The sequence below is a fragment of the Streptomyces sp. NPDC005303 genome (assembly GCF_040607335.1).
GTDB lineage: Bacteria > Actinomycetota > Actinomycetes > Streptomycetales > Streptomycetaceae > Streptomyces.
In genome coordinates this window covers 1-57,671 of sequence record NZ_JBEXGM010000002.1, presented here as the reverse complement: position 1 = coordinate 57,671, position 57,671 = coordinate 1, and the positions used below count along the sequence as shown (strand labels likewise).

Annotated in this window: 49 protein-coding genes and 2 tRNA genes (1 of these 51 running past the window's edge); 42 read left to right on the top strand and 9 right to left on the bottom strand. The window is 70.6% G+C overall.

Going from position 1 to position 57,671, the window contains the following annotated elements; translation table 11 throughout:
* From ABZT93_RS04170 to ABZT93_RS04160, 3 genes are all read right to left on the bottom strand, one after another.
* Nucleotides 1-171, bottom strand: the start of a protein-coding gene (locus tag ABZT93_RS04170; protein ID WP_356098621.1) for a class II glutamine amidotransferase. Its footprint begins 669 nt before the window's first position; 171 of the gene's 840 nt are visible here — the first part of the coding sequence; the start codon lies at nucleotides 169-171; its stop codon lies off the left edge, out of view.
* A gap of 112 nt (nucleotides 172-283) precedes the next feature.
* Nucleotides 284-982, bottom strand: a complete 699-nt coding sequence (locus ABZT93_RS04165; protein ID WP_356098618.1) for a DUF899 family protein — start codon at nucleotides 980-982, stop codon at nucleotides 284-286.
* A gap of 201 nt (nucleotides 983-1,183) precedes the next feature.
* A complete protein-coding gene (locus ABZT93_RS04160; RefSeq protein ID WP_356098615.1) occupies nucleotides 1,184-1,768 on the bottom strand; it encodes a TerD family protein in 585 nt (194 codons plus the stop codon).
* Nucleotides 1,769-2,109: 341 nt separating this feature from the next.
* Between ABZT93_RS04160 and ABZT93_RS04155 the strand changes: the two genes are divergently transcribed.
* The 17 genes from ABZT93_RS04155 to ABZT93_RS04075 all read left to right on the top strand — a co-directional run bounded on the left by ABZT93_RS04155 (nucleotide 2,110) and on the right by ABZT93_RS04075 (nucleotide 24,842).
* The gene (locus ABZT93_RS04155; RefSeq protein ID WP_356098612.1) at nucleotides 2,110-3,288 is read left to right on the top strand and encodes a hypothetical protein; all 1,179 of its coding nucleotides are present in this window, start codon (nucleotides 2,110-2,112) and stop codon (nucleotides 3,286-3,288) included.
* Nucleotides 3,289-3,336: 48 nt separating this feature from the next.
* Nucleotides 3,337-4,101 (top strand): TIGR03936 family radical SAM-associated protein, encoded by a 765-nt coding sequence (locus tag ABZT93_RS04150; RefSeq protein ID WP_356098609.1) that lies wholly within the window; start codon nucleotides 3,337-3,339, stop codon nucleotides 4,099-4,101.
* Nucleotides 4,102-4,364: 263 nt separating this feature from the next.
* Nucleotides 4,365-8,279, top strand: coding sequence for an Rne/Rng family ribonuclease (locus tag ABZT93_RS04145; RefSeq protein WP_356098606.1), 3,915 nt, complete (start codon nucleotides 4,365-4,367; stop codon nucleotides 8,277-8,279).
* A 211-nt stretch (nucleotides 8,280-8,490) separates the two neighbouring features.
* Entirely contained in the window at nucleotides 8,491-9,558 is a 1,068-nt protein-coding gene (locus tag ABZT93_RS04140) for a glucose-1-phosphate thymidylyltransferase (RefSeq protein ID WP_356098603.1), read from the top strand.
* Nucleotides 9,555-10,541 carry a dTDP-glucose 4,6-dehydratase gene (gene rfbB, locus ABZT93_RS04135; RefSeq protein ID WP_007381997.1) on the top strand — a complete coding sequence of 329 codons (987 nt, stop codon included), beginning with the start codon at nucleotides 9,555-9,557 and terminating at the stop codon, nucleotides 10,539-10,541. Before ABZT93_RS04140 ends, rfbB begins: the two co-directional genes overlap by 4 nt.
* Nucleotides 10,538-11,431 (top strand): dTDP-4-dehydrorhamnose reductase, encoded by an 894-nt coding sequence (rfbD, locus tag ABZT93_RS04130; RefSeq protein ID WP_356098600.1) that lies wholly within the window; start codon nucleotides 10,538-10,540, stop codon nucleotides 11,429-11,431. The genes rfbB and rfbD overlap by 4 nt, the downstream gene beginning before the upstream one ends.
* Nucleotides 11,428-13,020: a glycosyltransferase family A protein gene (locus ABZT93_RS04125; RefSeq protein WP_356098597.1), complete on the top strand. Its 1,593-nt coding sequence runs from the start codon at nucleotides 11,428-11,430 to the stop codon at nucleotides 13,018-13,020. The genes rfbD and ABZT93_RS04125 overlap by 4 nt, the downstream gene beginning before the upstream one ends.
* Nucleotides 13,021-13,040: 20 nt before the next feature.
* The gene (rfbC, locus tag ABZT93_RS04120; protein WP_356098594.1) at nucleotides 13,041-13,628 is read left to right on the top strand and encodes a dTDP-4-dehydrorhamnose 3,5-epimerase; all 588 of its coding nucleotides are present in this window, start codon (nucleotides 13,041-13,043) and stop codon (nucleotides 13,626-13,628) included.
* 108 nt (nucleotides 13,629-13,736) lie between these two features.
* Nucleotides 13,737-14,531, top strand: coding sequence for a class I SAM-dependent methyltransferase (locus ABZT93_RS04115; RefSeq protein ID WP_356098591.1), 795 nt, complete (start codon nucleotides 13,737-13,739; stop codon nucleotides 14,529-14,531).
* Between the two features lie 278 nt (nucleotides 14,532-14,809).
* The gene (rplU, locus tag ABZT93_RS04110) at nucleotides 14,810-15,130 is read left to right on the top strand and encodes a 50S ribosomal protein L21 (protein WP_007381993.1); all 321 of its coding nucleotides are present in this window, start codon (nucleotides 14,810-14,812) and stop codon (nucleotides 15,128-15,130) included.
* Nucleotides 15,131-15,144: 14 nt separating this feature from the next.
* Nucleotides 15,145-15,399, top strand: a complete 255-nt coding sequence (gene rpmA / locus ABZT93_RS04105) for a 50S ribosomal protein L27 (protein WP_030961848.1) — start codon at nucleotides 15,145-15,147, stop codon at nucleotides 15,397-15,399.
* Nucleotides 15,400-15,516: 117 nt separating this feature from the next.
* Nucleotides 15,517-16,953 (top strand): GTPase ObgE, encoded by a 1,437-nt coding sequence (gene obgE, locus ABZT93_RS04100; protein ID WP_356098588.1) that lies wholly within the window; start codon nucleotides 15,517-15,519, stop codon nucleotides 16,951-16,953.
* A 372-nt stretch (nucleotides 16,954-17,325) separates the two neighbouring features.
* Nucleotides 17,326-18,876 (top strand): alkaline phosphatase D family protein, encoded by a 1,551-nt coding sequence (locus tag ABZT93_RS04095; protein ID WP_356098585.1) that lies wholly within the window; start codon nucleotides 17,326-17,328, stop codon nucleotides 18,874-18,876.
* Between the two features lie 54 nt (nucleotides 18,877-18,930).
* Complete coding sequence (locus ABZT93_RS04090) at nucleotides 18,931-19,653, top strand: hypothetical protein (RefSeq protein WP_356098582.1); 723 nt, start codon at nucleotides 18,931-18,933, stop codon at nucleotides 19,651-19,653.
* A 106-nt stretch (nucleotides 19,654-19,759) separates the two neighbouring features.
* Nucleotides 19,760-21,259 (top strand): bifunctional cytidylyltransferase/SDR family oxidoreductase, encoded by a 1,500-nt coding sequence (locus tag ABZT93_RS04085; protein WP_356098579.1) that lies wholly within the window; start codon nucleotides 19,760-19,762, stop codon nucleotides 21,257-21,259.
* A 149-nt stretch (nucleotides 21,260-21,408) separates the two neighbouring features.
* A complete protein-coding gene (locus ABZT93_RS04080; protein WP_356098576.1) occupies nucleotides 21,409-23,484 on the top strand; it encodes a hypothetical protein in 2,076 nt (691 codons plus the stop codon).
* Between the two features lie 164 nt (nucleotides 23,485-23,648).
* Nucleotides 23,649-24,842, top strand: a complete 1,194-nt coding sequence (locus tag ABZT93_RS04075) for a glycosyltransferase family 2 protein (RefSeq protein ID WP_356098572.1) — start codon at nucleotides 23,649-23,651, stop codon at nucleotides 24,840-24,842.
* On the opposite strand, the gene ABZT93_RS04070 is transcribed toward ABZT93_RS04075, so the two are convergent.
* On the bottom strand, nucleotides 24,826-26,838 hold the full coding sequence (locus ABZT93_RS04070) for a hypothetical protein (RefSeq protein WP_356099768.1): 2,013 nt from the start codon (nucleotides 26,836-26,838) through the stop codon (nucleotides 24,826-24,828). The genes ABZT93_RS04075 and ABZT93_RS04070 overlap by 17 nt on opposite strands.
* Before the next feature lie 78 nt (nucleotides 26,839-26,916).
* Nucleotides 26,917-27,141, bottom strand: coding sequence for a hypothetical protein (locus ABZT93_RS04065; RefSeq protein ID WP_356098569.1), 225 nt, complete (start codon nucleotides 27,139-27,141; stop codon nucleotides 26,917-26,919).
* Nucleotides 27,142-27,397: 256 nt separating this feature from the next.
* Between ABZT93_RS04065 and proB the strand changes: the two genes are divergently transcribed.
* The 5 genes from proB (at nucleotide 27,398) to ABZT93_RS04040 (ending at nucleotide 32,496) form a co-directional block, all read left to right on the top strand.
* Entirely contained in the window at nucleotides 27,398-28,504 is a 1,107-nt protein-coding gene (gene proB, locus ABZT93_RS04060) for a glutamate 5-kinase (RefSeq protein ID WP_356099765.1), read from the top strand.
* Between the two features lie 175 nt (nucleotides 28,505-28,679).
* Entirely contained in the window at nucleotides 28,680-29,258 is a 579-nt protein-coding gene (locus ABZT93_RS04055) for a hypothetical protein (protein ID WP_356099762.1), read from the top strand.
* Between the two features lie 90 nt (nucleotides 29,259-29,348).
* The gene (locus tag ABZT93_RS04050) at nucleotides 29,349-30,635 is read left to right on the top strand and encodes a glutamate-5-semialdehyde dehydrogenase (protein ID WP_356098567.1); all 1,287 of its coding nucleotides are present in this window, start codon (nucleotides 29,349-29,351) and stop codon (nucleotides 30,633-30,635) included.
* Nucleotides 30,636-30,756: 121 nt separating this feature from the next.
* A complete protein-coding gene (locus ABZT93_RS04045) occupies nucleotides 30,757-31,350 on the top strand; it encodes a hypothetical protein (RefSeq protein ID WP_356098564.1) in 594 nt (197 codons plus the stop codon).
* A 78-nt stretch (nucleotides 31,351-31,428) separates the two neighbouring features.
* Nucleotides 31,429-32,496 (top strand): hypothetical protein, encoded by a 1,068-nt coding sequence (locus ABZT93_RS04040; protein WP_356098561.1) that lies wholly within the window; start codon nucleotides 31,429-31,431, stop codon nucleotides 32,494-32,496.
* A 46-nt stretch (nucleotides 32,497-32,542) separates the two neighbouring features.
* On the opposite strand, the gene ABZT93_RS04035 is transcribed toward ABZT93_RS04040, so the two are convergent.
* Entirely contained in the window at nucleotides 32,543-33,643 is a 1,101-nt protein-coding gene (locus ABZT93_RS04035) for a M48 family metallopeptidase (protein ID WP_356098558.1), read from the bottom strand.
* A gap of 155 nt (nucleotides 33,644-33,798) precedes the next feature.
* On the opposite strand from ABZT93_RS04035, the gene ABZT93_RS04030 reads away from it, so the two are divergent.
* From ABZT93_RS04030 to ABZT93_RS04000, 7 genes are all read left to right on the top strand, one after another.
* On the top strand, nucleotides 33,799-33,957 hold the full coding sequence (locus tag ABZT93_RS04030) for a hypothetical protein (RefSeq protein ID WP_355738686.1): 159 nt from the start codon (nucleotides 33,799-33,801) through the stop codon (nucleotides 33,955-33,957).
* Nucleotides 33,958-34,122: 165 nt separating this feature from the next.
* A complete protein-coding gene (locus tag ABZT93_RS04025; RefSeq protein ID WP_037716950.1) occupies nucleotides 34,123-34,287 on the top strand; it encodes a hypothetical protein in 165 nt (54 codons plus the stop codon).
* A 79-nt stretch (nucleotides 34,288-34,366) separates the two neighbouring features.
* On the top strand, nucleotides 34,367-35,005 hold the full coding sequence (gene nadD, locus ABZT93_RS04020; protein WP_356098556.1) for a nicotinate-nucleotide adenylyltransferase: 639 nt from the start codon (nucleotides 34,367-34,369) through the stop codon (nucleotides 35,003-35,005).
* 16 nt (nucleotides 35,006-35,021) lie between these two features.
* A complete protein-coding gene (locus tag ABZT93_RS04015; protein ID WP_356098553.1) occupies nucleotides 35,022-36,863 on the top strand; it encodes an LCP family protein in 1,842 nt (613 codons plus the stop codon).
* 113 nt (nucleotides 36,864-36,976) lie between these two features.
* Nucleotides 36,977-37,420 carry a ribosome silencing factor gene (gene rsfS / locus ABZT93_RS04010; RefSeq protein WP_356098551.1) on the top strand — a complete coding sequence of 148 codons (444 nt, stop codon included), beginning with the start codon at nucleotides 36,977-36,979 and terminating at the stop codon, nucleotides 37,418-37,420.
* Complete coding sequence (locus ABZT93_RS04005; protein ID WP_356098548.1) at nucleotides 37,417-38,076, top strand: histidine phosphatase family protein; 660 nt, start codon at nucleotides 37,417-37,419, stop codon at nucleotides 38,074-38,076. The genes rsfS and ABZT93_RS04005 overlap by 4 nt, the downstream gene beginning before the upstream one ends.
* Nucleotides 38,077-38,157: 81 nt before the next feature.
* Nucleotides 38,158-38,230: transfer RNA gene (locus ABZT93_RS04000), tRNA-Ala, on the top strand.
* Between the two features lie 55 nt (nucleotides 38,231-38,285).
* On the opposite strand, the gene ABZT93_RS03995 is transcribed toward ABZT93_RS04000, so the two are convergent.
* Nucleotides 38,286-39,164: a helix-turn-helix transcriptional regulator gene (locus tag ABZT93_RS03995; protein ID WP_356098545.1), complete on the bottom strand. Its 879-nt coding sequence runs from the start codon at nucleotides 39,162-39,164 to the stop codon at nucleotides 38,286-38,288.
* Between the two features lie 225 nt (nucleotides 39,165-39,389).
* Here ABZT93_RS03995 and ABZT93_RS03990 point away from each other — a divergent pair, with 225 nt between their 5' ends.
* From ABZT93_RS03990 to ABZT93_RS03975, 4 genes are all read left to right on the top strand, one after another.
* Nucleotides 39,390-40,757, top strand: a complete 1,368-nt coding sequence (locus tag ABZT93_RS03990) for an MFS transporter (RefSeq protein ID WP_356099759.1) — start codon at nucleotides 39,390-39,392, stop codon at nucleotides 40,755-40,757.
* A gap of 69 nt (nucleotides 40,758-40,826) precedes the next feature.
* Nucleotides 40,827-41,000 carry a hypothetical protein gene (locus ABZT93_RS03985; RefSeq protein ID WP_107064274.1) on the top strand — a complete coding sequence of 58 codons (174 nt, stop codon included), beginning with the start codon at nucleotides 40,827-40,829 and terminating at the stop codon, nucleotides 40,998-41,000.
* Between the two features lie 3 nt (nucleotides 41,001-41,003).
* Nucleotides 41,004-41,237, top strand: coding sequence for a hypothetical protein (locus ABZT93_RS03980; RefSeq protein WP_003976229.1), 234 nt, complete (start codon nucleotides 41,004-41,006; stop codon nucleotides 41,235-41,237).
* Between the two features lie 99 nt (nucleotides 41,238-41,336).
* Nucleotides 41,337-41,409, top strand: a tRNA-Ala gene (locus ABZT93_RS03975).
* A 116-nt stretch (nucleotides 41,410-41,525) separates the two neighbouring features.
* Here ABZT93_RS03975 and ABZT93_RS03970 read toward each other — a convergent pair.
* Both ABZT93_RS03970 and ABZT93_RS03965 read right to left on the bottom strand, forming a co-directional pair.
* The gene (locus ABZT93_RS03970) at nucleotides 41,526-43,139 is read right to left on the bottom strand and encodes an NADH-ubiquinone oxidoreductase-F iron-sulfur binding region domain-containing protein (RefSeq protein WP_356098540.1); all 1,614 of its coding nucleotides are present in this window, start codon (nucleotides 43,137-43,139) and stop codon (nucleotides 41,526-41,528) included.
* Nucleotides 43,136-44,464: a cytochrome b/b6 domain-containing protein gene (locus ABZT93_RS03965; protein ID WP_356098537.1), complete on the bottom strand. Its 1,329-nt coding sequence runs from the start codon at nucleotides 44,462-44,464 to the stop codon at nucleotides 43,136-43,138. The genes ABZT93_RS03970 and ABZT93_RS03965 overlap by 4 nt, the downstream gene beginning before the upstream one ends.
* Nucleotides 44,465-44,909: 445 nt before the next feature.
* On the opposite strand from ABZT93_RS03965, the gene leuS reads away from it, so the two are divergent.
* The 9 genes from leuS to ABZT93_RS03920 all read left to right on the top strand — a co-directional run bounded on the left by leuS (nucleotide 44,910) and on the right by ABZT93_RS03920 (nucleotide 57,220).
* A complete protein-coding gene (gene leuS / locus ABZT93_RS03960; RefSeq protein ID WP_356098534.1) occupies nucleotides 44,910-47,786 on the top strand; it encodes a leucine--tRNA ligase in 2,877 nt (958 codons plus the stop codon).
* 154 nt (nucleotides 47,787-47,940) lie between these two features.
* A complete protein-coding gene (locus ABZT93_RS03955; RefSeq protein ID WP_356098531.1) occupies nucleotides 47,941-48,675 on the top strand; it encodes a hypothetical protein in 735 nt (244 codons plus the stop codon).
* Between the two features lie 72 nt (nucleotides 48,676-48,747).
* Entirely contained in the window at nucleotides 48,748-49,593 is an 846-nt protein-coding gene (locus tag ABZT93_RS03950) for a DegV family protein (RefSeq protein WP_356098528.1), read from the top strand.
* A 473-nt stretch (nucleotides 49,594-50,066) separates the two neighbouring features.
* Nucleotides 50,067-51,296 (top strand): ComEA family DNA-binding protein, encoded by a 1,230-nt coding sequence (locus tag ABZT93_RS03945; RefSeq protein ID WP_356099756.1) that lies wholly within the window; start codon nucleotides 50,067-50,069, stop codon nucleotides 51,294-51,296.
* A complete protein-coding gene (locus ABZT93_RS03940) occupies nucleotides 51,293-53,980 on the top strand; it encodes a ComEC/Rec2 family competence protein (RefSeq protein WP_356098525.1) in 2,688 nt (895 codons plus the stop codon). The genes ABZT93_RS03945 and ABZT93_RS03940 overlap by 4 nt, the downstream gene beginning before the upstream one ends.
* Nucleotides 53,961-54,815 carry an arylamine N-acetyltransferase gene (locus ABZT93_RS03935; RefSeq protein WP_356098522.1) on the top strand — a complete coding sequence of 285 codons (855 nt, stop codon included), beginning with the start codon at nucleotides 53,961-53,963 and terminating at the stop codon, nucleotides 54,813-54,815. The genes ABZT93_RS03940 and ABZT93_RS03935 overlap by 20 nt, the downstream gene beginning before the upstream one ends.
* Nucleotides 54,816-54,831: 16 nt before the next feature.
* Nucleotides 54,832-55,077 carry a hypothetical protein gene (locus ABZT93_RS03930; protein WP_356098519.1) on the top strand — a complete coding sequence of 82 codons (246 nt, stop codon included), beginning with the start codon at nucleotides 54,832-54,834 and terminating at the stop codon, nucleotides 55,075-55,077.
* A gap of 248 nt (nucleotides 55,078-55,325) precedes the next feature.
* Nucleotides 55,326-56,315: a DNA polymerase III subunit delta gene (gene holA, locus ABZT93_RS03925; protein ID WP_356098516.1), complete on the top strand. Its 990-nt coding sequence runs from the start codon at nucleotides 55,326-55,328 to the stop codon at nucleotides 56,313-56,315.
* Between the two features lie 506 nt (nucleotides 56,316-56,821).
* Complete coding sequence (locus ABZT93_RS03920; protein WP_141204916.1) at nucleotides 56,822-57,220, top strand: nuclear transport factor 2 family protein; 399 nt, start codon at nucleotides 56,822-56,824, stop codon at nucleotides 57,218-57,220.
* Nucleotides 57,221-57,671 lie beyond the last annotated feature (451 nt).

Here is a 57,671-nt window from a genome sequence, read left to right as displayed (position 1 = left end):
CGCCGGTGTGGTGAGCTCCTGTGCGTACCAGCCGACGCCGAAACCGTCGCCGTTGGTGGTCTCCACTCCCATGCGGGAGTGCAGGCTCTGGTCGATCAGGTTGTGGCGAGGCTCGAACAGGACGTGGCTGAGAAGGACGGGCGTACCTGAGTAGGCGATCCAACGGCACATGTGCGACTCACCTTCCGCCGGCGAAGGACGGCGACACCCCTGCGACCAGTATGGACCGCGCGGGCGGGGGGAGCAGGACGTGGAGTCCGCAGCGCCCCCGCCCCCGGTCGGCTCAGTGCGCGTCGCCCGGGTTGGGGCCGTAGAGCGCGGCGATGTCCTTGGATGTGCTCCAGCGGCTGTACGTGGGGGATTGGGGCCAGCCCTCCGGGGAGTCCTGCCATTCCTCCTGGCGGCCGTAGGGGAGGAGGTCGATCAGGCCGAAGGCGTGGCCGAGTTGCTCGGTGCCGCGGCCGGTCGTGTGCCAGGTGCGGTAGACGGTGTCGCCGTCGCGCAGGAAGACGTTGACCGCGAATCCTCCGTCGGGCGGGGCGCCGACGTCGGTCCCGAAGGGGCTGTTCGCGGTCGAGTACCACGGCATCCTGTTGCCCACCCGCTCCTTGTAGGCGAGGGCTTCCCCGATCGGGCCCTGGGTGACGATGACGAACCGTGCGTCGTAGCTGTCCAGGAACTCCAGGCGGGTGTACTGCGAGGTGAAGCCGGTACACCCCGGGCACTGCCACTCCTGGCCGGCGAACCACATGTGGTTGTAGACGATCAGTTGCCGCTTGCCCTCGAAGACGTCCGCCAGTCGTACGGGGCCGTCCTCGCCCTCCAGTGTGTAGTCGGGCATCTCGACCATCGGCAGTCGACGGCGCTCGGCCGCGATGGCGTCGAGTTCCCGTGTGGCGGCCTTCTCCCGGGCTCGCAGTTCTTCGAGCCGGTGCTCCCAGGTCGCGGTGTCGACGACGGGAGGCAGTGCGTGTGCGGTCATGGGTTCCCTCACAGAGTGCGTGCACAGCTTTCTCTTGTGCAGAGGCAGACCCCGCCGGGCTACGGAACTCATCGGTCGGGAGAGGGAGAGGGAGAGGGAGAGGGAGAGGAGGGCGGGATGGCCGGGGGAGGGCTGTTGCCGTTGTGGCGTGGCCTCCCCGTCCGGGCGCCCCGCCCCCCGGCGTCCCGCTGGCGGCGGCCGCTACTTGCTCGCGGCGAAGCGCATCAGGGCCAGTTCGTCGCCCTGCTTGATCTTGCCGGTGGTGTTGATGACCTCGAGCTTCCAGGTGTTGCCGACCCGGACGGCCTTGGCGACCGCGCAGCCGTTGTCCGTGGTGAGCATGCTCGGCCAGATGTCGGCGACCTGCTGGGAGCTGCCGCCGCTGGCGTCGTAGACCTTGAAGCTGATGTTGCGGGCCTTCTGGAAGGAGCTGCCCTTCTTGTAGGCCGCGGCGACGAAGACGATCGAGGTGATGTGCGGCGGGATCTTCGAGAACTCGACGGTGACGGTCTCGTCGTCGCCGTCTCCGTGGCCGGTCTGGTTGTCGCCGCTGTGGAGCAGGGAGCCGTTGCCGATGGGGTCGAGCGAGTCGAGGCCCGCCAGGCGCACCGGGTCGCCGTCGTGCATGGCTATGGCGATCAGGTCGAGATCCGTGCCGCTCTTGCGGCGGAGCTTGCCGATCACCCCGCCGCTGGCCCCCGCGGTGGGGTCCCAGGAGACCCCTATGGCCAGGTGGGTCACGCCGTCCAGGTCGGCGGGGCCGTCTTCCTTCGTAAGCGTAATCATGGGGACATAGTGCACGGACTCACGCCGAGCTCCCAGGGCGGACCCGTCCTGACGGCCGGGGGCCCGGGTTCCGGGTGAACCGATGGCCGGGTGGCTCGCGGTCCCGCCGTCATGCGGTGATGCCGCAGTTGACTCCGCCCGAGATCCGGTTCCAGGTCGGCGGTCACACGACCTGCCCCCCTGCCGTCAACCCGGCATCGGCCGGCCCCTGGTCACGTGTGACGCCGCCGACACCACGTCTCGTAAAGTGATCGAGGCCAGTGGGCGGAGAATTCGAGGACCGGCGCGACGTAAAGCCTCGGTACTGGATCCGGACGGGGAACTGAGGCGTCTACGTCGTTATGGACCTGGAGAAGCAGCCCGCGCCACAGGCGTCCCCGCCCGAGGGATGTCTGACGGTCGCGATTCGCATTCCCGTACGCATCGTCGTGCTCGTGCTGGTCGTGCCCGTGCGGATCGTGTGGGACGCGTTCGTCGTCGTGGGGCGTTTCCTGCGCGACCGCGTGCTGCGGCCGCTGTGGCGGGCGCTGGTCGTCTGGCCCTGCGCGGCCCTATGGCGATACGTGGTCGTGCCCCTCGCCAAGGCGGTCGGATGGCTCGGCAAGATGCTCGTGGTCATTCCCCTGGTGGCGCTGTACCGGTATGTGCTGACACCGGTCGGGCACGGTGTCGCGTGGGTCGTGCGGGGGATCGTGGCCGGGCTGGTGTGGGTGTACGCGCGCGTGCTCACCCCGGTCGGGCGCGGGATCGTGTGGCTCCTCAAGGGTCTGGGCGCCGTGCTCGTCCGGATCGTCACCCTGGTCGGGCACGGTGTCGCGTGGGTCGCGCGGGGGATCGTGGCCGGGCTGGCGTGGGTGTACGCGCGCCTGTTCACCCCGGTCGGGCGCGGGATCGTGTGGCTCCTCAAGGGCGTCGGTGCCGTGCTCGCCTGGATCTTCACGCCGATCGGGCGCGCGATCGTCTGGTGTGCCCGGGGTCTCGCATGGCTGGCGGGCGCGGTCGCCACCGGCATCGGCGTCGCCCTGTACTGGATCGCCCGGATCCTGCTCGTCCTGCCCGCCGTCGCCCTGTGGCGCTGGATCCTCGCGCCCGTGGGAAGGGTCCTCGCCGTCGTCGGCCGGGAGGTGTGGGACGCGCTCGGGCACGCCTGGCGGATCGCCGGGCACATCTCGCTCGCCGTCGGACGGTTCCTGGCGACCCTCCTCAGGTGGATCTTCGTCGAGCCGGTGCGCTGGGTGTACCGCGAGGTCCTGACCCCTGTCGGGCATGTGATCCGGGATGTGATCCGGGACATGGTGCTGCGTCCTGTCGCCGAGGCCGCGCGCAGTGTGGGGCGGATCACCCGGGCCACGCTGGCGTCGGCCCGGGAGTCCGCACGGCAGGCCCGTGCCGACTTCCGGCGCATGCTGTTCGGCGATGCCGCGGGGACCCGTGAGCGTGAGGCGGTGGCCCGGCGGGAACCGACGGGCGCCGACACACGTACTCTTGGTAGCAGTACGACCGCACTCACGAAGGACTGAGCGACACTGGGCAAGCGACAGCCCGAAGGCCCGCCGCCCGCACCGGCGGTGCAGCGCATCCGACTGCGCTACACCAAGCGCGGCCGCCTCCGGTTCACCAGCCACCGTGACTTCCAGCGCGCCTTCGAGCGGGCGCTGCGCCGTGCCGAGGTGCCCATGGCGTACTCGGCTGGGTTCACGCCGCATCCGAAGGTGTCGTACGCCAATGCCGCACCCACCGGCACGGGCAGTGAGGCGGAGTACCTGGAGATCGCGCTCACGCAGGCGCGCGACCCGGAGAAGCTCCGGCTCCTCCTCGACGAGTCGCTGCCCACCGGGCTCGACGTCGTCGACGCGGTCGAGGCCCGGACCTCGGGACTCGCCGACCGGCTCACCGCTTCCGTGTGGGAGCTCAGGCTGGACGGCGTGGACCCGGCCGAGGCCGAGCGCGCGGTCGCCGCGTTCAACTCCGCCGAGGCGGTCGAGGTCCAGCGCACCACCAAGAACGGCCTGCGGACCTTTGACGCCCGCACCGCGGTCGTACAACTTGAAACGCACAGTGAACCTGCTGATAGGCCGACCGACCAGCCCTGTGCGATACTGCGGCTGGTTGTTCGGCACGTGACGCCTGCCGTTCGACCCGACGACGTCCTGTCCGGTCTCCGCGCCGTGGCCGACCTGGCGCCGCCGGTCCCCGCAGCGGTGACCAGGCTGGCGCAGGGGCTGCTCGATGAAGAGACCGGCACGGTGACCGACCCGCTCGCGCCCGACCGCGAGGCAGTCGAGGCCCACTCAACGGCCGAACCGACTGCCGCCGCGAAGGCGCCGGCGTAAGGAAGGTCCCGCGAAGGACGGGCGTCGTAGCGCAGCCCTCGTACTCGGGAGCCACCTGGGTCGGGCAGCGCACTGACCACAAGACTTTCGCCAGGCCGTACCCAACAAGGGCGTACGGAACCGGCGAGACAGGACACAGAGAGCTCCCGTGCGGCGCCCGCGCCCCGGACGGCGGCACCGCGCATCGCGCGAGCCGCGGACGTCACCGGCATCCTCGCCGGACCAGGCGCGGCGCCCGGGAGCCTGACGGGAGACAAGCCCGCATGCTCGAACCGACCGAACCCATCGAGGGTTCCGAACAGAACACTCCCAGCGACACGCTGCCGCCGCGCCGTCGGCGCCGTGCCGCGTCCAGGCCGGCGGGACCGCCGGTCGCCGGCGCCCCGGGCGGCGAGGAGGTCGTCGCTCCGGCCGTTGCGGCCGCGGAGGCGGAGGACCTCGTCACGGACGAGGAGGAGAAGCTCGACGAGAACGTCGAGACCGCGAACACCGAGAGCGCCGAGGCGCCGGAGCCGGCCGAGGCCGCCGCGCCCGCCGGGCGTCCGCGTCGGCGTGCGACGCGTCGGGCGTCCGCCCCTGCGGGTGCGCCCGCGGCGGCCGAGGCCGCCGAGACCGTGGTGCCGGTGACCGCCGAGACGCCTGCCGTGGCCGAGGCCGTTGATGAGGCGCCCGCCGCAGAGACCCCTGCGCCCGCCGGGCGTACGCGTCGCCGGGCTTCCCGGCGTGCCGCCGCGCCCGCCGAGACTCCGGAGGCCGGGGACGCCGTGGAGTCCCCGGAGTCCCCGGAGTCCGTCGAGCCGGTGGCCGCGGAAGCGCCCGCCGAGTCCGCCGAGTCCGCCGAGGCCGAGGACGCGAGCCCGCGTCGTACCCGGCGCCGTGCCACGCGTCGCGTCACCACGCCTGCCGGTGCCCCCGAGGGCGAGACGGCCGACGCCGCGCCGTCCGAGCCGGTCACCGACACCCCCGCCGTGCGGGAACCCGCCGCCGAGGCGCCCGCTGAGGCGCCCGCCGAGGAGGCCGCACCGCGCCGTGGTCGGCGTCGGTCCGTCCGTCAGGCTGCCGCCGGGTTCTCCGAGCCCGCGCGGCGCGCCGGTGGTGACGAGGACGAGGACGGGTCGCCGCGTCGGCCCGCGCGTCCCGCGGTCGCCGTGTTCCAGGCGCCCGTCTTCACCGAACCGCAGTTCCAGACCCCCCAGCGGGCCGCCGCCGAAGCCGCCGCGGAGGCCGAGCAGAGCGAGCCGGCCGAGGCCGTCGAGCCGGTCGAGGAGATCGCCGAGGAGCAGACCGGTTCGCGGCGCCGCCGCCGGCGCCGGGGTGCCGGCGACGAGCCCGAGGCGCAGGAGACCGTCGCCGAGGCCGTCGTGGAGGACGAGGAGGCGGACGAGACCGCCGAGGACTCCGTCGAGGACGACGAGGCCGAGGAGACGGGGTCGCGCAGGCGCCGTCGTCGCGGTGGCCGTCGCAGGCGCCGGGGCGATTCCCCCGAGGCCGCCGGTGACGAGGACTCCGAGGACGCCGACGAACTCGCCGAGCAGGCCGGGCAGTCCGCCCAGGACGAGGACTCCGAGGACGACGAGGACGACGAGGACGCCCGTTCCGACGAGTCCGGCGGCTCCAGCTCCAGCAGCCGTCGCCGCCGTCGCCGCAGGCGTCGGGCCGGTGACTCCTCCGTGGACACCGAGCCCGGTGACGGCGACCCCGAGCGGACCGTCGTCAAGGTGCGCGAGCCCCGTCCCGCGCGGGAAAAGGGTGCCGAGCCGTCCGACGAGGTGCAGTCCATCAAGGGCTCGACCCGTCTGGAGGCCAAGAAGCAGCGCCGCCGCGAAGGCCGGGAGCAGGGGCGTCGCCGCGTCCCGATCATCACCGAGGCCGAGTTCCTGGCCCGCCGCGAGGCCGTCGAGCGCGTGATGGTCGTCCGGCAGAGCGGTGAGCGCACTCAGATCGGCGTCCTCGAGGACGGTGTGCTCGTCGAGCACTACGTCAACAAGGAGCAGGCCACCTCGTACGTCGGCAACGTCTACCTGGGCAAGGTCCAGAACGTACTGCCGTCGATGGAGGCCGCCTTCATCGACATCGGCAAGGGCCGCAACGCGGTGCTGTACGCCGGTGAGGTCAACTTCGAGGCGCTAGGCATGGCCAACGGGCCGCGTCGCATCGAGTCCGCGCTCAAGTCCGGCCAGCCCGTGCTCGTCCAGGTGACGAAGGACCCGATCGGGCACAAGGGCGCGCGTCTGACCAGCCAGGTCTCCCTCCCGGGCCGCTACCTCGTGTACGTCCCCGAGGGCTCCATGACCGGCATCAGCCGCAAGCTGCCCGACACCGAGCGCGCGCGTCTGAAGACCATCCTCAAGAAGATCGTCCCCGAGGACGCGGGCGTCATCGTGCGCACCGCCGCCGAGGGCGCGAGCGAGGACGAACTGCGCCGCGACGTCGAGCGGCTCCAGGCGCAGTGGGAGGACATCCAGCGGAAGGCGAAGAGCGGCAACGCCCCGACGCTGCTCTACGGCGAGCCGGACATGACCGTCCGGGTCGTCCGCGACATCTTCAACGAGGACTTCACCAAGGTCGTCGTCAGCGGTGACGAGGGATGGGAGACCATCCACGGCTACGTCTCGCACGTCGCGCCCGACCTGGCCGACCGGCTCCAGAAGTGGACCTCCGAGGTCGACGTCTTCGCCACGTACCGGATCGACGAGCAGCTCGCCAAGGCGCTGGACCGCAAGGTCTGGCTGCCGAGCGGTGGTTCGCTGGTGATCGACCGCACCGAGGCGATGGTCGTCGTCGACGTCAACACCGGCAAGTTCACCGGCCAGGGCGGCAACCTGGAGGAGACGGTCACCAGGAACAACCTGGAGGCGGCCGAGGAGATCGTGCGCCAGCTCAGGCTGCGCGACCTCGGCGGCATCATCGTCATCGACTTCATCGACATGGTCCTGGAGTCCAACCGGGACCTGGTGCTCAGGCGTCTGCTGGAGTGCCTGGGCCGGGACCGGACCAAGCACCAGGTCGCCGAGGTCACCTCGCTGGGCCTGGTCCAGATGACCCGTAAGCGGGTCGGACAGGGCCTGCTGGAGTCCTTCTCGGAGACCTGCGTCCACTGCAACGGCCGCGGTGTCATCGTGCACATGGAGCAGCCGACCTCCGCCGGTGGCGGCGGCAAGCGCAAGAAGCGCGGGCGCGGCGGTGACGGGCACGAGCACACCCACGAGGCCGCGGCCGTCGTGGAGGCGACCGAGGAGCCCGAGGAGGTCGAGACCGAGGCGGAGCTCGCCGCCGAGGTGGCCGAGCCGATCGCGCTCACGCCCGCCGAGTTCCAGCCGGACGAGGAGCTGTACAGCAGCGTCGCCGAGGCGGAGGCCGCGGCCACCCGCGGGCGTGGCCGTCGCAGGTCGGGCCGCCGGGCGTCCGCTCCGGCCGGCGCCCCGCGGGGTACCGGGTCCAGGAGGTCGGGCGGTGCCGAGGCGCCGGCCGACCAGGAGAGCCCGGTGTCCGAGGACGCCGAGGCCCCGACCGCTCAGGCCGTACCGGCCGAGGCCGAGGTGTCGCGTCCGGTGCAGCCGGAGTCGGCCGCCGAGGCGCAGGCCGAGCCGGTCGCGGCGGAGGATCCGGTCGTGGAGGCCGCGCCCGTCGCCGACGAGGCGGCGCCGAAGGGCCGTACCCGTCGTCGCGCCACCCGCAAGGTGTCCGCGCCCGCCGGGTCGCCCGCGGGAGCGGAGGCCGCCGTGGTGACGGTCGCCGAGACCGCGCCGGTGGCCGAGCCGCAGGCCGAACCGGCTCCGGCCGCCCCGGCCGAGCCCGAGGCGGCAGCCGAGAGTGCCGCCCCGGCCCGTCCGCGCCGCCGTGCCGTCCGCAAGGCCACCGCGCCCACCGCGTCCGAGGAGGCGGCCGTCGTGGTCGTGCCTTCGGCCGAGGCGCCGGCTGAGGCTCTGGCCGAGGCTCCGGTGGACGCGGAGGAGCCCGCCGAGGAGGCGGCTCCGGCCAAGAAGACGGCTCGCAAGACGGCCAAGAAGGCCACGGCGAAGAAGGCCGCGACCAAGAAGGCCACCGTCGCCAAGAAGACGGCCGCGAAGAAGACCGTCGCCAAGAAGACGACCGCGAAGAAGGCGGCGTCGAAGAAGACGGTGGCGGCCGAGCAGCAGTCGCCGCCCTCCGTCTCGACCCAGGCGGACGAGGCCTGACAGACAGTCACCGAATAGATTCGGCCGTACGAAGATCGAAATCCGCTCCCGGTTCGCCGGGGGCGGATTTCGTGATTCTGTGGGTGTGGCGTTCGACGGAAAGTTGTCAATCGGTGATCGATCGTGTGAATGGCTGGTGAATCCTAGGCCTGTCCACAGGGTTATGATGTGAGCCGAGATTGACGCTTAATTTAGACAAATAGGGATTTTCGTGAAGGCTCTCGTGCTCTCCGGGGGGGCGGGCACCCGCCTCCGTCCGATCACTCACACCTCGGCCAAGCAGCTGGTACCGGTCGCCAACAAGCCCGTGCTCTTCTACGGCCTGGAGGCGATCGCCGAGGCCGGGATCAGCGAGGTCGGCATCGTGGTCGGCGACACCGCGGACGAGATCCGCGAGGCGGTGGGCGACGGCTCCCAGTTCGGGATCGAGGTGACCTACCTCCCGCAGGAGGCGCCGCTGGGCCTGGCCCACGCCGTCCTCATCGCCCAGGACTTCCTCGGTGACGAGGACTTCGTCATGTACCTCGGCGACAACTTCATCGTCGGTGGCATCACCGGCCTGGTGGAGGAGTTCCGCGGTGAGCGCCCCGACGCGCAGATCCTGCTGACCAAGGTCCCCAACCCCACCTCCTTCGGCGTCGCCGAACTCGGCGCCGACGGCCTGGTGGTGGGCCTGGAGGAGAAGCCGAAGCAGCCCAAGAGCGACCTGGCCCTCGTCGGCGTCTATCTCTTCACGCCGGCCATCCACGAGGCCGTCCGCTCCATCGAGCCCTCGTGGCGCGGCGAGCTGGAGATCACGCACGCCATCCAGTGGCTGATCGACCAGAAGCGCGACGTCCGCTCCACCACCATCTCCGGGTACTGGAAGGACACCGGCAACGTCACCGACATGCTGGAGGTCAACCGGTCGGTCCTGGAGACCGTCGAGCCGGTGGTCGAGGGCACCGTCGACGAGAGCAGCGAGATCATCGGCCGGGTGCGCGTCGAGGCGGGTGCCAGCGTCAGTGGCAGCCGGATCGTCGGGCCTGCCATCATCGGTGCCGGCACGGTGGTCAACGACGCCTACATCGGTCCGTTCACGTCCGTCTCCGAGGACTGCCGGATCGAGGACAGCGAAATCGAGTACTCCATCGTGCTGCGCGGCTCGTCCGTGACCGGCGTGCGCCGAGTGGAGGCCTCGCTCATCGGACGTGACGTCGAGGTCACGCCCGCGCCCCGTAACCCCAAGGCCCACCGGCTCGTGCTCGGTGATCACAGCAAGGTGCAGATCTCTTCATGACCACTCGGATTCTGGTGACCGGCGGTGCCGGCTTCATCGGCTCGCACTACGTCCGTACCGTGCTCGGTCCCCAGGGCCCCGGTGACGTCTCGGTCACCGTCCTGGACAAGCTGACCTACGCGGGCAACCCGGCCAACCTCGACGAGGTGCGCGAGCACCCCGGATTCGCCTTCGTGCAGGGCGACATCTGCGACCCCGAGCTGGTCGGCAAGCTGATGGCCGAGCACGACCAGGTGGTGCACTTCGCCGCCGAGTCGCACGTCGACCGTTCCATCGACGGCGGGGCGGAGTTCGTGCGCACCAACGTGGTCGGCACCCACACCCTCATCGACGCGGCCCACCGCGCGGGCATCAAGACCTTCGTGCACATCTCCACCGACGAGGTCTACGGCTCGATCGACGAGGGCTCCTGGCCCGAGACGCACCCGCTGGAGCCCAACTCGCCGTATTCCTCGGCGAAGGCGTCCAGCGACCTGATCGCGCTGTCGTACCACCGCACCCACGGCCTGGACGTGCGGGTGACCCGCTGCTCCAACAACTACGGGCACCACCACTTCCCCGAGAAGGTCATCCCGCTGTTCGTGACCAACCTCCTCGACGGCAAGAAGGTCCCGCTGTACGGCGACGGCGGCAACGTCCGCGACTGGCTGCACATCGACGACCACGTCCAGGGCATCGAGCTCGTGCGTACCAAGGGCCGCGCCGGTGAGGTCTACAACATCGGCGGCGGCACCGAGCTGTCCAACAAGGAGCTCACCGGCCTGCTGCTGAAGGCGTGCGGCGCCGACTGGGAGACCAGCGTCGAGTACGTCGAGGACCGCAAGGGCCACGACCGCCGCTACTCCGTCGACTGCACGAAGATCCGCGAGGAGCTCGGCTACGAGCCCCGCAAGAGCTTCGAGCAGGGCCTCGCGGAGACCGTGCAGTGGTACCGCGACAACCGCGCCTGGTGGGAGCCGCTGAAGGAGCGGGCCGCGCTGTGACCGACAACCGCACCTGGCTGGTCACGGGCGCGGGCGGCATGCTGGGCCAGGACGTCCTGGCCCGGCTGGCCGAGGCGGGGGAGCGGTATGTCGCCCTCGACCGCGCGGCGCTGGACCTCACCGACGCCGACGCCGTACGTGCGGCCGTGGCCGAGCACCGGCCCGCCGTGGTCGTCAACTGCGCCGCCTGGACCGCCGTCGACGACGCCGAGACCCGTGAGGACGAGGCGCTCGCGATCAACGGCGACGGGCCGCGCCATCTCGCCGACGCCTGCGCCGGTACCGACGCCGTGCTGCTGCATGTCTCCACGGACTACGTCTTCGCCGGCGACGCCGAGGAGCCGTACGCGGAGGACGCCCCCACCGCGCCCCGCAGCGCCTACGGCCGCACCAAGCTCGTCGGGGAGAAGGCCGTGCTCGGGATCGAGCGCGGGTACGTCGTGCGCACCGCCTGGCTCTACGGCACCGGCGGTCCCAATTTCGTCCGCACGATGATCAAGCTGGAGACCGTCAAGGACACCCTCGACGTCGTCGACGACCAGCGCGGCCAGCCCACCTGGACCGTCGACCTGGCCGACCGCCTGGTGCGCCTCGGCCAGGCGGCCCTCGCGGGGACCGCTCCCGCCGGTGTGTACCACGGCACCAGCGGCGGCGAAACGACGTGGTTCGGGCTCACCCGGGAGATCTTCCGGCTGCTGGGCGCCGACCCGGAGCGGGTCCGGCCGACCACCAGCGCGGCGTTCGCTCGCCCCGCGCCCCGGCCCGCGTACAGCGTGCTCGGGCACAACCGCTGGCAGCAGGCCGGCATCGAACCGATTCGTGACTGGTCCGAGAGTCTCAGCTGCGCGATGCCCGTGTTGGTCGCGGAGCTCCAGGAGGGGAACCCATGACCGTGAAGGTCAGCATCATCATCCCGGTCTACAACGCGGGGATCTACATCGAGCGCCCGATCAACTCGCTCCTGAAGCAGTCACTGCCGCAGGACGAGTTCGAGGTGATATTCGTCGACGACGGATCGACCGATGATTCCGCGGAGCGGCTGAAGCAAATGGCCGACAACTCGGAGAACTTCCGGGTGCTCTCCATGCCGAACTCGGGCTGGCCCGGGCGTCCCCGCAATGTCGGTGTCGCCAACGCGCGCGGTGAATACATACATTTCCTCGACCAGGACGACGCCTTGGGGCCGAAGGCGCTGGAAGTGATGTACGAGCGGGCACAGAAGAATCGTTCCGACATAGTCGTCGGGAAGGTCAAGGGCAACATGCGCGGCCCGATTCGCCTTTTCCGCGAGTCGGTCGACAGCGTGGGCCCGGAGCTCGCAGAGCTGTACGAGACGCTGACCCCGCACAAGATGTTCCGGCGTCAGTTCCTGCTCGACAATGACATCAAATTCCAGGAGGGGCGCTGCCGCCTGGAGGACCAGATGTTCCTGGCCAAGGCCTATCCGCTCGCCAAGAGCATAACGATAGTCGGCGATGTCGTGTGTTACGACTGGAGCAAGCGCGACGACGGCAGCAACAACAGCAAGAGCCGTACCGAGCCGGGTGACTACTATCCCTGGCTCGCGAAGACCGCGCAGATAGTCAAGGCCAACACGAGCCCGGGTCCGGTGCGCGACGCCTTCCTGACGCGCAACTACCGGGTCGAGGTCCTGCGGAACACCTCCACACAGGGTTTCCTCAAGGGCGATCCCTTCAGCATGGGGCACTACGAGGCGGCCCGTAAGGTGGCGGTCGAGGAGTACTCGGATTCCGTCCGTGAGGGGCTGCCGCCGCTGTGGCGATTCCGCGCCGAACTGCTCGAGGCCGACCGTGTCGAGGACCTGCGCAAGGTGGCCGAGCGTTACCGTGACGCCGTCAGCGAGGTCGAGTTCAGCGGCCCGGTGCGTTGGCGGCGGGGTGTGCTGGTCGCGCCGTTCCGGGCCCGGCTGCGCTACCAGGACGGTGCCACGGTGAAGGTCAGGAAGCTGGGCGACGGCTACGGCCTCGACCTTGCCGTGGTCCAGGGGATAGACGGCGGCCCGGAATGGTCCTTCAAGGACATAGAGAACCGTGCGGTCGTGGATTTCCAGCTGCGTCAGCGCAACAAGGCGCAGGCCTGGTTCGCCGAGGTCGAGTCCGAGCTGGCGGTGGCCGCCGACGGGACCGTGGAGATCAAGGGAACCGTCCGCGTCGACCCGGACACGGCGGCATGTGGCGGTCGGCTCCCCAAGGGGCTGTACGACGTCCACGTCAATGTCCAGTTGCTCGGGATCGAACGCATGGCCCGTATCGAGGGCGGCCCGGTGAGCGAGCTGCTGCCCTGCGGTGGTGAGCGCTCCCAGCGCCTGAACATCCAGGCCGCTCCCTACTGGACCAGGGACGGGCGGCTCGCCCTCGACATCGGTGGGAACATGCACCCCGTCCCGGACAAGTCCCCTGAGGCCCAGGCCACTTGGCGAAAGGTCGCCAAGAAGGTCAAACGAGTCTTCTCATCCTGAACCGGAGGTCCCGCTCCATCATGAAGCCCCTTTCGATCGAAGGCGCCTGGGTCCACGAGCCCAGCGTCTTCCCGGACGAGCGCGGCAGCTTTCACGAGTGGTTCCGCGGAGCGGATTTCCGCGCGAGCACCGGGCACGACCTGTCCCTGGCCCAGGCGAACTGCTCGGTCTCCCGACGAGGCACCCTCCGCGGGGTCCACTTCGCCGATGTGCCGCCGAGCCAGGCCAAGTACGTGAAGTGCGTCCGCGGCGCCGTGCTCGACGCCGTCGTCGACATCCGGGTCGGCTCCCCCACCTACGGGCAGTGGGAACTGGTCCGTCTCGACGACGAGACGCACGCCTCGGTCTACCTGTCCGAGGGCCTCGGACACGCCTTCCTGGCGCTGACCGATGACGCGACCGTCGTCTACCTCTGTTCCGAGGGCTACGCGCCGGGGCGGGAGCACGGCATCCACCCCCTCGATCCCGAGCTGGGCATCGAATGGCCGACGGATGTGGAGCCGCTGCTTTCGGACAAGGACGCCGCCGCCCCGACGCTGGCGGAGGCGGCGGCGCAGGGGCTGCTGCCCCGTTACGAGGACTGCGTGGCCTATCGCTCGGAACTCTGAGAGCCGCCTATGAAGTTACTGGACGGTAGGTGTTTACTCCCCGGACGAACCCCGGCTAGCTTCCGTGAATCGCTTAGTCGTCAGCCATCAGTGAAGGGCTCACTTTTCGTGGATCGGCACGGGTTCCTCCGCCAGTTGCACAAGATCTATCGTCCCCGTAACTACCTTGAGATTGGAGTGAACGACGGCCGCAGCCTGACGCTGTCCCGAGTGCCCACGGTTGCCATCGACCCGGCGTTCAAGGTGACCTCGGAGGTCAGCTGCGATGTGCACATGGTCAAGGCCACGAGCGACGACTTCTTCAAGCGCAAGGACCCGTTGATCCACCTGCGCAACGGCCGCAACCCGTTCCGCGCGCTCGCCCGCCGCGATCCGCTGAACCTCCTGGGTGGTGAGCCGAGGATCGAGCTGGCGTTCATCGACGGCATGCACCTCTTCGAGTTCGCCCTGCGGGACTTCATGAACGTCGAGCGGCATTCGCGCTGGTCGAGTGTGATCGTGCTGGACGACATGCTGCCGCGGAACGTCGACGAGGCGGCTCGTGACCGGCACACGGGCATGTGGACCGGCGACGTCTTCAAGGTGGCGCAGGTGCTGCGGCGCTACCGCCCCGATCTGGTGGTGGTGGAGCTCGACACGAAGCCCACCGGTGTCGTGGCGATCTTCGGAGCCGACCCGACCAGCACCGTGCTGAAGGACAACTACGACAAGATCATGGAGGAGTACCGCGCCGACGACCCGCAGGTCGTTCCGGAAGAGGTACTGCTGCGCAAGAACGCCGTCCAGGGCGAGACCCTGCTCGGTGCGGACTTCTGGCCGGCCCTCGTACGGGCCCGCAATCTGCGCCGCCCCCGCTCGGCGTTCACGCCGATCCGCCGCGACATCCGAGCCGTGACCGGCTGACACCGGTTGATACCGCGTGCCCGCCGGGAGCCTTTGGCCCGGCGGGCACGCGGCTTATTCAGCCCTGCGGCACTCCCCTTTCGCGGCCGGTCCGAGGTCCGGTTTGACCCCCACGCCGGGGCCCCGTAACCTTGACCGTCGGCGTGTCCATAGCGGCCGCCACGTCCCCGTAAACCTTTTCCTTCCGGGTGCTCTGCTGTCCGGAAGAGGTCGTCCGTGCTTTTGGCCGGGCGGCTGGCCTGCGGGGGTGCCGTTCTTCGAGTGAGAGTGAGATCCGCGTGTACGCCATCGTGCGCAGCGGTGGTCGCCAGCACAAGGTTGCTGTCGGCGACATCGTTGAGGTTGACAAGATTTCCACTGCCAAGGTTGGCGACACGGTCGAGCTCTCGACCCTGCTCGTTGTCGACGGCGACGCTGTGACCAGCGACCCGTGGGTTCTGGCCGGCATCAAGGTCCAGGCCGAGGTCGTGGACCACCACAAGGGCGTCAAGATCGACATCCTTCGCTACAAGAACAAGACCGGCTACCGCCGTCGTCAGGGCCACCGCCAGCAGTACACGGCGATCAAGGTCACTGAGATCCCCGCGGCTGCGAAGTAAGGGACTGAGGAGAGATGGCACACAAGAAGGGCGCATCGTCCACCCGTAACGGTCGCGACTCCAACGCTCAGCGCCTCGGCGTGAAGCGCTTCGGTGGTCAGGTCGTCAACGCGGGCGAGATCCTGGTCCGCCAGCGCGGTACCCACTTCCACCCGGGTGCGGGCGTCGGCCGTGGCGGCGACGACACGCTGTTCGCGCTGAACGCCGGTGCGGTGCAGTTCGGCACCCACCGTGGCCGCAAGGTCGTGAACATCGTTCCGGTCGCCTGAGCTCAGGCCTAGACCGAACTTTTCGCGAGGCGGACCTCACTTCCCTGGTGGGAAGGCGGGTCCGCCTTTCGCGTGTTAGTGAAGTAGTACTCGTACCGTTTTTGGAGGCACCGAACCATGACCACCTTCGTGGACCGCGTCGAACTGCATGTCGCCGCGGGTAACGGAGGTCACGGCTGTGCCTCCGTCCACCGGGAGAAGTTCAAGCCGCTCGGCGGCCCCGACGGCGGAAACGGCGGGCGGGGCGGCGACGTTATTCTGACCGTCGACCAGTCCGTCACCACGCTGCTCGACTACCACCACTCCCCGCACCGCAAGGCCACCAACGGCAAGCCCGGTGAGGGCGGCAACCGTTCCGGCAAGGACGGCCAGGACCTGGTCCTGCCGGTGCCGGACGGCACCGTCGTCCTCGACCGGCAGGGCAACGTCCTCGCCGACCTGGTCGGACACGGCACCTCCTACGTCGCCGCCCAGGGGGGCCGCGGCGGCCTCGGCAACGCGGCGCTGGCCTCCGCCCGCCGCAAGGCTCCCGGGTTCGCGCTGCTCGGCGTACCGGGAGACCTCCAGGACATCGTCCTGGAGCTCAAGACCGTGGCCGACGTCGCGCTGGTCGGCTACCCGAGCGCGGGCAAGTCCTCGCTGATCTCGGTGCTGAGCGCGGCCAAGCCGAAGATCGCCGACTACCCCTTCACCACGCTGGTCCCGAACCTGGGCGTGGTCACCGCGGGCGACACCGTCTACACCATCGCCGACGTCCCGGGCCTGATCCCGGGCGCCAGCCAGGGCAAGGGCCTGGGCCTGGAGTTCCTGCGGCACGTCGAGCGCTGCAGTGTCCTCGTGCACGTCCTGGACACCGCCACGCTGGAGTCCGACCGCGACCCGGTCTCCGACCTCGACATCATCGAGGCGGAGCTCAGGGAGTACGGCGGCCTCGACAACCGCCCGCGGATCGTCGTCCTGAACAAGATCGACGTACCGGACGGCAAGGACCTCGCCGAGATGGTGCGGCCGGATCTGGAGTCGCGTGGCTATCGCGTCTTCGAGGTGTCCGCGGTCGCCCACATGGGGCTGAAGGAGCTCTCCTTCGCTCTCGCCGACCTGGTCGGCAGGGGGCGGGCCGCGAAGCCCAAGGAAGAGGCGACCCGGATCGTCATCCGGCCCAAGGCCGTGGACGACACCGGCTTCACTGTGGTCCGCGAGGAGGACGGCCTGTTCCGGGTGCGCGGCGAGAAGCCGGAGCGCTGGGTGCGGCAGACCGACTTCAGCAACGACGAGGCCGTCGGCTACCTCGCCGACCGTCTCAACCGCCTCGGTGTGGAAGAGCAGTTGATGAAGGCGGGCGCCCGTTCGGGTGACGGCGTCGCCATCGGCCCGGAGGACAACGCGGTCGTCTTCGACTGGGAGCCGACCGTCATGGCCGGCGCCGAGATGCTCGGCCGGCGCGGCGAGGACCACCGCTTCGAGGAGCCCCGGCCCGCCGCCCAGCGCCGCCGCGACAAGCAGGCCGAACGGGACGAGGCCGCCCAGGAGTTCGACGACTTCGAGCCCTTCTGAGTGAACGCCGCATCCTCCTGTGAGTCGTACGGGTCAATCCGTACGACCGTCACGGGAGGATGCGGGGTGCGCGTACGACGAGGAGGGTGACGCACGGGGTTCACCCTCGGCCACACCCTGCTCGGCGACACCGCGGCGTAGGCCCGTCCGAGCTGCGAATTCGCCAACCAGAACCCAAAAGATCGTCAGACGGCGGTGTCTTTAAGGCCGTTGCGCCGGAATCACGTGAATCATGTGATCCCCGAGTCGCAACGGCTCTTTTGTTGTCTACCCATTTGTCATGCACGCGAACACCTTGGTTCAGCGCACGGATCGCCCCGAAGCGTGAGCTTCCAGGGTGCCCAAGAGGTCAGCGACGCAAGGGAGTTCGCTATGTACGGAGCAGCATCACCCAACCGACGCCGCTTTCTGACCACGGGCGCCGCGGTGCTCGGCGCCGCCGCCTCCGCCCAGCTCTGGCTGCCCGGCATCGCGCGGGCGGCGGAGACCCCGCTGCCCGACGGGGTGTTCAGCCTCGGCGTGTCCTCCGGCGACCCGCTGCCGGACGGCATCGTGCTGTGGACGCGGCTCGCCCCCGATCCCCTGAACGGCGGAGGCATGCCCGACAGGGTGGTGCCGGTCGACTGGGAGCTGGCCGAGGACCAGCGCTTCAGCAAGGTGGTCCGCCGCGGCACCGCGCAGGCCCTGCCCGCGTACGGACACAGCGTCCACGTCGATGTACGGGGCCTGCGCGCGGGCCGTACGTACTGGTACCGCTTCCGCGCCGACGGCCAGCTCTCGCGCACCGGCCGCACCCGCACCGCCCCCGCCCCGTACACCTCCCTGGGCACCCTGCGGGTCGCGCTCGCCTCCTGCCAGAACTGGCAGAACGGCTACTTCACGCCCTACGCCGACATGCTGGACCAGGACCCCGACATCGTGCTGTTCGTCGGCGACTACATCTACGAGTCGGCGCCGTCGTCGGCCGGTCCGCGCCGGCACGAGGGCACGGGGGAGCCGTACACCCTCGTCCAGTACCGCAACCGGTACGCCCAGTACCGCACCGACCCGGACCTCACCGAGATGCACGCGAACGCGCCCTGGGTGGTCACCTTCGACGATCACGAGGTCGACAACGACTGGGCCGGCGAGATCCCGCAGGACCCCGCGAAGCAGCCGCACGACGCCTTCGTGGCCCGGCTGACGGCGGCCTTCCAGGCGTACTACGAGCACATGCCGGTGCGCGCCACCGCCGTCCCGAACGGCCCGCACATCCAGATGTACCGGCGCCTCGAGTTCGGCCGTCTGGCCCGGCTGAACGTGCTCGACACCCGCCAGTTCCGCAGCGACCAGGTCACCAGCCAGGCCGCCGCCCAGGACCCCGCGCTCACCATGCTCGGCGCCGAGCAGAAGCAGTGGCTGCTCGACGGACTGCACGGCTCACCGGCCCGCTGGAACCTCGTCGCCTCGCAGATCATGATGGCCGAGACCGACATCCTGGCCGGCGAGGGCAAGCTCTGGTACTACGACGCCTGGGACGGCTACCAGGTCGAACGCAACGCCCTCCTGGAGGAGTTCAGGACCGTGCGCAATCCGGTCGTGCTCTCCGGCGACCGCCACTTCACGATGATCAGCGACCTCAAGGAGGACTACGCCGACCCGTCCTCCCGGGTCGTCGGCGCCGAGTTCGTCGCCACCTCCATCTCCAGCAACGGCGACCAGGACCAGGCCGCCTTCCACGCCCAGTGGGGCCCGCTGATGGCCGACAACCCGCACTGGAAGTTCATCGACGCCCACCGCGGCTACCACCTCTTCGACATCGACCGGCACGGGATCGACGCGCAGGTCCGCGCCGTGGACACGGTGGTCGCGCCGCAGGCGACGGCAAGCACGCTGGCGCACCTGCGGGTGGACGCGGGCAAGCCGGGGGTGCGGCACGCGTGACGCGGGCTGCCTGAAAGGGGCGCGCTCCTCATCACGGTCCCACGCTCCTCTCAGGTGACACCCGCCTGCTGGAACCCCAGCTTCTGGCGCCGCCACCGGCACGACCGGCTCGTCGGGCGCTGGGTCCGGGCGGTCGGTCCGAAGAGGATCACCGTCGTCGTGGTCGACGACCGCGACCGCGGTGGACTGCTGCGCACTTTCGAACAGCTCCTCGGGCTGCCCGAGAATCTGCTCCAGCCCGTTCCGGACGCCGCGAATCGTTCGCTCACCCTTGCCGAGACCGAAATGCTGCGGAATCTTAACAAGGAATTCCGCGGCAATGGACTGCCGGACGAGTTGTATTCCAGGCTCGTCCGCAACGGCGCCGTCATGCATATGAAGAACGCGTGCAGCCCCTCGCCCGAGGACGTGAAGATACTCACTCCCGAGTGGGCCTTCGAAGCCGCCGCCGGGATCGGAGCCGAGATGGCCCGGGCCCTCGGTGACCTGGGGGTGCGGATCATCGGTGATCCCGGTCTCCTGTCCGCGCCGCCGCAGGCGCCCGCCCTGGAAGGGATCCCGGCCCCGCGGATGTCGCCCGAGGTGGCGGCCCAGGCGTTGTACGGGGCGCTCGCAGCGGCGGCCGTATCGCCGCGGCACCTCTCGCCGGCCCAAGGCGCGCACCGTGCACCAGACGTCGTCGTTGGAACTGATGCGGGTACTCGGTCACCGGTGTCTGAAGAAGCTGCGCCGCCGCTGAACTCCAGGGCGGTCGCCGTTACCGGCAGTGCAAGATGAATGACAGGTAGCGCGTACATATGCAGCGAACGGCGGTCACCTTGCACAGCGGTAACCGCAAGTGGGACCATTTCCCCGTTCCCTGTCGCCCCGAGGTAGGTCTTCTGTGTCCCAGCACATCGCCAAGCCCCGTACCACCGCAGTGATCCTGGCCGGTGGTACCGGTCAGCGCGTGGGTCTCTCGATCCCCAAGCAGCTGCTGAAGATCGCCGGCAAGGCAGTCATCGAGCACACCCTGACCACCTTCGAGAAGGCCGACTCCATCGACGACATCATCGTCCTGATGGCGCCGGGCTACGTTCCGGACATAGAGAAGATCGTCGCCAAGGCCGGGTTCACGAAGGTCAAGAAGATCATCGAGGGTGGCTCCACCCGGAACGAGACCACCGAGCGCGCCATCGCGGCCCTCGGCGAGGGCCTGGCCGAGGGCGAGGACCTCAACGTCCTGTTCCACGACGCCGTACGCCCGCTGCTCTCGCGGCGCGTCATCGACGACTGCGTGGTCGCCCTGGAGCGCTTCCAGGCCGTCGACGTCGCCATCCCGTCCGCGGACACCATCATCGTCACGCGCACGCACGGCCTGGACGGCGAGTTCATCACCGAGATCCCGGACCGCTCCCGGCTGCGCCGCGGCCAGACCCCGCAGGCCTTCAAGCTGTCCACCATCAAGCGCGCCTACGAGGTCGCCGCCGGTGACCCCAACTTCCAGGCCACGGACGACTGTTCGGTGGTGCTCAAGTACCTGCCGGACGTGCCGATCCACGTCGTCGCGGGCGACGAGTACAACATGAAGGTCACCCAGCCCGTCGACGTCTTCATCGCCGACAAGCTCTTCCAGCTGGCCTCGACCGCGGCTCCCGAGCAGGTCAGCGACGACGCCTACCGCGAGCTGCTCACCGGCAAGACCATCGTCGTCTTCGGCGGCTCCTACGGCATCGGCAAGGACATCGGCGAACTCGCCGAGTCCTACGGCGCCAAGGTGTACGCGCTGGGCCGCTCCACCACCGGCACGCACGTCGAGAACCCGGAGGAGGTCGACGACGCGCTGTCCAAGGCGTACGCCGAGACCGGGCGGATCGACTACGTCGTCAACACCGCGGGCGTGCTGCGCATCGGCAAGCTGGCGGAGACCGACAACGCCACCATCGAGGAGGCGCTGAAGGTCAACTACCTGGCCCCGGTGCAGATCGCGCGCTCCTCGTACAAGTACCTGGCGGAGACCAAGGGGCAGCTGCTCCTTTACACCTCCAGCAGCTACACCCGCGGCCGCGCCGAGTACAGCCTGTACTCCTCGACCAAGGCGGCGATGGTCAACCTGACGCAGGCCCTGTCCGACGAATGGGCGGGTGACGGCGTCCGGGTGAACTGCATCAACCCCGAGCGCACCGCCACGCCCATGCGCACCAAGGCCTTCGGCCAGGAGCCCGCGGGCAGCCTGCTGTCCTCCGAGGCGGTGGCCCGCACCTCGCTCGACGTGCTGCTCTCCGAGCTGACCGGGCATGTCATCGACGTCCGCCAGCAGGACCCGACGGCCTCCGCGGGCCAGGCGTCCGGCTTCGAGCAGGCGCTGGCCAGTGTCCTGGACCGTCAGGACGGCGTGGCATAATCAGGGACAAATAGTTTTCGGTAAATTCAGGCCTCTGTGGCTGCCCGTTCTTGGCGCATTCACAGGGGCCTGAAGCCTTAAGCAAGGCCAGAAGTCGCAAGCACCATCAATTCGTAAACAACCGGCATCCCTCCCAGAGCAGGTTTTCAGTGATAAGCACCGCTATTCGCGTCGCCCGGGTGGGCAGCGCGGCCGAGCTGGCCGCGGCGGTCCTCATGATGGCGGGCTTCCCCGCCATCATGGTGGCCGCGCTCATTCCGAGCGTCCCAGCCTTCGCGGCCGCGACCGCCGTCACGTACCTTGCGGACCACTATCTGCACCGCCAGGGCAGTTATCTGATCAACCGCCTCAGCAAGGTGCGCGCCGGACTGTCGATCCGCTTCCTGATCAGACAGCTCCTGCTGATCCTGCTGCTGGCCCGGCTCGACCTCTCCAACAACCTGATCTTCTACGGCGCCACCGCCTGCTTCATCGCGTTCTACGGCCTCCAGGCCCCGCACGGCGCGCTGGTCACCCTGATCCGCAACCGCCGTCGGCTCCCGGTCGCCACCCGCAACGTCGACCTGGCCTCCCGCATCCGCATCCCGGACGCTCCGCCGATGGGTCTGCTGAACCGGTCGGCCGAGAAGATGCTCCACCTCGACCTCGCGGCCGTCGTGGGCGTAGTCGTCGCCGCCGCGATGGACTCCACGCTGCCCGGCTTCATCGGCATCGGCGTGACGATCGCCCTGGGCTCCCTGTACGTCCTCGCGCTGATGCCGTACGTGAGCAAGAGGAAGATCCCGCCGACCGCCGACGAGGTCCTCGCCAAGGTCGACGACTGGCTGCGCGACTACAAGCCGGAGACGGTGCTCTACTTCTCCGGCTCCAAGGACTCCGCCTACCAGGTCAACATGTGGCTGGAGACCATGGAGCAGCTGGTCTCCCGGCCGCTGATCATCCTGCGGGAGCGGGTCATCCTGCAGAACCTCGCGCCCACCACGGTCCCCGTCATCTGCGTGCCTGGAGGGGTGCACCTGATGAACATGGACCTGTCCACGGTGCGGGTCGCGCTGTACGCGGCGAACGTCGGCAAGAACATCCACCTGCTGCGCGTGCCCACCATGAAGCACGTCTTCATCGGTCACGGCGACAGCGACAAGCTGGCGAGCGTCAACCCGTTCAGCAAGGCGTACGACGAGGTGTGGGTCGCCGGTCGGGCCGGCCGTGACCGCTACGCCATCGCCGACGTCGGCGTTCGCGACGAGGACATCGTCGAGGTCGGCCGCCCGCAGCTCGCGCCGATCCAGACCCGGCAGGGTGCGGCGGACGGCCCCCGCGGCGGTGCCGCTGACGGACGCTGCCCCACCGTGCTGTACGCGCCCACCTGGGAGGGCTGGGACGGCGACCCGGGCAACACCTCGCTGATGCTGGCCGGCGAGAACATCGTGCAGACGCTGCTGAAGGCCGACCCGCCGGTCCGCGTCCTCTACAAGCCGCACCCCTTCACCGGCACGGTCCTCGCCAAGGCGGGTGCCGCGCACCAGAAGGTCACCGCGCTGATCGAGGCGGCCGCCGCCGAGCGCGCCACGGACCCCCGCTTCCAGGCCGACGCGGCCGCGCAGGCCACGGCCAAGGCCGAGCTCGCCCGGATCGAGGCGCGGCTCGCCGCCCTGGCCGGCAACGGCGGCGAGAAGGGCGACGAGGCCGAGGCCACCCGTGACGGCGTGGTCGACGTGGCCAAGTACGAGGAGATCGCCCGGCTGCGCGGCGAGTGGAACGACGCGTACTGGCGCTCCTTCCCGGTGTGGGAGCACCGGGTGGTCACCGGCGCCGAACCGCGGCTGTACGACTGCTTCAACGTCTCCGACGCCATGGTCTCCGACATCTCCAGCGTGGTGTCCGACTTCATCGCGAGCGGCAAGCCGTACGCGGTCACGGACTCCGCCGAGCTGGGCGTGGAGGAGTTCAAGCGGCAGAACACCGCGGTGCGCGCCGCCACGATCCTGTCCAACAGGGCCACCGAGCTGGGCGAGCTGCTCGACGCGGTCCGAGACCCGGCGGCCGACCCGCTGGCCGAGGACCGGGTGGAGCTGAAGCAGTACCTGCTCGGACCGGACGAGCCCGCGTCCATCGAGCAGTTCAACACCGCGGTGGCCAACCTCGCGATCAAGGCCGAGGCACGCAACGTCGGCCAGGAGTCACGGCCGGCCGCCTCGACGGCGGAGGCCACGACCAAGGCCTGATCTCCCGTTCGTAAAGAAAGGGCCCGGTTTTCGGAGGTGATCCCGAAAACCGGGCCCTTCCCGCGTATGTCCCAGTGCCGGAGAGCAACCCTTTTCCCCGGTCGGCCGTCTAGGGGATTGCCCCTGAGCAGATCTGGGGGAAACAGACCGTGACTGGGGGAGAAGTGACCGTTACGCAGCCTGATGTGACCGTGGTCATCGGGGCGTACGAGGCGATGCCGTATCTCGTCGACTGCCTGGCCTCCGTCGAGGCGCAGACGATCGGCCACGCGCGCATCGAGGTCATCGCGGTCGACGACGGCTCGGCGGACGGCACCGGGGAGTACCTGGAGGAGTTCGCCGCGCGCACGCCCCTCGACGTCAGGGTGATCCGGCAGGACAACTCCGGCGGTCCCAGCGGCCCGCGCAACGTCGGTCTGGGCAAGGCGAGCGGGCGTTACGTCTTCTTCCTCGACGCCGACGACCGGCTCGGCCCCGAGGCCCTCCAACGCATGGTCGCGATGGCCGACCGCAACGGCACGGACGTCGTTCTCGGCCGGGTCGAAGGCGTCAACCGCAAGCCGCCGACGTCGATGTGGGGACAGACCCTGGAGCGCACCGACGTCTTCTCCTCCAACATCAAGTTCACGCTGAGCGCGCAGAAGCTGTTCCGCCGCGCGTTCCTGGAACGGCACAGCATGCGCTTCGACGAGTCCCTGTGGACCGGTGAGGACGCGCTGTTCACCATGGAGGCCTATCTGCGGGCCGACGGGGTCTCCGTGATCGCCGACCACACCTGCTACTACCTGGTGGGCCGCGAGGACGGCAAGCACGTCACCAAGACCGGCAGCCACACCCTGCGTTTCGACTCCGCACGCGCCCTGATGACTCTGATCGCCGACATGGTCCCGGCGGGCGCGAGACGCGACGCGCTGATGGTCCGCCCCTTCCTCGTCACCCTGCTCCCGCAGTTCGGCCCGAAGTTCCTGAAGGACGGCGAGGCGGTACGACAGGAGAAGCTGGAGTTGGCGAAGCCGCTGGTGGACGCGTACTGGACCGGCGAGGTGGCCCACCGCCTCCGTGTCCACGAACGTCTGCGGCTCCAACTGGTGGCGATGGGCCGCCCGGACCTCCTGGTGGAGGTCCTGGAGTTCATGAAGGCGAAGAAGACCCCTGAGGCGGTGCTGGAGAAGGGCGGCCGCCGGGTGTATTTCGCCTACCCGTTCTTCCGCGACCGGTCGGCGGGCCTGCCCGACTCCCTCTACCTCGCCGAGCCGCGCGAGGCCCGGGGGGTCCCGGGCTACCGGGAGGTCGGCGTCGACCAGTTGCTGCGCCGGGCGGTCCGCAAGGCGCGCAGGGTGCTCACCCCGGCAGGGTGAGCCTCCCGGAGGCGCACACGGTCCCCTCCTCCCGTCGCTGCCCCGGAAGCCTCCGCCCCCGAGCCACCGCGCTCAACGCCTGAACCGCCCTGTTGAACCGTTCCTGCGAAGAAGGCTCGTCCGGTCCCAGCAACCGCCGCTTCAACTCGGCGCGGGCGGCCACGAGTTCGTCCCGCTCCGGATCCCGCACCGTGTCCAGCAGCGCGGGCACCCCCGCCGCGTCCGGCGTCAGTACCGTCGCCGCCCCCGCCGTGGGGAAGGCCGCACGGAACGCGGCCTCGCTCAGGCCACTCGTGTTCGCGACCGCGTACGGCTTCCCGCTCGCCAGGAAGTCGCTGACCACGCTGGACACATCGCTGATCAGCAGGTCGGCCCGGTTGAAGCAGGCGTACAGCGCGGGCCGGGCGTCGGTGACGACCTGGTGCTCCCACTCCGGCAGCGAGGCCCAGTACGCCCGCTCCCAGGCCGCCGTCGCCCCGGCCACCGCCTCCGCACGGCCCGGCTCCGGCGTGGACTGCAGCAGCATCCGCTCGACCGAGTCCGCGGCGGACCGGAAGGACGCGATGGTGAGACGGTCCAACTCCCTTGTCCTGAGGACGAGTTCACCGTCGTCCACCGGCCGTTCCCCCGCTCGCTCCCGGTTTGCCGCCCGTACCAGCTCACGGATCCGCAGGTCCGCCGCGCCCGCCCGCGCGTCCACCGACCCGGTCAGCGGATGCGGCTTGTACAGCAGCCGTACCCCGGGGTCCGCGAGCAGCGCCCGCACGATGTTCTCCCCTGCCTCGATCACCGACGTGTTGCCGGGGTTGCCGTCCCAGCCCTCCCAGGTCGGGGCGTACAGCACGGTCGTGTACGGCCCGGTCGGCGGCCCCTCGTACGGCCGTACGGCGTCCAGCTGCGGGCGGCCGATCTCCACCACGTCCTTGTCCTCGACGCCGACCTGGGCCGCCGCGTACCGCTCGCGGGCCGCGGGACCGGCCACCCACACCTCGTCATAGGCCTTCGCGTACGGGTTGCAGGAGGACAGCTTGTCGCTCTCGCCGTGGTTGACGAAGCAGTGCTTGATCGTCGGGATGCGCAGGACCTGGGAGGTCTTCCCGGAATTCGACGGATGGATGAGGACCTGGAGCGTGGACTGTTCCAGGCGCAGCAGCGTGGACACCTTCGGCAGGCAGACGATCGGCACGTCGGTCGCGGCGATCTTCTGCACCATGAACCGCTCGCGCAGGATGATGACCGGCCTCCCGTCGAGCTTCGCGAGCGGCTCCAGCCACATGTCGGCCTGGTAGGCGGAGGAGACCCCGCCGGAGAAGTACAGCCCGACGGTCGGCCGGTACTCGGCGAGCCACGCGTCGAACCAGTCCAGCACCTCCTGCTCGCCCGCCGGACGCCGGCTCGGCAGCAGTCGTACGAGAAGGTCGTGGAGGCCCAGGAGCGCGAGCCCGAGGGACATCGCGATGCCGAAGGCTGCGCACCGGGGCTCGCCGGTGGCCGCCGTGGCCAACAGGCCCGTCGTAGCGGGCAGGCCGTGCACCAGCAGGCGGGGGCCGGGACGGCGCAGCAGGGCGGGCGGGGCCGGGGTCAGGCGCAGCGCCGAGGCGTCGATGTTGCGGGTGACCACCGGGAGGGTGCGGGTGCGGCGGACCAGGACGGAGGCCGCCTGGATCGCGCAGTGCAGCGCGTAGAAGGCGAGCAGACCGGCCACCAGCACGGTGTACGCCGTCTCCTCGGCCTCCGGGGTCAGCCTCAGCAGGCCGACGACCAGCAGCAGGTCGCGCAGGACGTGCCGCACGGTGATGTCCGCGTGGGACTTGGCGAACAGGGACACCATGCCGCGCTGCCAGCGGTGCAGGACGCCCTCGACGGCCAGGGAGGCGGCCGTCGCGGCGAGCAGCAGCGGAACGTGCGGACGCAGGGCGGCGGAGGCCTGGGCGACGACGGCGGCTGCCAGGACGGCGGCGACCAGCGCTCTCGTCGCGGTCTGCCGGCCCGGCAGCCGCAGCGCGGACCGGAGGCGGGGGAGACGTTTTCGCACGGGGGACACTCCAGGGTCGTCGCGAGACGGACGCCCTGGTTAACGGGTGCCGACCTCCGGACGACACGCGCGTGTCTTCCGTCCGCCGCGGAGGTCAGGTGCTATGCGCGGGTGCTGTCGGACCAGCGGGGCCGGCAGGTCCTCGGTGCGCTCCGTCGTCGACCGGTCGGCCAGGTCGTCGACGGCCGCTTCGAAGCGCTCCATGGAGGTCGGGCGGTCCGGCCCGAGGACGTACTCCTTGAGGGTGCGGCGCTGTGCGGCCATCGGGTCGTGGTGGGGTTCGCGGACCGACCGCAGGATCTGCGGCAGCCGGGCGCAGGCGCGGTCGAGGAGATAGGCGCCGCCCGCGGTGCCCGTTTTCTTCGGAACAGGAAGCGGCGCCGGGGGGAAACGCGTCCGGTATCGGGTCCGGGGACCGGACGGATGCGCACCGCCGCGTCCCCTTCGCGTACATTGCGGGCGAGGTACCCGAAGTGGCACGAGGGGACAGGACACCAAGGTGACAGGGGCAAGGCAGGCCGTGGGCGAGGCCCGCAGGATCGTCGTCAAGGTCGGCTCCTCGTCGCTGACCACCGCTGCCGGCGGCCTCGACGCCGACCGGGTCGACGCGCTCGTCGACGTCCTCGCCAAGAGCCGCAGCGGGGGAGAGAAAGAGATCGTCCTCGTCTCCTCCGGGGCCATCGCCGCAGGCCTCGCCCCGCTCGGCCTGCGCCGCCGCCCCCGGGACCTCGCCCGCCAGCAGGCCGCCGCCAGCGTCGGCCAGGGCCTGCTCGTCGCCCGCTACACCGCCTCCTTCGCGCGCTACGGCGTCCGCGTCGGCCAGGTGCTGCTGACCAGCGACGACATGAGCCGCCGCGCCCATCACCGCAACGCCTCCCGCACCCTCGACAAGCTCCTCGCGATGGGCGCCTTCCCGATCGTCAACGAGAACGACACCGTCGCCACCGACGAGATCCGCTTCGGCGACAACGACAGGCTCGCCGCCCTGGTGGCCCACCTGGTCCACGCCGACCTGCTCGTCCTCCTCTCCGACATCGACGGCGTCTACGACGGCGACCCCAGCAAGCCGGGCACCTCGCGGATAGCTCAGGTGCGGGGACCCGAGGACCTGGCGGGCGTCGAGATCGGCAGCGCCGGCAAGGCGGCCGTCGGTACCGGCGGCATGGTCACCAAGGTCGAGGCCGCCCGGATCGCGGCCGCCGCCGGTATCCCCGTGGTCCTGACCAGCACGATCCACGCGGCCGAGGCGCTGTCCGGCGGTGACACCGGCACCTACTTCCACCCCGCCGGCAAACGCTCCGCGGACCGTCTGCTGTGGCTCCAGCACGCGTCCACCCCGCAGGGCGCGCTGATCCTGGACGACGGCGCGGTGAAGGCGGTCGTCGACCGACGCAAGTCGCTGCTGCCGGCCGGGATCGCCTCCGTCGAGGGCGAGTTCGTCGCGGGCGACCCCGTCGAGCTGCGGGACGGCACCGGGCACGCGGTGGCCCGCGGGCTCGTCAACTTCGACGCCAGGGAGATCCCGCGGTTGATCGGCCGCTCCACCCGAGAGCTGGCGCGCGACCTGGGACCGGCCTACGAGCGGGAGGTCGTCCACCGGGACGATCTGGTGATCCTGCACCCCTGAGGGGGCTTCCCGGCGTCCGCCGGCTCTTCCGGCGCCCCGTGTGCCCGAAAACGGGGTGAACGCCCTGCCAAGAGCGTCGCCCTGAGGTGGACGTTCCGCAAAACCGCCCCACGAGCCCTTGCGGCCTGCTCAACTTTGTCCCAGGGACACATTCCGCCCGACCCGTGGGGTCGACCTGTGCATGAAGGAGGCCGTCGTGAGACGAGTGCGCCCTGGGGCGGCGGCGTCCCGCGCTGGTGCGGCGGCTTCCCGCGGCGGATCCGGCCCACCCGGAGGGACCGTCGCGCGGGCGGCCGGCACTTCGGCTCCCGCGGCGGGGGCGGCCGGCTCGGCCACCCGGGCGGCCGGTGAGGAGCGCACCCTGACGAGCGTCGCGGCCGGCGACCGGTACCAGGGCGAGGAGCCCCGGGATCTGCCGCGCCTGTGGCATGTCACCCTCAGCGTCTCCGGCGAGGAGGCCCCGCTGAAGGAGGTCCGGCGCGCCCTCGAACAGCTCGCCCACGACCACCCCTTCCTGCTGACCAGCCGCTACGCCAACGACCACGCGGAGATCCGGTACTGGGAGGAGGCCCGCGACCTGCATGACGCGGCCGCCGTCGCCCTGCGCCTGTGGGGCGAGCACCGCCAGACGGCGGGACTGCCGCCCTGGGAGATCGTGGGCCTGGAGGTCATCGACCGCCAGACCTACCACCAGCGCATCGCCGAGGGGTACGGCCCACCTCCGGCCACGCCGGTGGGCGCCCACCCGTTCTGACGACCGCCCCTTCGACCATGTCCCTTTGATCCCGTCTCGCGCTGTGGAACAACAGGTGGACGGCCCCGCCCGGCGCACTACCCTTCCGGTATGACCTCGCTCTCGCCGTACGACTCCATGACCCCGGTCACCCAGGCCGCCTACCGGGCCAAGGCCGCCGCCGCCGACCTCGCCCCGCTGCCCAGGGCCGAGAAGGACGACGCGCTGCTCGCCATCGCGGACGCCCTGGAGGTCCGTACCAGCGAGATCGTCGAGGCCAACGCCAAGGACATCGCCAAGGCCCGCGAGGCCGGCACCAGCGAGTCGGTCATCGACCGGCTGACGCTCACCCCGGAGCGGGTGCGCGCCATCGCCTCCGACGTCCGGGACGTCGTCGCGCTGCCCGACCCGGTCGGCGAGGTCGTGCGCGGCTCGACCCTGCCCAACGGCATCGACCTGCGCCAGGTCCGCGTCCCGCTCGGCGTGGTCGGCATCATCTACGAGGCCCGCCCGAACGTCACGGTCGACGCCGCCGCCCTGTGCCTCAAGTCCGGCAACGCGGTCCTGCTGCGCGGCTCGGCCTCCGCGTACGAGTCGAACACCGCCCTCGTGCGGGTCCTGCGCGACGCCGTGGGCGGCGCCGGACTGCCCGCCGACGCCATCCAGCTCGTGCCCGGCCAGTCCCGCGAGAGCGTGCAGGAGCTGATGCGCGCCCGCGGCCTGGTAGACGTGCTCATCCCGCGCGGTGGCGCCTCGCTGATCCAGACCGTCGTGACCGAGTCGATCGTCCCCGTCATCGAGACCGGCACCGGCAACTGCCACGTCTACGTCGACGCCCAGGCCGACCTCGACATGGCGATCGACATCCTGATCAACTCCAAGGCCCAGCGGGTCAGCGTGTGCAACGCCGCCGAGACCCTCCTGGTCCACCAGGACATCGCCCCCGAGTTCCTGCCGCGCGCCCTGGACGCCCTCGCCGAGGCCGGTGTGACCGTCCACGCCGACCAGCGGGTGCTGGCGTACGCGAAGGACACCAAGGCGACCGTCGTCGAGGCCACGCTGGAGGACTGGGACACCGAGTACCTCTCCTACGACATCGCCGCCGCCGTCGTCGACTCGCTCGACAAGGCCGTCGAGCACATCCGGCTGTGGACCTCCGGCCACACCGAGGCGATCGTCACCACCTCCCAGCAGGCCGCCCGCCGCTTCACCCAGCTGGTCGACTCCACGACGGTCGCGGTCAACGCCTCCACCCGCTTCACCGACGGCGGCCAGTTCGGCTTCGGCGCGGAGATCGGCATCTCCACCCAGAAGCTGCACGCGAGGGGCCCCATGGGCCTGCCGGAGCTCACCAGCACCAAGTACATCGTCACCGGCGACGGTCACATCCGCCGCTGATCCCAGGGGCGCCAGGGGGCGCGGCCAGGGCATATGCGTCCGGCAGGCGCCCCGGACCCGCCTCCGTGGTGCACGAGAGGCGTCTCACCAGGCGGATGAATTTCCATACCGTCTGCCCAAATTGACCCCCCAGGTCTACTCTGGATTCGTGCCGGAGGACGTGGGGGGCACGCCGTTCCCTGACGGCTGGGAGCCCGACGACGACCACGACCGCGGGGTGTCGGACGAAGAGTTCGCCTCCGTGGTCTTCGACGAGGCCTTCGTACGGGCGGCCGTGGTGCACGAGCCGACCGCCGTCGAACGCCTCCTTGCCGCAGCGCAGGCGAGAGCGGAGGCCTCCGAGGCCGAGGCCCGCCGCGCCCGCCCCAGAGCCGAGCGATACGAGGACGGCTTCGGACCCGGCGGTTTCGGCCATGATCCCGATCTCGACGACCTGGACGACACCGAGGTCCTCGAAGGCCGCTACGGCGCCCCGGGGACATACGGCAAACAGGTCCGCTGGCACCGCCCGGTCGCCTGGATGCTCGCCCTCGTCATGGGCATCGGCATGGTCGCGCTGGCCTTCACGGCGGTCTACCGGGGCGCCTCCTCCGGGAGCCGCGACCGCGTTCCGCCGCCCGCCTCGACCGGTCTGGAACAGGGGGGCACGGTGACGCCCTCGGCGTCCGCCGACTACTCCCAGCCAGCCGTCTCCGCGGTCCCGCGAACACCCTGACGATCCTGGTGAGAACCTGTCAGAACTTGTCGCACAGCAGGGCGTTTACCTGAGCTCCCCGAGACCTACCCTGAAGATATGGGAGGGCCAGGAGACCCACCTGAGGGGACACCCGAGGGCGCCCCCGTGGGTGGTGAGGACGAGTACCGATCCGTCGTATTCGACGAGTCGTTCGTCCGCGCTGCCCGCCTCCAGGAGTACTCCGCGCACGAGCGCATGTCCGACCACGCTCCCGCCGTACGCCGGCGTCCCCCGCTGCGCCGGGGACTGTCCCGACAGGCGCTGATCCTGGTCCTGCTGATCGCCGTCGCCTTCGGCACCGCGATCTACATGGGTGTACGGCACCCCTACCAGAACGCCACGATCCGCCGGCCCGTCGAGCCCCTGCGGATGACCGTCATCCCGCTGGCCCCCGCGGGAAGGGTCCCGGGCCACCCCGACGCCGAGTACCTGTACGCGCACAGCCCCGCCGCGCAGTACCGCGTCGGCGCCGAGGGCATCCCGCTGCCGGCCTCCCGCCGCACCGCGCACTTCTCCGACAGCCAGGTCGTGTCCGCGCTGACCACGGCCAAGGACTACATCGTGCGGTCCTCACTCGACCCGGACGTCCTCGTCGGCAACCAGGTCCGTGCCGCGCGGGTGCTCCTCGACACGGACCAACTCGACCAGTTCGACCAGAGTTTCACCCACCCCGCCGCCGACGGACGGCATGCGCCGACCGGCTGGCTGGTTCGTTTCGACCCCGCCGAGGCGCGGCTGGCCGACGGAAGGATCAGGGTGCAGGGAAGTCTCCAGGCCGCCGAGACCGACTCGTCGACGCTGGAGGTCACCGCGGACCACACGTTCGTGTACGCGCTGCGGTCGGCCGGCGACGCGGATTCCGCGGTGTCGCTGTTCACCGTCCGGCGTGAGCTGCACTTCCGGTTCGACCGGGACGACCTGCGCATGCACACGGCCCAACTGGTCGTGTCGTACGTCCAGGCCGGCCCCCTGTCCTGCGCGGAGGACTCCACCAACCGGCTGCACCCGCTGTTCGCCGGGCAGACCGCGAAGGCCGGCGGACCGGCGGGTACGGATCCTTACGCCACGGGTAGCGCCCCGGCCCTGTGCGGGACGTTGGCCACCAGCGCGCAGCCGAAGGTGTGACAGCGGAGCCGCGCCGACACGGCCCCGCACCCCTTCTCGGGTGGGCTCAGTCACCCTCACTGTCACGAGGCGTGTCCGTCGGGGGCTCGCCGTCCCGCGGTGCGGAGTTGGAGAAACCGCCGAAGCCCCTGCGCACCCTGCCGCCCAGGTCGCCCGCCCCGCCCGCGATGTCGCTGACCAGCTTCATCAGGGGGTCCTTGGAACTCTTGACGTTGGTCGCGTAGCTCGCCGCCGACTCACGGAAGGAGTCCGTGACCGAGGTGTCCTTGTCCTCCGTGCGGCGCGGGTAGTGGCCGTCCATGATCCGCTGGTGGTCGCGGGACTCGGCCCACTTCTTCAGCTCGGCCGCCCGCACGGTGGTGAACGGGTGGGAGCGCGGCAGCACGTTCAGGATCTTCAGCACGGAGTCGCGCAGGTCACCACCGGCCTCGTACTCCTCGGCCTGCTTCAGGAACGCGTCCACGTTCATCTCGTGCAGATGGTGACCGCCGGCCAGCTTCATCAGGCCCCGCATCGAGGCCTTCAGGTCCTGGCCGACCAGGAGACCCGCCCGGTCCGCCGACAGCTCCGACTTGCGGAACCACTCGCGCAGCGCGGTCACGATCGCCATGATCGCGATGTTGCCCAGCGGGATCCACGCCACCCTGAGGGCGAGGCTGGTCAGGAACAGCAGGATGGTCCGGTAGACCGAGTGGCCGGAGAGGGCGTGGCCCACCTCGTGGCCGACGACCGCCCGCATCTCCTCCTCGTCGAGCAGGTCGACCAGACCCGTGGTGACGACGATGATGGGCTCGTCCAGGCCGATGCACATCGCGTTCGGCTGCGGGTCCTGGTTGACGTACATCGGCGGGACCTTCTCCAGGTCCAGGATGTAGCACGCGTCCCGCAGCATGTCGTTGAGGTATGCGAACTGCTGGTCGGACACGCGCACCGAGTCGGACAGGAACAGCAGCCGCAGGCTCCGCTCCGGGAGCAGGCCGCTGAGCGCCTTGAACACCGTGTCGAAACCGCTCAGCTTGCGCAGCGCCACCAGGGCGGAGCGGTCGGCGGGGTGCTCGTACGCACGTGAGGAGATTCCCGGGAACCGCCTGCGCTGCCTGCTCGGCACGTTCTCGTGTCCGTTGTTCTGATGGCCGTCGTCGGACATGTCTTCCCCCATGTGCGTCTTTGGCTGTGCCTCGTCGGCCCCTTCGGCCTCCGAGATCCTTTGCGGACCCTTGTGCGGCCCTTTGCGCCCCCGAAGCAGACCCCAGACTAGGCGGAGATAGCGTGGACGGGCAGTACAGCGAAGGAGTCCACGTCATGGAGCACACCCGGGCCGCCTGGCTCACCGAGGCCGCGAGCGCCGCCGAGCAGCAAGGGTCCGGCAATCTGCTCAGGGTCGTACTGATCGTGATGTTCGTGGGCTGTGCGTTCACCGCGTGGTTCCTGCTGCGGGGGTACAAGCGGAAGGACGACTGAGGGAGGGCGAAGGTTCCCCGACGTCCGAGGGCGGCATCCAATGGAGGAGTCGGCGTGATCGCCGCCGTGGCGCCCGCTTACCATGAGCCGACATCTTTATCCCGCCCTCCCCCACTCTCGGCCGCGCTCGAGCGGGGGGACCCTCATCGGATAGGTCTGCCGAAGATGAGCTTCCACAGCACCGCTGCCCAGTTGGTCACCCTCGCCGCAGAGGGCGAGGAGCACGGCGGCAACCACGAGAGCCTCAACCCCCTGGTGACCGGCGGCGGCGCCTTCATCATCCTGCTGCTCCTGCTGTGGATCACCACCCGTTTCAACCGCGACCGCTGAGGCGCCGGGTGCCCAAAGCGGGGCACTCCGGGCCACCGCCGGCCGGGGTCCTCAGGTCGGGCCGGTAGGGTCTGCACGCATGGGAGAGCAGGACATGCCTACCGGCCCGGGGAACATCCCGTCGAGTCCCGGCAAACGCCGTCTGGGCGTCATGGGCGGAACGTTCGACCCGATCCACCACGGGCACCTCGTGGCGGCCAGCGAGGTCGCCGCGCAGTTCCACCTGGACGAGGTGGTGTTCGTGCCGACGGGTCAGCCGTGGCAGAAGACCCACCGCATGGTGTCCCCGGCCGAGGACCGCTATCTGATGACGGTCATCGCCACCGCCGAGAACCCGCAGTTCTCGGTCAGCCGCATCGACATCGACCGCGGTGGCGCGACCTACACCACGGACACCCTGCGCGACCTCAAGGCCCTCAACCCCGACACCGACCTCTTCTTCATCACGGGCGCCGACGCCCTCGGCCAGATCCTCACCTGGCGGGACGCGGAGGAACTGTTCGCCCTGGCGCACTTCATCGGAGTCACCCGGCCCGGCCACACCCTGGCCGACCCAGGGCTCCCCGAGGGCGGCGTCTCGCTCGTCGAGGTCCCGGCCCTCGCCATCTCCTCCACCGACTGCCGGGCGAGAGTCGCCAAGGGCGACCCCGTCTGGTACCTGGTGCCCGACGGAGTCGTGCGTTACATCGACAAGCGCGAGCTGTACCGCGGCGAGTGAGCCGAGAGGGGCACCGGTGAACGACCGATACGACGCGGGCTACGGCGACGACCAGGAGAACCAGTACGCGCTCGTCGGCTACGACGAGTACGGCCGGCCGGTGTACCAGCAGGTCCCGCCACAACAGGCCCCGCAGCAGCAGTACGACCCCTACGCCCAGCAGGGCTACGGCTACGACCCGTACGCCACGGGCGGCGGGCAGGCCGCGCCGTACGACACGGGCACCCAGAACCCGGTGCCGCCCTACGACCCCTACGGCGGCGACACCAGCCAGCAGGCGCCCGTGCCGCCCTACGACCCCTACGCCGACGGGGGCGCGCAAGGGGGCGGTTCGGCGACGCCGTACGACCCCTACGGCCGGGCCGCCGCGAGCGGTCGGCAGCCCCGTGTCACCGAGCAGACCGCCTACATCCCGCAGCAGGGCGGACCGGTCGGGGGGACACAGGCCGGGCAGGGGCAGCCCGCGGGCTCTCAAACCGGCCAGGGCTACCGCGGTGCGGTCCACGAGGATCCTGCCGGCGCGGGTCGTCCCGGCGCGGGGCGTGCCGGTGCGGAGACCGCCGACGGGGACGAACGGCAGTACCACACCGCGCAGTTCGCGTTCGTCGAGGAGCCCGACGGTGACTCCGAGGACGTCATCGACTGGCTCAACTTCACCGAGAACCGCACCGAGCGCCGCGAGGAGGCCAAGCGCCGCGCCCGCAGTCGGCTCGTCGCCCTGGTCGTCGTCCTCGCCCTGGTCGCGGTGGGTGGCGTCGGCTACCTCTGGTACGCCGGGAAGTTGCCCGGTCTGTCGGACTCGGAGACCAAGAAGGGCCCCACGATCGCGGCGAGCGCCCAGAACCGCGACGTGATCGTCGTCCATCTGCACAACACCACCAAGGGCGGCACCTCCACGGCGCTGCTCGTCGACAACACCACCATCAAGCAGGGCACCACCGTCCTGATCCCCAACTCCCTCAACCTGACGGCCGACGACGGCTCCACGACGACCCTCGCCAAGTCGGTCGACGACGACGGCTCCTCGGGGACCGTCGACTCCCTCGACACCGTCCTGGGCACCGACATCGAGGGCACCTGGCGGCTGGACACCCCCTATCTGCAGAACCTGGTCGACCTCGTCGGGAACATCGACGTGGACACCAACGCCGCGGTGCCCGACCCGGGCGCCAAGAAGAAGGGCCAGGCACCCCTGGTCGCCAAGGGGAAGGACCAGACCCTCAGCGGCAAGATGGCCGTCGCCTACGCCACCTACCGGGCCTCCGGCGAGGCCCAGAACGCTCAGCTGGAGCGGTTCGGCCAGGTCCTGCAGGGCGTACTGCGCAAGCTCTCCTCCGACCCGACGGCCGCGACCACCACCGTGCAGACGCTGGCCCAGATCCTCGACCCGTCCCTGACGGACAAGGACCTCGGCACCTTCCTCGCCAAGCTCGCCGACCTCGCCAAGAGCGGCGACTACAAGACCGCGCTGCTGCCCGTCCAGCAGGACGGCACCCTGAGCGCGGCGACCGGCGCTAGCGTGGTCAAGGACGTCCTCGGCGGCAAGGCGAAGAGCCCCGACAAGGACGCGGCGGTGAGCGTCTCGGTCCAGAACGCCACCGGCACCAAGGACAACACCGAGAAGGCCCGCGTCGTCCTCCTCAACGGCGGCTTCACCTTCATCGACGGCGGCACACCCGGCTCGTCCCAGGCCACCTCCAAGGTCGTCTACGCCGACCCCGCCGACAAGGCGAACGCCACCGAGGTCGCCAAGACCCTGGGCCTGCCCACCGGCGCCGTCAGCAAGGGCACGATCTCCTCCAGCGCGAACGTCTCCGTCGTCCTCGGCCAGGACTACAAGCCGGACTCCTCGTCCTAGCCCCGGCTCCGGGCCCGCAGCGGCACCCCGCGTGATCTCCGCCATCACGTGGGGTGCCGTCCACGGTCCGTGAGACCCTTGGTGTCAAGTGCCCGCCGACCGAAAGCCTTGTAGTGACCGCCACTGACCGTTCCCTCGAGCTCGTCAACACCGCCGCGCAGGCGGCCGCCGACAAGCTCGCCCATGACGTGATCGCCTACGACGTCAGCGACGTCCTCTCGATCACCGACGCCTTCCTGCTGGCCTCCGCGCCCAACGACCGCCAGGTCAAGTCCATCGTCGACGAGATCGAGGAGCGGCTCTCGAAGGAGCTCGGCGCCAAGCCGGTGCGCCGCGAGGGCGACCGCGAGGCCCGCTGGGTCCTGCTCGACTACGTGGACATCGTCGTCCATGTCCAGCACAGCGAGGAGCGGGTCTTCTACGCCCTGGAGCGGCTGTGGAAGGACTGCCCCGAGCTGGAGCTCCCGGCCGACGCCAAGGCGACCCGCGGCAAGGGGGAGGAGCACGCCAAGCTCCGGGCCGAGGAGGACGACGCCGAGTTCGGGGAGCCGCGGTGACCGCTCCCGCCGACCGCAAGGGCCGGGGCCGCCGCATCATCCTGTGGCGGCACGGCCAGACCTCCTGGAACGTGGAGCGCCGCTTCCAGGGCACCACCGACGTCGAGCTCACCGAGACCGGTGTCGGCCAGGCCCGCCGCGCAGCCCGGCTGCTGGCCTCCCTCCAGCCCGACGCGATCGTCGCCTCCGACCTCCAGCGGGCCGCGAACACCGCCGCCGAGCTCGCCGCGCTCACCGGCCTGGACGTGGCCCACGACGAGGGCCTGCGGGAGACCTACGCGGGCGTCTGGCAGGGGCTGACGCACGAGGAGATCATCGCCCGGCACGGCGAGGAGTACGCCGCGTGGAAGCGTGGCGAGCCGGTCCGCCGCGGCGGCGGTGAACTGGAGAGCGAGGTGGCCGACCGCGCCGCCCCCGTCGTGCTGCGGCACGCCGAGAAGCTCCCCGAGGACGGCACGCTCGTCGTGGTCAGCCACGGCGGCACGATCCGCACCACCATCGGCCGGCTGCTCGGCCTGGACGCCCGGCACTGGGAGAGCCTCGGCGGCCTCTCCAACTGCTGCTGGTCCGTCCTCGGGCAGGGCGCGCGGGGCTGGCGCCTCCTGGAGCACAACGCCGGAACCCTTCCCGAGCCGGTGCTCGGCGACGACGACTGAGGGCTCGGGACCGGATTTCACTTTCCGGCAGGTCGCAGGCTAAAGTTCTTCTTGTTCGCCCGCCGAGCGGGAAGAACGCAAGGGGCTATAGCTCAGTTGGTAGAGCGCCTGCATGGCATGCAGGAGGTCAGGAGTTCAATTCTCCTTAGCTCCACAGATCGACACTCTGTTGAGTTGTCAAAGATCGATTGATGAGGATCCCGTCTCCTTCAGGAGGCGGGATTTTCTGTGTGCTCCCGCTCTGTGTGCTCTCGTTCCGTGTGCTCCCGCAGGCGGGCCGTTTTCTCCCGTGTCTCCTCGTCCTCCGGTGTGTAGACCACGATCCGGCACTCGGGCATCCCGTCGATCGACAGCGACTGGGAGGTCATCCGCAGTTCGCCCACGGCCCGGTGACGGAATGTCTTCACCCGCGGTCCCGGCGGGACCACCTCGCCGCTCGCCCACAGCTCGGCGAAGTACGGGCTGGCCGCCGACAGCCCGCGTATGAACTTCTCCCAGCCCGGTTCGCCCACATGTCTGCCGTACGTGGACCGCAGAGTCGCCACCATCACCGGCAGCTCGCGCTCCCGGTGCAGCAACGGGCAGGCCTCGTCGGACACCGTGAACAGCGTCCACAGCGCGTTCGCCACCCCGATGCCGACGATCTCCGGTATCAGGAACAGGTCGCGGTAGCCCGCATTCGTGGCCAGGATGTCGTAGCGCGAGTTGTAGACGACCGCCGGGAGCGGGGCGAGGGCGTCGATGATGCCCTGCACCTCCGGCCCCACCGAGTCGGTAGGCTCCTGCGGAACCGGGTCGAAGGGCACCTCGGCCAGTCGGTACAGATGCTCCCGCTCCGGCGGGTCGAGCCGCAGTGTGCGGGCCACGGCGTCCAGGACCTGCGCGGACGCGTTGATCGGCCGACCCTGCTCCAGCCATGTGTACCAGGTCACACCGACGCCGGAGAGCTGGGCGACCTCCTCGCGGCGCAGTCCCGGAGTGCGGCGCCTGAAGCCCGGCGGCATGCCCACGTCGGCCGGGGTCACCCGGGCCCGCCTGCTGCGCAGGAACGTGGCCAGCTCGGGCCGTCGTCGCTGTGTCGTCCTCATCGTCACGTCCCCCTCGTCACGACCATCCTCGGTGCCGCACCCGGCGCTTGCCAGGTGCCGGCAGTACCAGCATCGGCGGGCTCTCGGCACCCGTACCGGGATGTCCTCAGGCTCGACGGCATGACGACAACGCCCCGGACGGGACCGAATCCCGCGTCCGTTTCCCCACCTGCCAGAAGTGAAGCACCCGCCACTGACAACCGGCCCCGTCCGCTGCTCGCGCTCGTGCTCGCCGCCCAGTTCATGGCGCTGCTCGACGTGTTCATCGTGAACGTCGCGGCCCCCACGATCGGCACCGAACTGCACGCCTCGGGCGCCCAACTCCAGCTGGTTGTCGCCGGATACGCCATCACGTACTCGGTGCTGCTGATCACCGGCGCCCGGCTCGGTGAACGGTTCGGGCACGGCCGGGTCCACCTCGCCGGGCTCGCCCTGTTCACGGCGGCCTCGCTCGCCTGCGGTCTGGTACAGGGCGCCACCGAGCTGATCGTCTTCCGGCTGGTGCAGGGCGCCGGTTCGGCGGTGATGATCCCGCAGGTGCTCAGCCTGATCCAGCGCAACTTCACCGGTGAGGCCCGGATGAAGGCGCTCGGCGTGTACTCGGCGGTCATCGCGGTCGGCGCCGCCGCCGGGCAGGTCGTCGGGGGAGTCCTGGTCAGTGCCGACCTGTTCGGCACGAGCTGGCGGCCGGTCTTCCTCGTGAACGTGCCGGTGGGCCTCGTCCTGCTGGCCGTGGGCGCCCGGGTCCTGCTGCCCGGGGACGGCCCGACGCCCCGGGACCGGGCGCGCGGCCTCGACCTGCCAGGCCTGGTGCTGCTCGGTGTCGCCGTCTCGCTGTGCACGGTGCCGCTCGTGCTCGGGCAGGAGGAGGACTGGCCGCTGTGGTCCTGGCTGTCCATGGCCACCGCCGTGCTCCTGTTCGCCGTCTTCTGCGGCTACGAGTCCCGGCTCGCCGGGCGCGGCGGTGCCCCGCTGATCCCACCGGGCGTGCTGCGCCATCCCGGCATGGGGCTCGCCGTCTTCCGGATCATGGCGGTCATGGCCGTCAACGGCGGCTTCCTCTTCGCGCTCACCCTGCACGTCCAGGGCGGCCTCGGCTTCAGCCCGCTGCGGGCCGGGCTCTCCTTCGCGCCGACCGCGGTGGTCTTCGGCATCGTCGGACTGACCTGGCGCCACTGGCCCGCGTCCTGGCAACGGATGCTGACGCCCGCCGGGTTCCTGATCACCGCGCTGGGCGCGCTGGGCGTGGGTCTGGCGCTGAAGGACGGCGGCGAGGGCGGCGGCGCGCTGTACGCCGCGTACGGGGGCGTGGGTGTCGGGCTCGCCCTCGCGTTCAGCCCGACGCTCACCGGGGCCCTGGCCACCGTGCCGCCCCGGTACGCGGCGGACGCCAGCGGTCTGCTCGCCACGGTCACCCAGCTCGGCCAGTTGGTCGGCGTCGCGGGCTTCGGCACACTGTTCTTGAACCGACTTGAGTCACTCGGCCCCTCTGAGGCGTATACCTCTGCGGAGGCGCTCTGGACATGCATGTTCGCGCTGGCCGGGACCGCCGCGGTGGGCGCCGTGTCCGGACTGGTACTCAGGCGTCGCTGACCGTATTGGTCCGGCCGTGGCAGAATCAAACGGCCGGAAGGGGGCGCGGCCCGACGGGAGGGAGTAGTGATGCCTGCGAGCATCCTCGCGGAGGTCGGCCACCTCCGCGAAGCGGCGTCGACAAGGGACACGACGGTCCGCCTCATCTGCCCTTCCTGCGGTTCCGTCCACGTCGCCCAAGTTCTCGGCGACAACGGCGGGATCTCCTACGTGTGCACGGCCTGCGGCCACAGCTGGAGCTGATCGATGGGTGCACACAGGCGAAAATGCGACTGGTGCGGCAGCGGGACGCCGATCGTGCGGGACATGGAGCCGGTCAACCCCGACTACCAGTACTGGTGCGAGGAGTGCGCGCGGGCGCTGATCATAAAAGGCGACCCCATCGAGACGTACCGCGAACTGGAGGGCGAGCCGATCTACGGCCGTCTCCTCGAAGAACACTGCACGCTGAAGCGGTTCTACTCGTTCGTGACCGCTTGACGTCGTCCCCGCTGCCCGCAGGGAAACGATTTGGTGTTCCACCCGGTGGACCGTGTAATGTTGGCGTCGCCGCCAGGGAAACCGGGCGGAACGCAGCACGGGGCTATAGCTCAGTTGGTAGAGCACCTGCATGGCATGCAGGGGGTCAGGAGTTCAAATCTCCTTAGCTCCACAGAGATCCCGCCAGATCATTCGATCCGGCGGGATTGTTGCGTTTCCAAGGGGAGTTGTTCCGTATACGACGAAGGGGGCCACCCGATCCCGGGCGGCCCCCTTCGTGATGCCGGCTCAGCGACCCAGTGCACGCCTCCCGCGGCCCTGGGAGAGGACCGGCAGGTTGCGGGTGGGGCCCTTGTCGCGCGGGCTCTCCTCCTCCAGGCGCAGGGCGAGTGCGGGGCAGCGACGCACCGCGCGTAGAGCTTTCGCCTCGGCGTAGCGCGGTACCTGGGCCTGGGCGACGGTCGGGAAGCCGTCGGCGCCGAGTTCGAAGACCTCGGGGAGGATGTCGGCGCACAGGCCGTGGCCCCGGCAGAGCGTCCAGTCGACGTAGATCTTCTGACGGCTTGGACCGTTCTCCTCGGCCTCGCCGCCGCCCGCGATGCCCGTGGGCATCCTGCCGCCCTCGAAGAGCGGCAGCACGCCTTCCACGGGCCGCCCGCAGCCGTTGCCGAGGACATGGGCGGCCAGGTCGTCCGTGAACGCCTTGATGGTCGACTCCAGGAACATCGCGGAGCCGTCCGGGTGCGAGCACGCGCCGCGCCGCTTCACGTTCTTGGCGACCTGCTTGAGCGCTTCCAGAGCGGCCGGACCGCCGCCGTTGAGGATGTCCTCCATACCCCGCGCTGCGGCCGGCAGACCGAGGTAACAGGGGCCGCACTGGCCCGCGCTCTCCTCGGCCAGCCACTGCGCCACCCGCAGCGACTCGCCCAGCGGGCAGGTCTCCTGAGTGATCGGCAGAATCGCGCCGGCCCCGAGCGCCCCGCCCACGGCGTCCAGGGAGTTGCGGGAGACGATCGCCTCGTTGACCGTCGCCGCGTCGATCCACTTGCCGTGATAGCCGCCGGTCAGCACGCCCTGCGGGACCGGCGGGGCGCCGGCCAACTGCAGGACGTAGCGCAGCGGTACGCCGGTGGGCACCTCGATCACCATGGGGCGCGCGACGGCGCCGGAGACCGTGAGCAGGACGGTGCCCGGCTCGTCGTACAGCCCGGTGTTGCCGTAGCGCTCCGGACCGATGCGCGCGGCGATCGCCAACTGGGCGAAAGTCTCGGCGTTGGACAGGAGGGTGGGCGCGCCGCCGACGCCGTTCTGCGAGGCGCTGACCTTGCGGCCGGGCGGGATGGCCGGGCCGCCGTCGATGGAACGGATCAGCGAGGCCGCCGCTCCGGTGACCATACGGACGGGATTGCGCTGCACGCGTGCGCGTAGAGCCGATCTGCGGCCGTTGCTGAGACCGCGCTCGGCGAGGGCGGCCTCCATGGAGCGCTGGGTGGACTCCCGGGTGACCCCCACCACGAGCGTGCGGGCACCCAGGGCCTCGGCGGCCAGGAGGGCGCCGTCCAGGATGAGGTGCGGGGCACGGTTGATGAGCACCGTGTCCTTGCGGCAGGCGGGTTCGTCCTCACTGCCGTTGACGACGACGACCGGCCGGACACCGCGCTTGATCGCGGCTTCGGCGACCGAGCGCAGCTTCTTGTGGAAGGGGAAGCCGGCACCGCCGCGCCCCTTCAGGTTGATGGCTTCGGACAGCTTCGCGAGCTGTTCGCCGCCCATGGGTTCGAGCGGCCCATGCACCTTCAGGTGCATGGGCAGGTCAAGTCGTTCGACAAGGTCGAAGCCCGACGTGAGTTGGGGAAGACCGACCACGCGGACTTCTGGTACGTCGGGCAGGGCCTCGTTCACCTATAGCCTCCGGAAGGCGTGTTCCAAGGTTCGCCCGGACCCGGTGAGTCGAAGTCGTACGACTGACCGGGCGTTGGATCAGTGGCGGGACCGCTGTTGTACGTGTCGTTCGGGTTGTACGTGCCGTACATGGTGTTCGACTCACCGGTGTCGCGTACATCACCTGCGAGATAGCTGGCCGTGCCCGAATTACCGCCATAGGTCGGGATGTTGTACCCCGTGTCCTGGAGCGGGTCGTAGACGGAGGCGGGTGCCTCGCCGACCGGCGGCGGGGACGGGATCGGCCAGCTGCCGGAGGTGCTGCCGCTGTCCATGCGCGCGATGGGGTCGGTCGCGGCCTGCATGTCCATCGGCATGTCCATGCGCGCGGTCTGGCCGGTGTCGAAGGGCTGCTGCGCCCCTGGTGACATGGCGCGATAGGCGGCGGCGAACCCGCTGCCCGCGGGTTCCGGGGCCGGGGGAGCCTGGTAGGCGGGTATGGATCCGGTCTGCGTCAGGCCCTCGTAGCCGGGAAGGGCGGACTCCGAGCGCCGACCGGCGGACTCGGGTGCCCTGCGGCTCTCGCGGCCCGGGGCGGCGCTCTCCGCGGACCTCCTGGCCCGGCTGGCCTCCAGCTCCTCGCGGCCTGGGCGCTCCTCGGCACCGAGCAGCATGGCGACCCGGTCGGTGACCTTGCGCTTGAACGGGCGCGGTGCCGCGCGCAGGGCGAGGGCCGCTATGACGCCGAGGACGCAGAGCGCGTACATGTACGTGAAGATCGGGGCCTTCACCGCGCGTCCCGCGTACAGGCCGTGGACCAGGCCGGCGCACCAGGCCGGGTAGGCCAGCATGTGCATCGCCCGCCAGCGGGCGGCAACCGGGGCCGGGGACGCGAACCGGTTGCGCAGGGCGCCGGTGATGCCGACGAAGATCATGAGCTGGCCGGCCAGGGTGCCGAGGCCTATGAGGCCTCCGCTGCTGCTGAACCCGAGCCCGAACGGGATGAACGCGGCGATCCACGTCGTGTGGTCGAGGGTGAGTTTGATTCCGATGTGCAGGAGAAGGAACGCGATCGAGCCCACCGCGGTGATCCGGTGCACACCCTGGGCGACGATCCGCTGCCGGGTGTTGAGGATCAGTCGGTCCTGCGCGACCAGCCCCCAGATCACGGAGCAGGTGAGGAGGACAAGCGTCACCACGCCCGCCCCGAAGTTGAGGAAGTCCTGGAGCCAGACACCTCCGTACACCACGACCAGAGGGATGGCCAGCAGGAAGACGGCCGTCGCCACCCCGTAGGCCGACCGGCCCGTCCTGGGGAGCGTGTTGTTGCTACTACGAGGGTTCATGGGGGCAACTCCGAGCGGTTCGGGAAGGCGGTCCCGCTGCCGCACTCTAAGTGGCGCCATACCGATGGGTACGGCGTTTGAGTTATTGCGTTGTTATCAAACGGCCGTGGGGCTGTTGCGATGCCCCTTAGGAGCTGTTACGCGAAGTAATCATTGACCTTGGTTCAGTTCCTGTCGGATCGGACGGTGCGCTCGACTGCGGCGGCGAGTGCGGCACCCGGTGCCAAAGAGGCATACGTAAGCTCGTCGCGGCTTGCTCAACGGCTGCGGTACTCTGACGCCATGCGTGCCGTACGCCTTCTGCTTAGCGAGCCGCGCTGATCAGTCCCGACCACCGGTGAAGACGTGGTCGGAATCGGCGCGGCGTCCCCTCCTGTGCGAGGGGATTTTTCGTTTCCGGACGACACAGCCGCTGGCAGAGACGATCGATGGAGCTTTGAGGACCATGAGCGAGACGAACCCCGCTGCCCCCGCCGAGGTGGCCGCGCCGCACCGCTACACGGCCGCCGTCGCGGCCGAGATCGAGGCACGCTGGCAGGACATCTGGGACGCCGACGGCACCTACGCCGCCCCGAACCCCAAGGGTGACCTGGCCGGCGACCCGGAGCTGGTCGCCAAGCCCAAGAAGTTCATCATGGACATGTTCCCGTACCCCTCCGGTGCGGGTCTGCACGTCGGTCACCCGCTGGGCTACATCGCCACCGACGTCTTCGCCCGCTTCCAGCGGATGACCGGTCACAACGTCCTGCACACCCTGGGCTTCGACGCCTTCGGCCTGCCCGCCGAGCAGCACGCCGTGCAGACCGGCGAGCACCCGCGGATCACCACCGAGGCCGCGATCAACAACATGAAGTCCCAGCTGCGCCGGCTGGGCCTGGGCCACGACAAGCGCCGGTCGTTCGCCACGATCGACCCGGACTACTACAAGTGGACCCAGTGGATCTTCCTGCAGATCTTCAACTCCTGGTACGACGACCAGGCGAAGAAGGCCCGCCCCATCTCCGAGCTGGTCGCCGCGTTCGAGTCCGGTGAGCGCCCGGTTCCCGGCGGCCGCTCCTGGAACGCGCTGTCCGCCGCCGAGCGTGCCGACGTCCTGGGCGGGTACCGCCTGGCGTACGCCTCCGACGCGCCGGTCAACTGGTGCCCGGGCCTGGGCACCGTGCTGGCCAACGAGGAGGTCACCGCCGACGGCCGCTCCGAGCGCGGCAACTTCCCGGTCTTCAAGGCCAAGCTGCGCCAGTGGAACATGCGGATCACCGCGTACGCCGACCGTCTGCTGGACGACCTGAACGAACTGGACTGGCCCGAGGCCATCAAGCTGCAGCAGCGCAACTGGATCGGCCGTTCCGAGGGCGCCCGCGTCGACTTCCCGATCGACGGCGAGGCCATCACCGTCTTCACCACGCGCCAGGACACCCTGTTCGGCGCGACCTACATGGTGCTGGCCCCCGAACACCCGCTGGTCGAGAAGTTCACCCCGGTCGCCTGGCCCGAGGGCACCCACGACGTGTGGACCGGCGGTCACGCCACTCCCGCCGAGGCCGTCGCCGCCTACCGCGCTCAGGCCGCCTCCAAGTCGGACGTCGAGCGCCAGGCCGAGGCCAAGGACAAGACCGGCGTCTTCACCGGCGCGTTCGCGACCAACCCGGTCAACGGCGAGCAGATCCCCGTCTTCATCGCCGACTACGTCCTGATGGGCTACGGCACCGGCGCGATCATGGCCGTACCGGCGCACGACACCCGTGACTTCGCCTTCGCGCGCGCCTTCGAGCTGCCGATCCGCTGCGTGGTCGAGCCGAGCGACGGCCGGGGCACGGACGCCTCGACGTGGGACGACGCCTTCGCCTCGTACGACGCCAAGATCGTGAACTCGCACGGCGAGGACATCTCCCTGGACGGCCTGGGTGTCGCCGAGGCCAAGGCGCGCATCACCGAGTGGCTGCAGCAGAAGGGCATCGGCGAGGGCACCGTCAACTTCCGGCTGCGTGACTGGCTGTTCAGCCGTCAGCGCTACTGGGGCGAGCCTTTTCCGATCGTCTACGACGAGGACGGCATCGCCCACTCCCTGCCCGAGTCGATGCTGCCGCTGGAGCTGCCCGAGGTCGAGGACTACTCGCCGCGCACCTTCGACCCGGACGACGCGAACACCGAGCCCGAGACGCCCCTGTCCCGCAACGAGGACTGGGTCAATGTCACCCTGGACCTGGGCGACGGCCGGGGCCCCCGCCCGTACCGCCGCGAGACCAACACCATGCCCAACTGGGCCGGTTCCTGCTGGTACGAACTGCGCTACCTGGACCCGCACAACAGTGAGAAGCTGGTCGACCCCGAGATCGAGCAGTACTGGATGGGCCCGCGCGCGGGGCAGCCGCACGGCGGTGTCGACCTGTACGTGGGCGGCGCCGAGCACGCCGTGCTGCACCTGCTGTACGCGCGCTTCTGGTCCAAGGTTCTGTTCGACCTGGGGCACATCTCGTCGCCCGAGCCGTTCCACAAGCTGTTCAACCAGGGCATGATCCAGGCCTTCGTCTACCGGGACAGCCGTGGCTTCCCGGTGCCGGCTACGGAGATCGAGGAGCGCGACGGCCAGTTCTTCCACGCGGGTGAGCCCGTCAAGCGCGAGCTGGGCAAGATGGGCAAGTCCCTGAAGAACGCCGTCACTCCCGAGGCGATCTGCGAGGAGTACGGCGCCGACACCCTGCGCCTGTACGAGATGGCGATGGGCCCGCTGGACGTCTCGCGTCCCTGGGACACGCGCGCGGTGGTGGGCCAGTACCGCCTGCTGCAGCGGCTGTGGCGCAACATCGTCGACGAGGCCACCGGAGAGGTGACCGTCGTCGACGCCGAGCCCGACGAGGCCACACTGCGTGCCCTGCACAAGGCGATCGACGGGGTCCGCCAGGACCTGGAGGGCCTGCGCTTCAACACGGCCATCGCCAAGGTCACGGAGCTGAACAACCACCTGACCAAGGCGGGCGGCGCGGTCGCGCGTCCCGTCGCCGAGGCGCTGGTGCTGCTGATCACGCCGCTGGCCCCGCACATCGCCGAGGAGCTGTGGCGCAAGCTGGGCCACACCGACTCGGTCGTCCACCAGGACTTCCCGGTCGCCGACCCGCAGTACGTCGTGGACGAGACCGTGACCTGCGTGGTCCAGGTCAAGGGCAAGGTCAAGGCCCGCCTGGAGGTCTCGCCCGCCATCTCCGACGACGAGCTGGAGAAGGTCGCGCTGGCCGACGAGAAGGTCGTGGCGGCGCTGGACGGGGCGGGGATCCGCAAGGTGATCGTGCGGGCGCCGAAGCTGGTGAACATCGTTCCGGCGTAGTGCCTGTCCGGCGCCGTGCGCCGGGTTTCGTCTCGGGCCCCTAGGGGTTGCGTGCGGGCAGGTTCGGGGTTCCTCCGGAACTCCGGGCCTGCCTGTTGCGTTTACCGTTGAAGAGCGGCGCGGGCAGTGCCGTGCCGGTCGGAGGAGGAGCGTTGTGGAAGCAGTGATCGCGATCGTGGCCCTGCTTTTCGTGCTCTTCGTGGCGCTCGGCGCCTACGCCACGGTGAAGGTGGTCGGCGCCGCCAAACGCGGAGTGGACCGCACCATCACCCAGGCCCGGCGCACGGTCGAGGACCACACCCTGCGCGCCAAGTCCTTCGCCCAGCTCGGCCCGGCGGGCGAACTGGCCCAGCTGAGGCTGAAGCTGCGCACCTCGATGCGGGCCACCCAGGACGCGCTGCACGCGGGCGCGGCCGAGGACGAATCCCTCAAGGAGTCCCTTGGCCTCTTCCAGCGGCTCAGCGCGCACGGCCACGAGCTGGACGGCGAACTGAGGCGACTGGAGTCCGAGCCCGACCGGGCGACACTCGCCGAGCGCCTGCCGGGCCTGCGGGAGCGCACCGAGCGCATCACACAGTCGGCGGACTCCCTGCGCTGGGCGGCACGCGACCGCGCCCGCCGCTTCGCCGACGACGACCTGGACACACTGAGCGCGCAGATCGACGTCGAGTCGGGCGCCCTGCGGCACTGGACGAAGACCGAGTCCACCGTGACACCGCCCCCGTGGCCCGAGGCTCCCGCCGCCGACGCCAGTCCCGAGCAGCAGACCTGGCCCGAGACGCCCCGCTCCCGCACCGCCGAGGAACCGACGCGGCCCGCGATCACCCCTCCGGGCCCTCGCCCCACCTATCCCTGGCAGAAGAAACCCCGTCCCGAGAGCACCACTTGATCCGGACACGGCAGCCCCGGGTGACAGGGGCCGGGCTGCCAGCCGGACGCTACGGCAGGTAACCTCCAGCTCATGTCCCGCCATGTCGCGATCGTCACGGATTCAACGGCCTACCTGCCGCAGGGGACGATGGAGCGGCACGGCATCACAGCGGTACCCCTGACCGTGGTCCTCGGCGACCGCGCGCTGGAAGAGGGCACTGAGATCACGGCCCGGTCGCTGGCCCAGGCGCTCCAGAAGCGACGCTCCGTCACCACCTCGCGACCCAGTCCCCAGGCCTTCGCCGAGCACTACCGCAAGGTCGCCGAGACAGGCGCGACCGGCATCGTGTCGTTGCATCTGTCCGCCGAGCTCTCGGGCACCTACGACGCGGCGGTCATGGCGGCGCGTGAGTCGCCGGTGCCGGTGCGCGTGGTCGACACCGGGATGATCGCCATGGCCCTCGGGTTCTGCGCGCTCGCCGCCGCCGAGGCCGCGGAGACGGGCGGCACGGTGGACGAGGCCGTCACAGCCGCGGAGAAGCGGGCCGCGGGCACGTCCGCCTACTTCTACGTCGACACCCTCGACTATCTGCGCCGCGGCGGCCGGATCGGGGCCGCGCAGGCCCTCCTCGGTTCCGCGCTCGCCGTCAAGCCCCTGCTGAAACTCGTGGACGGGCGGATCGAGCCCCTGGAGAAGGTGCGCACGGCGTCCAAGGCCATCGCCCGCCTCGAGGAGATCGCCGCGGACCGGGCCGGCAGCGCGCCGGTCGACATCGCGGTCCACCATCTCTCAGCCCCCGACCGGGCAGCGGCCCTCGCTGACCGTCTGCGGGCGCGGGTGACCGGACTTGCCGACCTGCACGTGAGCGAGGTCGGGGCGGTGATCGGGGCGCACACGGGCCCAGGGCTGTTGGGGGTCGTGGTCTCGCCGCGGTGACCGGGGCACGAGGTCGCAGGTGGGCTGGGTTTGTGGGTTCGTCACTCGTCCGGGTGGCGGGGTTTTCCACAACCGGTGGGTAATCCCCGGAAATTGACCAAGATCATCGCGAGAGTGCGGCTGTGTCCGATCCTCGGCGCATGGCACTTCGATCACGCTCACGTACAGCGACGGCAACCAGCGGGCCGGGCCGCGGCCCCCATTCCGACGGACGCTCACGACACCGCCGACCGCACGCCGGCCGGGGGCGGGCCGGCCATCGGCATGCCGCGTCCGCGGACGAACTCCAACGGCGGGCGGAGGTGCTCTTCGCCGAACGGGCCGGGGAGCGGCGGGACTCGGGGAAAGGGCCGCCGCCGGGCCGCTCCGGCGTGGACGACGAGGCGGCGGCGGCCGGTCCGGAGCGCCTGGAGGCGGAAGGGCACGCCGATGTCGCCGACGACGTCGGTTCGGCCGCTGACGCGGCTGAGTTCGTGGAGAGGGCGCGTTGGGGGGAGGGCGCTGCCGACGAGCGCCGACTAGATGGTGGTTCTGGTGAGGGGGCTCGGTGGGACGGTAGGGGCGGTGGGGTTGCGGAGAGGGTCCGGCCTGGTGGTGGGTTTGTCGCCGGGGCTCGGCCTGATCCTGGTTCGGCGGAGGGGGCCGGGCTCGGGCGCGGCTCTGTGGAGGGGGCCGGGCTGGGTGGTGGTGCTGCGGAAGGGGATCGGCGGGGCGGTGGAGTGGCGGAGGGGGCCGGGCTTGGGCGCGGTTCTGTGGGGCGGGCCTGGCGGAGCGGCTGGGCTGCGGAAGTGGATGGGCGGGGCCCTGGGGCTGCGGAAGTGGATGGGCGGGGCCCTGGTGCTGCGGAAGAGGCGGCCCGGCTTGATCGCCAATCTGTAGCGGGGAGTCGGCCGGACGACGTTTCTCCGCAGGGGAAGTGGCGAGACGCCGACAGCGGGCATGGCGTCGGGCGAGATGCCGATTCTGGGAGCGGGGACTGGCGGGAGCGGGCCGGGTTGGCTCTGCGGGAGCGGATGCCTGTGTGGTGGCAGACACGGTGCGGGCTGGAGCGACGGAACGTGGTCGCGCTCTCGGTACTGCTCGTCGTGGCCGCGGTGTTGGCCCTGCAGCACTTCTGGATCGGCCGGACTCAGTCCGTCCAGGCCCCCGAAGTGGTGCGCGCGGCGGCTCCGTTCAGGGAGAGCGGCGCGGGTGAGCGGCGAGGGGTCCCGCCCGATCCGGTTGTCTCGGGCGGGGTCCCTGGTACGACGGGACCGGCCGGGGCCGAGATCGTCGTGGACGTCAGTGGAAAGGTCCGTGAGCCCGGGATCCAGCGGCTGCCGGCCGGTTCCAGGGTCGCCGATGCCTTGAAGGCGGCCGGTGGTGTGCGACCGGGGACGAACACCGACATGCTCAACCGCGCACGGTTCCTCGTGGACGGCGAGCAGGTGGTGGTCGGCGGCTCGGCCGCTCCCGCCCCCGTGCCGGGCCTGGGCGGTCCCGTCACCGGCGGTTCGGCCGGTACGACGGCGGCCCCCGTCTCCTTGAACACGGCCACCGTGGACCAGCTCGACACCCTGCCCGGCGTCGGCCCCGTGCTCGCCCAGCACATCGTCGACTACCGCACCCAGCACGGCGGTTTCCGCTCGGTGAACGAGCTGCGTGAGGTCAACGGCATCGGCGACCGCCGCTTCGCCGATCTGCGGAATCTCGTACGGCCATGAGGCACGGCTCGAAGGCGCGGCGCAGGCATGAGGACGAGGCGCGGGCACGGGCCGATGTGCACGCCGCCTCGGAAAAGCGGCTCGGGGATGCGCACCCGCGCCAGGAAGGGCCTACGGATCTGCGGCTGGTACCGGCGGCACTGGCGGCCTGGGGCGCCGCCGCTGTGACCCTGGACGCGTCGTCGGCGTGGGTCACGGGGTGGGTGGTCGGTTGCCTGGTCCTCGCCTGCGGGTTGCTGTCGGGACGCCGGCGGGCAGTGCGGGGCCTCGGCGGAGATGGCCGGGTACCGGTCGCCGCTGTGCTGCTCTGTGTCGCGGCGGCCGCCGTGTCCGCCGGGCTGCACGGGGCCGATCTGCGGCGGGGACCGGTGCCCGCGCTGGCCCGCCAGTACGCCACCGTGACCGCCGAGGTCCAGGTGACCTCCGACCCCCGGCTGACCCGGCCCCGGATCACGGGGGACCACGCGGCCCCGACCGCCGTCGTCATCGGCGCCGATGTCCGGTGGGTGGAGACGGAGGACGGGAAGGTGGTGGCGACGCGGGCGCCGGTGCTGTTGATCGTCGACGCGCGTGTGGAGGTCGGGCCGTGGGCACAGACGGGGGTCCTTGGCCGCCCTGGGAGCGGTGGGGCGACGTCAGGGCCGATGCCTGCGGTGGAAGGTCCCGCTCGATCGCCCTGGCTCGGGTTGCTGCCGTCCACGCGGGTGCGGGTCACCGCGCGTGCCGCGCCGCCTTCGGTCGGGGGCGGCCGAGTCGCGGCCGTCCTGCGGGTACGGGACCGGGGAGGACCCGAGGTCGTGGGGGAGGCGTCGGAGACACAGCGGTTCGCGGGGCGGTTGCGGGCAGGGCTGCGGGAGGCCACCGACGGGTTGCCGACGGATGCCCGGGCCCTGCTGCCGGGGCTGGTCGTCGGGGACACCGCGCGGATCACACCCGAGTTGGACGAGGCGTTCAAGGAGACCGACCTCGCGCACACGCTCGCCGTCTCCGGCAGCAACCTCACGATCCTGCTCGCCTTGCTCATCGGACCGCCCGGCCTGGCCCAACTCGTCGAGCGACGTGGACTGGCGCCCCGCCTCGGGGTGTCACTGCGGGTGACTGCGCTGCTCGGCGGTGGGCTCACGCTGGGATTCGTCGTGGTCTGCCGACCGGACCCGAGCGTGCTGCGGGCCGCGGCCTGCGGGGCCGTCGCACTGCTCGCCCTCGCGACCGGACGCCGCAGATCACTGATCCCGGCGCTGGCGACAGCCGTACTGCTGCTGGTGTTGTACGACCCGTGGCTGGCCCGCAGTTACGGTTTCCTGCTCTCCGTCCTGGCCACCGGCGCCCTGCTCACGCTCGCGCCGCGCTGGAGCCTGGCGTTGCGCCGACGCCGGGTACCGCCGCGGCTGGCGGAGGCGTTGGCTGCCGCGGCCGCCGCGCAGGCCGTGTGCGCGCCGGTGGTCGCCGTGTTGTCGGCGCGGGTGAGTCTGGTGGCGGTGCCGTGCAACCTGCTCGTGGAGTTCGCGGTCGCCCCGGCCACGGTGCTGGGCTTCGGGGCGCTGGCGATGGCGCCCGTGGCGATGCCGGTTGCCAAGGCGCTGGCCTGGTGTGCGAGTTGGCCCGCCGGGTGGATCGCCGATGTCGCCCGGACCGGGGCGTCGCTGCCGGGTGGGGGAGTGGACTGGCCGGGCAGCTGGACGGGGGCGGGGCTGCTCGCTCTCGTCACCGTCCTCCTTCTGCTCGTCGGGCGGCGGTTGCTCAAGCACCCCTGGTGGTGTGCCGTCTGCGCGATGGTGTTCGTGCTCGCGGTCGTGCAGCCGCCACCGCTGACCCGGGTGATCACAGGCTGGCCGCCGCCGGGCTGGCGGCTGGCGATGTGCGATGTGGGCCAGGGCGACGCGATCGTGCTGGCGGCGGGTGCGGGGACGGGCGTGGTCGTGGACGCCGGACCCGACCCGGATCTGGTCGACGGCTGCCTGCGCACGCTCGGCATCACCAAGGTGCCGCTCGTGGTGCTGACCCACTTCCACGCCGACCACGTGGCGGGGCTGGCCGGGGTGCTGCGCGGGCGGTCGGTGGGGGCGATCGAGACGACGGGGCTGGAGGAACCGGTGGACCAGGCCGAGTCCGTACGGCGGGAGGCGGCGGCCCGGCGCATTCCGGTGACGCGTGCCGTGGCCGGGGAGGAACGGCGTACGGGGACCTTGGCCTGGGAGGTGCTGTGGCCGCAGGCGGATCCGGCGGCGGTCGCGGCGGACGGGCCCAACGACGCCAGCGTCACGATGCTCGTCCGGTCGGCCGGGCTGCGCTTCCTCCTGCTCGGGGACCTCGAACCCCCGGCCCAGCAGGAGCTGTTGAGATCACCCGCGGCTGCGCGGCTGGCCGGGGTGGACGTCCTCAAGGTCGCTCACCATGGTTCGGCCTATCAGGACCCCGAGCTGATACACCGGGTCGCGCCGCGGCTCGCGCTCATCTCCGTCGGTGCCGACAACACCTACGGCCACCCGGCTCCCGGTACGGTCGCCGCGCTGCGGGCCGGGGGCGCGGTGGTGCTGCGGACGGACCGGGACGGGGCGCTGGCGGTCGCCGGGACGGGTGGTGGAACCGGTGGGGGTGGCGCGGACGGCGGTAGCGGTGGTGGCGCGGGCCGTGGGGAGCTGTGGGTGGCGCGAGACTGGAGGCATGAATCCCACACAGGTTGACGCATATCTCCGCCGCCTGGGAGTCCAGCACCCGGCGTGGCCCACCGTGGAGGTCCTGCGCGAGCTGCATCTGCGCCATCTGCAGACCGTTCCGTTCGAGAACCTGTCGGTCCACCTCGGCGAGGAGATCGTGCTGGAGGAGGAGCGGCTGGTGGAGAAGGTGGTGGGTGCCCGTAGGGGAGGGTTCTGTTACGAACTGAACGGGGCGTTCGGGGCGTTGCTGACCGCGCTCGGCTTCGACGTCACGCTGCTCGCGGGCCGGGTGTACGGGGACGAGGGGCGGCTCGGAATCCCGTACGACCATCTCGCGCTGCGGGTGCGGACGGTGGACGGGGGCGAATGGCTGGCCGATGTCGGGTTCGGGGCGCACAGCCACTACCCGCTGGCGTTCGGGGCGCGGGGTGAGCAGGGGGACCCCGGGGGCACCTTCCGGATCGTCGAGGCGGGGCCCGACGCGGCGGGGGTGCGGGGTGGGGACGGTGCGGTGAAGCAGGGAGGGGGTGAGGCGGCGGATCTGGATGTCGTCCTGGGCGGCCGGAGCCAGTACCGGCTGGAGGTGCGACCCCGGGTTCTGGGTGACTTCGCGGCCGGGGCCTGGTGGCACAGCACCTCGCCGGCCTCGCACTTCACCCGGTCCCTGGTGTGTTCGAGGGTGACGGAGGCCGGCGGGCGGATCACGCTCAGCGGGCGGGTCTTCAAGGCGACGGCTGCCGACGGGGCGCGGGAGGAACAGGAGTTGGAGACGGACGAGGAGGTGCTGGGGGTGTACCGGGAGAGGTTCGGTATCGAGCTCGACAGGGTGCCGACGGTGCGAAATCGCGACCGTCAGGGGTGATCCGGAAAATGGTGCCGTGAGCGATGTGAGACATGTGCTGGTACTGCCTGATCGGGATGCTGCGGAGGAGGTCGTGGAGGCGCTTTCGGAGCGGTTCGGGGTGGATGAGGAGCCGCGGGTCGTTCGGGACGCGTTGGCAGGGGAAGACGATGCGGAGGACGCGCAGTGGCTGGTGGTGCTGCGGGATGCGGGGGGACGGTTGGATCCCGGGGAGCTGGAGGAGTTCGTGGGGGAGTGGGACGGGTGGCGGGAGGAGCCGTGATGCTGTGGCTCGGGGGGCTTGAGGTGGAGTGAGGGCCGCCCGGCTTTCGATCCCCCGGCTGCTGCTGACCGTTGCCGCGACCGTCGCGCAGATGCGCAGGTGGGGAGAGGGGCGTTCGGCGCTGCTGCGTGGGCAGCACTGCCGGGATGGCCTGTTCGTCCCCGCCTCAGGGCGCGGGAACTGCGTGAGAAGCCTCGCCGGCGCCCGCGGACACGAGGCTGTCAGTGCCCCGTGCCATGCTGTACGCGATGGCCAAGAAGACTGCTCATGACGACCTCCTCGCCCCAGTGACCCTTGCTGTGGGGCAGGAGGAGCTGCTGCTCGACCGGGCTGTGCAGGAGGTGGTCGCTGCTGCTCGGGCCGCTGACGCGGATACGGATGTGCGGGATCTGGCTCCGGAGCAGTTGCAGCCGGGGACCCTCGCCGAGTTGACCAGTCCGTCGTTGTTCGCGGAGCGCAAGGTCGTGGTCGTGCGCAATGCGCAGGATCTGTCCGCCGACACCGTCAAGGACGTCAAGGCGTATCTCGGGGCGCCCGCCGAGGAGATCACCCTTGTACTGCTGCACGCCGGGGGAGCGAAGGGCAAGGCGCTGCTCGACGCCGCGCGGAAGGCCGGGGCGCGCGAGGTCGCCTGCCCGAAGATGACCAAGCCGGCCGACCGGCTGGCCTTCGTGCGGCAGGAGTTCCGGGGGACCGGGCGGTCCGCCACGCCCGAGGCGTGTCAGGCGTTGGTCGATGCGATCGGGAGCGATCTGCGGGAGCTGGCGTCCGCCGTGTCCCAGCTGGTCGCCGATGTCGAGGGGACGATCGACGAGGCCGTCGTCGGGCGGTACTACACCGGGCGGGCCGAGGCTTCCAGTTTCACCGTCGCCGACAGGGCCGTTGAGGGGCGGGCAGCGGAGGCGTTGGAGGCGTTGCGGTGGTCGTTGGCGACGGGGGTCGCGCCGGTCATGATCACCAGTGCGCTGGCGCAGGGCGTGCGGGCGATCGGGAAGCTGTCGTCGGCTCGGGGCGGGCGGCCCGCTGATCTCGCGCGTGAGCTGGGGATGCCGCCGTGGAAGATCGATCGGGTGCGGCAGCAGATGCGGGGGTGGACGCCGGACGGTGTCGCTGTCGCGCTGCGGGCTGTGGCTGAGGCGGACGCCGGGGTGAAGGGCGGAGGGGACGACCCCGAGTACGCCCTGGAGAAGGCCGTGGTGGCGATCGCTCGGGCGGCCCGGTCCCGGGGGCGCGGCTAGCCGGGCGGCGTTCGGGCGCCGGTGCGGGGGAGGGCCTGGCGGGGCCTCGCTGGTCCGGGCCGGGCTACTGGGCTTCCCCCGGCCCCGGTGGGGTGTGCTTGGCCGGGGCTGTCTCGCCGTCGAAGGCGGGCCTCATTGCCGTAACTGGCCCGCGGTGTTCCTTTTGGCAGTGCCCCCACGCGCGGGGGCCGCACATCGACGCGGCCTCGCGCCTCTACGGACGTCGTCCCGCGCCTCGTCGGATACGCCGCGTTGCACATGCGCCTCTTCGGACGCCGACCGGCCCCGCGCCACGGCATGACTTCTCCCCGGCATGACTCCTCGCCGCGTCACGGTATGCCCCCTCCCCGTGAATCGGCCCCGCCCCTGCCCCCGCGGACACCGCCCCCGACCAACTCAGCCCACCCCGGCTCAACCCCCTCCTCAACGTGCTCCCCCCACCCCCCAGGAGGAGAATCGGAGGGGTCAGCCGAACATCGCCGGACAATGGAGAGGTGGCGGTCGTCATGGCTGAGCATCCGCACGCAGCGCTCGTTCGTAAGGGGTTCGAGGCGTTCACGCGCGGGGACATGGACACCCTGCGGGAACTGATCGCGAAGGATGCCACGCATCACGTGCCCGGTAGTCATCCCCTCTCGGGGGACTTCAAGGGGCAGGACGCGATCATCGACATGTATCAGAGGCTGGGGGAGGCCACCGGCGGGTCGATGCGGCTGGAGATGCTCGGGATCGCCGTGGACGGGCGTGGACACGCCGTCGGGATGTGCCGGGTCACGGCCGAGCGGAAGGGGCGGCGCCTGGACGACACCGGATGCATCGTCTTCCGGATCGTCGGGGACAAGGTCACCGATCTCGACGAGTGCGTCGAGGACATCGACAAGAGCAATGAGTTCTGGGCGGACTGAAACCCACCGGTTCCTGGACCCACCAGCTACTGGCCTCCGGCTCCTGAACCCACCCGCTGTGGGACCCGCCGGCTCGTGAGCTGTCGGCTCGTGGACCCGGTCGCTGTGGGACCCGCCGGCTCGTGAGCTGTCGGCTCGTGGACCCGGTCGCTGTGGGACCCACCGGCTCGTGAGCCGTCGGCTCCTGGACCCGGTCGCTGTCGGACCCACCCGCTGCCGGACCCACCGGCCCCTGAACCGCCGGCCCGTGGACCCCCCAGCTCAGATACCCACCGGTCCTTGAACCCCGGCTCAAGGACCCACCCACCCCTGCCCCACCGCCGGCCCCCGGCCCCACCTGCCCCACCGCCGGCCCCCGGCCCCACCTGCCCCACCGCCGGCTCCGGGCCCCCACCCCCGCCCCCCGGACCCCACCCTCACCCTCACAACGAAGACCCCGGCCCCCGCCCTC

Bases quoted from the DNA above. Each gene is read 5' to 3' on its own strand.
- ABZT93_RS04165 (WP_356098618.1), bottom strand. From the start codon at position 982: ATGACCGCACACGCACTGCCTCCCGTCGTCGACACCGCGACCTGGGAG.
- ABZT93_RS04160 (WP_356098615.1), bottom strand. From the start codon at position 1,768: ATGATTACGCTTACGAAGGAAGACGGCCCCGCCGACCTGGACGGCGTG.
- ABZT93_RS04155 (WP_356098612.1), top strand. From the start codon at position 2,110: ATGGACCTGGAGAAGCAGCCCGCGCCACAGGCGTCCCCGCCCGAGGGA.
- ABZT93_RS04145 (WP_356098606.1), top strand. From the start codon at position 4,365: ATGCTCGAACCGACCGAACCCATCGAGGGTTCCGAACAGAACACTCCC.
- rfbB (WP_007381997.1), top strand. From the start codon at position 9,555: ATGACCACTCGGATTCTGGTGACCGGCGGTGCCGGCTTCATCGGCTCG.
- ABZT93_RS04125 (WP_356098597.1), top strand. From the start codon at position 11,428: ATGACCGTGAAGGTCAGCATCATCATCCCGGTCTACAACGCGGGGATC.
- rfbC (WP_356098594.1), top strand. From the start codon at position 13,041: ATGAAGCCCCTTTCGATCGAAGGCGCCTGGGTCCACGAGCCCAGCGTC.
- rpmA (WP_030961848.1), top strand. From the start codon at position 15,145: ATGGCACACAAGAAGGGCGCATCGTCCACCCGTAACGGTCGCGACTCC.
- obgE (WP_356098588.1), top strand. From the start codon at position 15,517: ATGACCACCTTCGTGGACCGCGTCGAACTGCATGTCGCCGCGGGTAAC.
- ABZT93_RS04095 (WP_356098585.1), top strand. From the start codon at position 17,326: ATGTACGGAGCAGCATCACCCAACCGACGCCGCTTTCTGACCACGGGC.
- ABZT93_RS04065 (WP_356098569.1), bottom strand. From the start codon at position 27,141: ATGGCCGCACAGCGCCGCACCCTCAAGGAGTACGTCCTCGGGCCGGAC.
- ABZT93_RS04050 (WP_356098567.1), top strand. From the start codon at position 29,349: ATGACCTCGCTCTCGCCGTACGACTCCATGACCCCGGTCACCCAGGCC.
- ABZT93_RS04040 (WP_356098561.1), top strand. From the start codon at position 31,429: ATGGGAGGGCCAGGAGACCCACCTGAGGGGACACCCGAGGGCGCCCCC.
- ABZT93_RS04035 (WP_356098558.1), bottom strand. From the start codon at position 33,643: ATGTCCGACGACGGCCATCAGAACAACGGACACGAGAACGTGCCGAGC.
- ABZT93_RS04030 (WP_355738686.1), top strand. From the start codon at position 33,799: ATGGAGCACACCCGGGCCGCCTGGCTCACCGAGGCCGCGAGCGCCGCC.
- ABZT93_RS04025 (WP_037716950.1), top strand. From the start codon at position 34,123: ATGAGCTTCCACAGCACCGCTGCCCAGTTGGTCACCCTCGCCGCAGAG.
- nadD (WP_356098556.1), top strand. From the start codon at position 34,367: ATGGGAGAGCAGGACATGCCTACCGGCCCGGGGAACATCCCGTCGAGT.
- ABZT93_RS03995 (WP_356098545.1), bottom strand. From the start codon at position 39,164: ATGAGGACGACACAGCGACGACGGCCCGAGCTGGCCACGTTCCTGCGC.
- ABZT93_RS03985 (WP_107064274.1), top strand. From the start codon at position 40,827: ATGCCTGCGAGCATCCTCGCGGAGGTCGGCCACCTCCGCGAAGCGGCG.
- ABZT93_RS03980 (WP_003976229.1), top strand. From the start codon at position 41,004: ATGGGTGCACACAGGCGAAAATGCGACTGGTGCGGCAGCGGGACGCCG.
- ABZT93_RS03965 (WP_356098537.1), bottom strand. From the start codon at position 44,464: ATGAACCCTCGTAGTAGCAACAACACGCTCCCCAGGACGGGCCGGTCG.
- leuS (WP_356098534.1), top strand. From the start codon at position 44,910: ATGAGCGAGACGAACCCCGCTGCCCCCGCCGAGGTGGCCGCGCCGCAC.
- ABZT93_RS03950 (WP_356098528.1), top strand. From the start codon at position 48,748: ATGTCCCGCCATGTCGCGATCGTCACGGATTCAACGGCCTACCTGCCG.
- ABZT93_RS03940 (WP_356098525.1), top strand. From the start codon at position 51,293: ATGAGGCACGGCTCGAAGGCGCGGCGCAGGCATGAGGACGAGGCGCGG.
- ABZT93_RS03935 (WP_356098522.1), top strand. From the start codon at position 53,961: ATGAATCCCACACAGGTTGACGCATATCTCCGCCGCCTGGGAGTCCAG.
- holA (WP_356098516.1), top strand. From the start codon at position 55,326: ATGGCCAAGAAGACTGCTCATGACGACCTCCTCGCCCCAGTGACCCTT.
- ABZT93_RS03920 (WP_141204916.1), top strand. From the start codon at position 56,822: ATGGCTGAGCATCCGCACGCAGCGCTCGTTCGTAAGGGGTTCGAGGCG.